Genomic DNA, 57,671 nt, shown 5'->3' on the forward strand with positions numbered 1-57,671 from the left:
AGTTCCGCCCGGCCGGTCTCCTCGTCGGTACGGGTGTGACGGCCGACGAGAAACATGCTCATCAACGCGACCACGATCGCGGCGAAGGCGAATATCTCGAAGACCACCTCGCCGCCGATCGAGGTGAGCAACTCGGGCGGACCGCTCATCGCGATCACCGCGGTGTTGCCGCCGACGGTCCGGCGCAGGTTGGCCAGGCCCTCGGGAGTGCCGTACAGGTTCTGGCTCTGCGTCGACTGGATCAGCACGAGCACCGTGACGCCGAGCAGCCACCACGGCAGCGCGAACCGTTCCCGGCGGAGCATGAACCGGGCCAGGCCCACCGCCCCGGTCACGAGCCGTTCCGCTCGCCGTAGTGGCGCAGGAACAGTTCCTCCAGCGTGGGAGGGGTGCTGGTCAGGCTGCGGACGCCGAGCGGGGCGAGCCGCCGCACGACGGTGTCCAGTTGGGCGGTGTCCACGTCGAAGCGGGCGTGCCCGTTCTCCATCACCACGTCGTGGACGCCCGGCAAGGCGTCCAGCCCGGTCAGCGGCCGCACGGTCTCCACCGTGATCGAGGTACGGGTGAGATGTCGCAGCTCGGCGAGCGTGCCTGACTCCACGGTCCGGCCGAGCCGGATGATGCTCACCCGGTCGCAGAGCGCCTCCACCTCGGCCAGGATGTGGCTGGACAACAGCACCGTACGCCCCTGACGCTTGACCTCCCGGATGCATTGCTGGAAGGCCGACTCCATCAGCGGGTCCAGACCGGCCGTCGGCTCGTCCAGCAGCAGCAGCTCCACGTCGGAGGCGAGCGCCGCGATCAGCGCGACCTTCTGCCGGTTGCCCTTGGAGTAGGCGCGGGCCTTCTTCCGCGGGTCCAGATCGAACCGGTCCAGCAGTTCGTCGCGCCGGCGGCGGTCGAGGCCGCCGCGCATCCGGCCGAGCAGGTCGATGACCTCGCCACCGCTGATGTTGGGCCACAGCGTGACGTCGCCCGGAACGTAGGCGAGGCGGGCGTGCAGGGCGACCGCGTCCCGCCACGGGTCGCCGCCGAGCATCCGCACCTGGCCGCTGTCCGGACGCAGCAGGCCGAGCAGGACCCGGATGGTGGTCGTCTTCCCGCTGCCATTGGGCCCCAGGAACGCGTGCACCTCACCGGGCCGCACCATTAGATCGAGCCCGTCGAGGGCCCGGGTCGCGCCGAACGACTTGGTCAGAGAGGTGATTGAGATGGTGGCGTCGCCGGGCACGGTCATGACTCGTCTCCTCGGTCACCTCATCGATGGCTGCCGGGTTCCTCCATCATCCATCGCCGGACCCGTCCCGGCGCGACAGACCGGAAGTCTCCCGTCGAACCGCGGTCTGCTCGCTCGGCGGCACCGTACGTTCGGCGCGTTCTTTGATGCCGAGCAGCATCCGCCTTTCCATGATCAAGCTGCCGGGTTCCATGACGAGCCGGGTGACGATCCTGGCCGGCCACGAGGCTGTGGGAGCGGCGATGCGGTTTCGGCTGACCAGGCGCGTGTACGCCCCCTCCGGGTGAAGGCGGAACGTCCAGACCCAGTCGCCGTCCTCGGAGCGGAAGCTCAGGGTCTGTTCCGGTTCGCAGATCTCGACGCGCATGCCGGGCCCGTCCGGCCCGAGGGGCAGCACGTCACCGACGGCGAGGTGCTGGAACCGCGGCAGGATCTCGTCGGCGCTGTGCATGCCGAGACCGAGCAGGTTCTCGATCCAGTCGTAGGTGTAGGCGCCGCCGCGGCCGCTGCCCATCTGGACCAACCAGGGCCAGACCGCTGCCGGCGGGGCGTCGACGGTGACGGCGCGGGTGGACTGCAGGTCCGGTTCGAGGAGCAACTCGTCGCCGGCCAGTGGGCCCGTCGCCTCTTCCGGCGTGGCGCCCCAGGTGAGATACCACCGGCGGGCGGGCGGCGAGTACGCCGCGACCGCCACGCCGGCGGCGATGATCCAGGAGAGTCTCATCGCGACAGGACCACCTTGAGCGCTCCGGTGCGGATCGGGTCGGCGAAGACGTCGTACGCCTCGGTGAACTCGTCGAGACCGAACCGGTGGGTGACCATGTGCCCGAGATCGAGTTGCCCGGCGACGAGCATGCCGAGCAGCTTCGGTGTGGAGCACGTGTCGACCAGGCCGGTGGTGATGGTGATGTTGCGGATCCACAGGTCTTCCAGGTGCAGGGTGGCCGGCTTGCCGTGCACGCCGATGTTGGCGATGTGCCCGCCGGCGCGCACCAGCGCGGTGCACAGTTCGAAGGTCTGCGGTGTCCCGACGGCCTCCATCACCACGTCGGCGCCGAGTCCGCCGGTCAGGGCCCGCACGGTGGTGAGCGGGTCGTCCGCGCCGGCCAGCACAGTGGTGTCCGCGCCGAACATCTTCGCCGCCTGCAGCCGGCTGGCGGCCTTGTCGACCACCACGATGTGCGCGGGCGAGTAGAGCCGTGCGGTGACGACGGCGGCGAGCCCGATCGGGCCGGCGCCGACTACCACGACGGTGTCGCCGGGCTGGACCCGGCCGTTGAGCACGCCGACCTCGTACGAGGTGGGCAGGATGTCGGCCAGCAGCACGGCCGCCTCGTCGCTGACCTGTTCCGGCAGCTTGTAGGTGGACAGGTCGGCGAACGGGATCCGGGCGTACTCGGACTGCACGCCGTCGACCAGGTGGCCGAGGATCCAGCCGCCACCGCCGAGGCATTGTCCGTAGCCGCCTTCCCGGCAGAACCGGCAGATGCCGCAGGCCGAGATGCACGAGGCCAGCACCCGGTCGCCGGCGGTCAGGCCGGTCACTCCGCTGCCGGTTTCGACGACGGTGCCGACCGCTTCGTGGCCGAGGACCCGGCCGGCCGGCACCTCGGGCACGTCACCGCCGAGGATGTGCAGGTCGGTGCCGCAGATCGTGACGGCATCGACCTGGATCACCGCGTCTCGTGGTTCCTGGATTACCGGGTCGGGGATCTCGGTCCACGTTCTGACTCCCGGTCCGCCGTACACCAGTCCCTTCATGGCGCCCCTCCTCACATCGATGGGTCCTGGTTCCACACTCGTCCGCCGGCCGCCGGTCCGGCAGGGACGTTCGGCCCTACTCGGCGGGCCGGGCGCAGGTCTACCAACGAAGAGAGAGGACTGACCGCGGGCCACGGAGGGCGAGGATCGGATGTCCAGGTATGTGTACGACTTCATCGAGGGCAACAAGGATCTTAAAGATCTGCTCGGCGGTAAGGGCGCCAACCTGGCCGAGATGACCCGGATGGGTCTGCCCGTTCCGCCCGGCTTCACCATCAGCACCGAGGCGTGCCGGGCATACCTGCGTGCCGGGTCGATGCCGGCCGGGCTCCTCGACGAGGTCGAGCAGCATCTGCGGATGGTTCAGGAGCGGATGGGCAAAGCGCTGGGCGCCGCCGACAACCCGCTGTTGTTGTCGGTGCGATCCGGGGGAAAGTTCTCGATGCCCGGCATGATGGAGACGATCCTCGACATCGGGCTCAACGACAGCAGCGTGGCCGGGCTCGCCCGGCAGAGCGGCGACGAGCGCTTCGCGTGGGACTCGTACCGGCGGTTGATCCAGATGTTCGGCAAGACCGTGTTCGGCGTACCCGGCGAGCAGTTCGAGGCCGAACTCGCTGCGGCTCGTACGGCCGCGGGTGTGCGGTCGGACGCTGACCTGACCGCCGCGCAGTTGCGGGACGTCGTCGGCGCATACAAGAAGGTGTTTCACGCGCACACCGGCCGTGATTTCCCGCAGGCGCCGCACGAGCAACTGTTCCTGGCCATCGGCTCGGTCTTCACGTCCTGGAACGCCGAACGGGCGGTCCTCTACCGGCGGCAGGAACGCATCCCGCACGACCTGGGCACCGCGGTGAACGTCATGGCGATGGTCTTCGGCAACCACGGCGGCGACTCCGGCACCGGGGTGGCGTTCACCCGTGACCCGGCCACCGGGCGGCGCGGTGCCTACGGCGACTACCTGCGCAACGCCCAGGGCGAGGACGTCGTGGCCGGGATACGCAACACGATGAGCCTCGACGATCTGGCCGGCATCGACCCGAGGTCCCACCGGGAGCTGCTGTCGATCATGGAACGGCTGGAGCAGCGTTACCGGGACCTGTGCGACATCGAGTTCACCATCGAGAACGGCAAGCTGTGGATGCTGCAGACCCGGGTCGGCAAACGCACCCCGGCCGCCGCGTTCGTCATCGCCGGGCAACTCGTCGACGAGGGTGCCATCACCCTCGACGAGGCCCTGCAGCGGGTCACCGGCGAGCAGCTCGCTCACCTGATGTTCCCGAGCTTCGACACGGCGGCCGCCCCCGAACCACTGGCCACCGGGGTGCCCGCTTCCCCGGGCGCGGCCGTGGGTGCGGTCGTCTTCGACTCCGCCGCCGCTGCCGCCGCGACCGGGCCGGTCATCCTGGTCCGCCGGGAGACGAACCCCGATGATCTGCCCGGCATGATCGCCGCGCAGGGCATCCTGACCAGCCGGGGCGGCAAGACGTCGCACGCCGCCGTGGTCGCCCGAGGTATGGGCAAGACCTGTGTCTGCGGCGCGGAGGACCTCGACATCGGCGAAGACTCGTTCACCGTCCACGGGCAGGTCGTCAAGGCCGGGGACATCATCTCCGTCGACGGCACCAGCGGACGTGTCTACGCCGGAGCGGTGCCCGTACGGCCTTCCCCCGTGGTCCGGTACTTCGAGGGGGAGCTGTCGCCGGCCGGCGATTCGCTGCTGTCCGCGGTCCAGCGGCTGCTGAGGCACGCCGATCATGTCGCACGGCTGGGTGTGCACGCGAACGCCGACACCGGGCCGGACGCCGCGCGGGCCCGGCGGTTCGGCGCGACCGGGGTGGGCCTGTGCCGTACCGAGCACATGTTCCTCGGCGACCGCCGGGTGCTGGTCGAACGGCTGATCCTCGCCGACGGCGACACCGAACGGCGGGCCGCGCTCGCGGCGCTGCTGCCGCTGCAGCGCGCCGACTTCATCGAACTGTTCACCGCGATGGACGGCCTGCCGGTGACGATCCGGCTGATCGACCCGCCACTGCACGAGTTCCTGCCCCCGTTGGAGGAACTGACCGCCCGCGTCGCCCGCGCCGAAGCGCTCGGCGACGATCCCGGACACGACGCGACCCTGCTGACGGCCGTCCGCCGCATGCACGAGTCCAACCCCATGCTGGGGCTGCGGGGCGTACGCCTCGGGCTGGTCGTGCCCGGCCTCTTCGCCATGCAGGTCCGGGCCATCGCGGAGGCCGCCGCGGCGCGGGTCGCCGCCGGCGGCGACCCGCGCCCGGAGATCATGGTCCCGCTGGTCGGCGCGGTTCAAGAACTCGAGGTGGTACGGGCGGAGGCCGCGTCGGTGCTCGCCGAGGTCGGCGGGGCGCCGCCGATCCGGATCGGCACCATGATCGAGGTCCCGCGCGCCGCCCTCACCGCCGGCCAGATCGCCGAACACGCCGACTTCTTCTCCTTCGGCACCAACGACCTGACCCAGATGACCTGGGGGTTCTCCCGCGACGACGTCGAAGGCGCATTCTTCGGCAGATACCTGGAACGGGGCATCTTCGCCGCGTCGCCGTTCGAGACCCTCGACACCGGTGGCGTCGGTGAACTCGTCCGCACCGCTATCGAACGCGGCCGGGCCACCCACCCCGGCCTGGTCACCGGAGTCTGCGGGGAACACGGCGGCGATCCCGCCTCGATCCGCTTCTTCCACGACGCCGGACTCGACTACGTCTCCTGCTCACCCTTCCGGGTGCCGATCGCCCGCCTCGAAGCCGGCCGGGCCGCGACCACCGAGGCCGCCGCCTCGGACAGCAGATAGGAGAACGCCATGACCACCACCTTCGACGGGCGGCCCGATCTGGTCACCGTCCGCTCCGGACAGCGCGAGATCGGGGTGTACGCCATCGGCGCCGACCGGACCCGGTTCGTGCCCGCCGTCGATGTCACCGCCATCGTGCTCGCCGCACTGGCGAGCACGGTCCTCACCGCGACGGCCCTGGCCATCGCCGCCGCGATGCGCCGACAGCCGGCCGTCGGCACCGTGACCATGGGCCCCGGCGGGTGGGTCAGCATCAAACGCGCTGCCTGCCCGCCACTGCGCGGCGCGGCATCACCGCCGCGGCCGTGGTGGGCGCACGCGTTGCGGGCACACCGCCTGGTCGTTCAGCGATGACGAGCCGGACGCTCGTGAGATGTCGTCCATGGTGTTCCCGATCGGCCGGGACGCCCACCGTGTCGCGGTCTTGGGAGCAATGGATCTCTGCTGCGCCGGGAATTGCGTCAGATGGTAGATCGAGATAGGTGCTTGTGCGGCTTGCCTACGGATATGTCGTGTGACGTGAGCGAAACGTGTTCGTTGGCGAAGATCTCTTCGGCCTGGTGAAGCCCTGCTCGGAGTGGCGAAAGTCGATGGCTGCGTACCGTGAGGGTGAACGTGTGGCATCTGCACCGGTCGGGCCATATGCCGGGCTGCCGGTGTCCGGTAGACCCATGGGAGTGCCGGTTGGGATGGGCCGTGCGTGTCCGTGGCGAGGAGGTGGCGTGTGGGGCCGTTGTCGGTCAGCCATGATCAAGAGGCGCTCTGCCTGGCGCTGAGCGGTGATATCGATTTCGTCAACTCAGCGCCGATAACGCAAGCGATCCGGGAGGCGGTGATTCAGAGCCAGCCGACGCTGGTACGAGTGGACGTGGCCGAGGTGAGCTTCCTGGATTCCTCCGGTCTCGGAGTCTTGGTGGCTGCCCTGCGCGTCGCGACGGACTGCGGGGCCGTTTTCCGGGTGGAACGTCCCAACGCCAATGTGTACGGCCAACTCGAAATCGCCGGCCTGCTGGAGATATTCGGCCTGGCCGACTCTGATGGTGGCCGCAGCGTTGCCGGGCGGTGAACAACGACGCTACCAGCGGGCCGGCCGGGCAGAGCGACCGCTCGTTTGAGGTGCCGGCCAAATCGCTTGACGGTGCGGATCGCCGCGGGAGGCGCGATGAGCGTGGAACAGCAGCACGAGTACCGGCAGCGGCTGGCCGCGCTGGATGAGACGGTGGCGCGGGCACAGTGGGATCCCGCCGCACAGGTGCATCGAGCGGCGGGGCTACTGGCCGGGCGGGTCGGGTGCCGAGTCGACGAGGCTCACACCTATCTGCTGGACCGGGCGGCACAGCAAGGCCGCCCGGCGGCCGCGGTGGCCGGTGACATCCTGACGGCCCTGCAAGGCCGTCCAGGATCCGGGTCGCGGCCCCTGGACGCCGAGGTGGACAAGGCGCTACGCCCCCGGAGCGGAAATCCAGCGGCGGGGCGCCGGCTTCCCGCGTACCCGCCGTCACGGGCGGTCGATGACTGGGGGCCGCTGGTACAGCAGGTCCTCGACGCGATGCCAGGTAACCACATGGCGCTGTCACCGGTGTTCGGTGACAGCGCCGAGATCTCCGACTGGATGATCGTTGCGGTAAGTCAGGAGACGGCCGACTTCTCCGGCCGCGACGTGGCCCAAGCGGTGGGCCGGCGCATCACCCAGGCGTATCCGGCAACGGTGGATACGCCGGTGTGGCAGGCGTGGCGCGACGTGATGGCTGACGGGTGCGCGCGCGAGGTCGGGCCGTTCCCGTATATGAGCAAGAGTGCCCGGGCACCCGCCGACGTGTTGATGACCGCCTGGGTGTCGCGGGTGGGGCCGGGAGTGCTCAGCCGCTGGGTGCGCCACGACGAGCAGACCCGACAGGCCGAACGGATCGCGCATACCGAACGGCTGGGCCAGCTCGGCTGGGGCGAAGCCGATCTGGTCACCGGCCAGATCGTGTGGTCGGACGAGTTGTATCGCATCTATGAACGTGACCCGGCGCTGGGGCCGATGTCCAGCGATGAACAGAACGCCGTGACCTTGCCCGAGGATGAGCCGATCCGCCGGCAGGCGGCGGAGGGCTTCGGCCGCGGGGACACCGTCGATGTCACCACCCGTATCCGCGTAGGCGGGAGGGTCAAGCATGTGCGCAGTGTGGTGGACGCTGTCCGCGATGTGCAGGGCCGGCCGGTGAAGGTGTACGGCATCGTGCAGGACGTCACCATGCAGCGGACCACCCGGGCACAGCTGGCCGAGGTGGAGCAGTTGCTGCAGCAACACCAGCACAGCCTCGCCGCCGAGCACGAGCTAGCCGCCCAGCTGCGCCAGATCGTGCTACCCGTGCCCGCCGAGCCGTTCGACCTGCCCGGGCTGCGGGTCGCCGTCCGCTACCTGCCCGCCGAGGAGGCGAGCCGGGTCGGCGGCGACTGGTTCCACGCGGCCCTCGCCGACGACGGCAGCGTGGTACTCGCCGTCGGTGACGTAGCCGGACACGGCATGCACGCCGCCACGGTCATGGCCGAGCTGCGGCACATGCTCGCCGGTCTCACCGTGACCACCACCACCGACCCGGCGCAGCTGCTGTGGCACCTCAACCGGCTGCTCTACTCCCGCGCCACCACCGCGACCGCCGCGGTGGCCCGATTCGATCCGCAGAGCCGTTCCATCACCTGGGCGCAGGGCGGGCATCCGACACCGCTACATGCCCGCGCCGGTGTCACCACCGAACTCGCCGCGCCGCGCGGCACACTGCTCGGTGCCGTCCGCGCCGCCCACTACGACACCGCCACGGTCAGTCTGGCCCCCGCCGACCTGCTGCTGCTCTACACCGATGGACTGATCGAACACCGTAGGCACACCCTCGCCGAAGGGCTCGCCCCCGTCATAACCACCCTCAACGACATATCCGCTTCCGGCAGCGAGCAGCCACTGGCCGACCTCCTGACGCGGCTGCGCCGGGCCAACCCCGATGACGACACCTGCATCCTCGCCGTACGCCACCACACGCCGGCACCACCCGACCAACCCGAAGGTGACCATGCCTGAACACCTGCGCCGTTCGGGGCGACGGCCAAGCCCGGACGACGACCGCCCGCCGTCGGTGCGTGACTTCACCGTCGACGATCTTCGTACGCTGCGCCACGACGTGACGCGATTCGCCCGGGCGAGCGGCCTTACCGATCCCGTCCTGTACCGCTTCGTGCTCGCCATCCATGAGCTCGCCACCAACGCCGTCCGCCACGGCGGCGGCCACGGACGCCTCGAACTGCGACGGACCCGCGACCAGCTCTGCTGCCAGGTCAGCGACCACGGTCCCGGCATGCCGCCCGCACAACCCCGAATCCGGCCGGCCGTCGACGCGCCCAGCGGACGCGGCCTGTGGCTGGCCAAGCACGCGGGCGAACTCACCTGCACCAGCGGCAACCACGGCACCAGCGTCACACTGACCTGCACGATCTCACCGCCAACCACGGCCAATGACATCCAGGCAGAACCGCAGCACGGCGGCGTCGCGGGTGGGGGCGGTCAGGAGGGTGCGAATGTCGTCGATGGCGGTGATGACGGTGTGTAGGGGTCGGCATTGGTGCGCGGCGATGCGTCGAGGCTGCCAGCCGACAAGCAGCAGGCCGAGCAGGCGCCACTGCGGGTGGGTCAGACCGTGCAGGTCCGGCTGAGCGGACAGCAGCACCACGGCGCGCAGATGCCCGGGAGGTAGGTTCAGGCCGTCTGATCGGCTCACCACGCGGGCGCGAGCAGTCCGAACTGGCCGTCGAAACGCCGGTACAGCACCCGGGCTCGCCGGCTGCGCGGGTCGGTGAAGAACAGGAACCGCCGGTCCGGCGCGGCGTTGAGCAGTTGCACCGCCCGGGCCAGCGCCATCGGCACCGCCGGCCATCGCTGGATCGTCAACGGCACGGTGAGGCCGGCGGGCGCCGGCGCGGGCACCGACCGGTGCAGGCTGTAGCCGGTGGCGCCGTCCCGGTGGACCAGCGCGTCCCCGCCGGTAGCGTCGTCGACGAACAGATGGAACGGATAGTCACGCAGGTCCATCGCGAACGCCGCCGAGTCCGGGGTCTGCACGGCGAGGTGGTAGTCCTTCATCCGCACGATGCGCCCGGCCGCCGTCCGCGGACCGGCCAGGCCGATCGGGCTCTGCGGGTACGGCGAACACCACTCGCCCGCCACGAAACCGACGTCGCCGGAACGTTCGGCGGCCAGGTGCTGGTCGAGGCGGTGCAGTCGCAGCAACAGCCCGGCGGCGGCCTGCTCGATCGCCTCGCGGACCGTGGGCGCGGCCGTCTGCACCCTGATCATCCGGGCCCGGACGGCCACGTTCACCTGCGCCACCACCGTGAACGCAGTGGTGTCGTACCCGCCGTACGGGCTCAGGCGTGCCCTGAGGCGTTCGGCCGCGTGGTCGACGGTGGCGAGGACATCGCCGATGACGCGCTGGGCGTACGCCGATTCCTCGGCGGTGACCGGGCCGGACACGGCCACGGCGGGGTGTTCTCGTGTCACGTTGCGGCGAGCCGACATGCGCCGTCCTCTTCCGAGAAGATTCCTGACCGAGCCAGATTAGCCGTAGAGGTAGGCGAGGTTTGGCCACCGCCACCTGCCGCCGCGACGGGCGATCTACGCACCGTCGATGTGTGGGCCGGCGGCACATGGCTGACCACTTTCGACAACACGGCCTTTGTCCTCTCCTTCACCCGTTACATGCGGTCCGACGCAGAGCAGGTGCGTCGCCGTGACATCAGGCCCTCTCCTTTCCCAGAGCACTCACCGAAGGAAGTCTGCCAGCTGCTCTACGCCGAGTCGGCTGAGTCGGATTTCCCATGGCAATTCCGGCTAATGGACTGGGGGCCGACCACTGACGACGTGACCTGCTTCGCCTACCTGAACGGCGACGAACTAGTCCTCACCCTCGTCCAGCGGGTAGACAATCAATTGCCCGACGACCCACTTAAGGTCATCGTCGCCAAAATGCTGGCGGAGGAGTTCGTAGCCGTCCTTACCGAAGCCGCTGATCTTCTGGATGCCGAACGCCTTCGATGAATGGTTCCGCGAGCAACGCTCCACCCTTGCGAGTTCCGCGACGAATTCGTGCGATTTGGCTTAGCCGTCCGCGGGGTAAGCAGTTAGGAAGATCGGCCCATGGGTTTTGCCGGGATGGCATCATCCGCCGAACTTATGATCGAATCCGAGTCAGAGTTTCCTTTGGTCGTCATCGATCCCGCCGTAGTGCTATTACGGTTCCCTGCCGAGTCGTGTAGACGCACTCTCTTCGGATCAGTAAGTGTGATCATGCGGCTTCTGCGAGCAGACGGGTGAACCGCTGAGCGGGGGTGTCGTTGGAGCCGCGCTGCCACGGGCTGGCCGGGTCGCAGAAGTAGACCGGCGTGCTCGTGGCTGCCGTGAACTCGGCATGCCGGCCCACCTCGACGCCCTGGGCAGGTGGACGAGAAGGACGTAGCGGGTGCTGCGCTCGACCAGGGTGCCGATGGCGGTCCGATTCTGGGCACCCATGATCAGGTCACCTTCCCAGTGACCGGGCAAGGCGCGGTCCTCGGCGGTGGCGGGCCGGTCGTGAATGCTCTTCGAGCGGTCGGTGAACCGCGGTGTCCGCTGCCCGCGGCTGCGACGACGCTTGCGATAGGTACGACCCGTGCGCAGTAACGGCAACCGACTGCGCTTCGGCACAGCGAGGGGCGGGCCCGCCCTTCGCGAGGCGCCGGGCTCAGCCGGCCCCGCCGGCCGGCGCCCCGAAGGAGATCGACGACAGCGTGCCGGTCCACCTGTTACGCACATCGTCCGGCACCCGGCCGTCGACCAACGGCATCAACTGGTGAACCAGCCGTATCCCCCGGGCCCGCACGCGGGCGTCCACCAGCGGCGCCCAGCCGTCGGCCACCGCGTGCACCGCGTCCTCGCCGACGACCAGCAGTTCCTCGGCGCCCGCGCCGAGCAGCACGGCGACGTGGAACCGGCTCACCGCCGCGGCGATCGAGTACGCCGTTTCGGCGTCCCGGGTCACGAAGGTGGTCGTCGCGTCCCCGATCCGGCCCATGAGCGGCTCCAGGGCATGCATGAGCGTCTCGTTGACCCGGTCACGCACGAGGTTGCTCTGCCGGGCGACCCCGTCCCATCGGGTGTGCTGCCAGCTCACCATGGATCGCGTCGGGTGGCCGGGATGTGCGCGATAGAGCCAGTACGGCTCCACCGGCGGCGGCGCGGTCTCGCTGTCGAGCACCACCACCAGGTCCCGCCGTTCGCCGTCCCACGCCGTGCGCGTCTGCAAGGTGAACACCACGGCCCACCACGCCGTCGTGCTCAAGGTGGCCTGCCAGAGCAGGGCGTGCCGTCTCCACAGCAGCGCCAGGTCGGGTGCGCCGGGGAACAGCTCACTGGCGCGGACCGTGCCGTTGAGCGCGACCGCGAGCAGCACCAGGTTGAGATCGTAGGCGGCATGACGGTCCGGAGCCGGCGCCTTCACCGGCTGGTACTCGCGCACGTCATGGTCGGTCGTGCGCTCGTCGAGCCGGTGGAACAGCGTGATCGGCAAGCGCCGGGCGTCATCGGGGAAACGCCGTGCCGCCAGCTCACGGATGAACGCCAGGATCGGCTCGCGGTTGGTCAGCGGCGAGAACGACAGCAACGCGTGCAGGCGGCCGTCGCGGCACCCGGAGGGCCCGAACACCGACGCGCCGGCGGAGGCCTCCTCCTCGGCGAGATCCGTCAGCATCCGCATGATCAGGCGGGCGATCAGGTACTCGCCGAACGTGGCGTGCAGAAACTCATAGGTGTGCAGGCGGGCGCCGTCGCGGGTCGCCTGCCCACGCTGCATGAAGAAGAACCGGCCGACCAGTTTCTCGGCCTGGTTGAGCGGCTGCCGGAAGCCGCCGGACGGCTCGGCGAGGGCCGACGGCAACAGCGCTCGCAGGTCGGCGTCGAGTTCGGACGCGGTGATCCACTGACGTCTGCGGTTGAACATGCCGAACGCCGCGACCGAAAGCCGCAGCAACTCCACCTCGACGAGGTTGGTGAGCTGGGCCTCGGTCGCCGCGACGTGCATCTTGGTGACCTCGCGGCGAGCGAACGCGGTCAGCAGACGCTCGTAGAGGGAGCTCTCGTCGAGGTTCGCCCCCGCCGCGCGCAGCGCGTTGGTATCGGCGTCGTACAGGGCGAGCATCATCAGCAGGAGCGGCTGACCCGCCAGGTTCGGCTGGCGCAGGACGACGTCGGCATCGAGCACGGCGAGGCCCCGCCGGTGCAGGCCCACGGCGTTGAGGGTGTTCCACGTCTCGAGCCAGCGCCGAACGTGCGGCTCACGGAACGGCTCCAGCCGGATGGCGACCGTGCCCGCGGGCGCACCGGCCCGGTCCGCGACCGCCGTGCGGCTGGTGACCAGCACCGCGACCGGGCGGCCGAGCTCGGCCTCACGGCGCTGGAACGCGGCGACCCGGTCCAGGTAGTCGGACTGCGCGACGCCGGTGGCCTGCAGCAGTTCGTCGAATCCGTCGAGGAGCACCACGGGCAGGGCGAGCCCGGCGGCGCGGACCAGACCGGGCCAGGTGACGGTCTCGCCGGTGGCCATGCGGACAGCGGACTCGATCTGGTTCTGGATCTCGGCCTCGGCCGGCACGTCCCGCAGGACCACGCGGACGGGCAGGAAGTCGCGGGCGCCCAGGCGGGCGGCGAGGATGCGCGTGAGCACCGACTTGCCCGCGCCGGGCAGGCCCAGCACGAGGAGCGGCGATGCCGTCGCGGCGGGTGTCGTCAGGTGGCTGACGAGGAACTCCGCCAGGTCGCATCGCTCCGGCGCCTCGGCCCACCAGGACTCCTCAGCCGGGGAACTGCCCGTGTCTATCGGGCGGACACGGTAGTCCGGATCGACATAGCCCTCGACCAGAGTGGGGATCACCAGGTCCGCGGGGACGTCGCCCTCGGAGAGGATCGGCCGGTCGAGCGTCGTGCGCCAGGCACGGATGAGCGTGGCGGCCACATCGCTCGGCCCATGACCGGACGCGAAGGAGTCCAGCACCGTCTCCATGCGTGCCAGGGCGGTACCCATCGCACGCTGCCGTTGCTCGGCGGTCCAGAGCGCGAACTCGGGCATCTCCGCGGCGAGACGGTGGTGCAGGTCCTCGTACCGCCGGCATGCGGCCGTCGGAAGGTCCACGCGGATCGCGTTCAGCGCCGCGCGTTGCCGGGTCTGGTCCAGCTTCTCCCAGACCACCAGACCCTCGGCGAACTCGAGCAGCGCGCCGGCGATGGACCCGTACCACTGCCGCAGATCGGTGCGGAACCTCGCGTGGTCCAGGTGCGGGACGGGTATCGGCGCCTCCGCCTCGGCCAGCCGGTGAACGAGAGGATCGACACCGGTGATGTGGCGACGCTCGTCCGCGGTGAGCGCCAGGCTGCGCACGTCGAAGGGCAGATCGATGTCGTCCAGCGCCCCGAAGAACGCGGCCATGGCGATGATCGTATGCGCGGCCCGCAGACGCTGTGTCCGGTCGTACCGCCCGTAGCCCTTGGTTCGGTCGCGGAGGCCGGTGATCACCCACTCGCCCAGCCGCACCGCTTCGGCCTTGCTGTCGAACAGGCTTATCGCCAGCTGGCTGCCGCCGCCGGTCGCCGCCAGCAGCAGCCCACCGAGCGCCCGATCGAGAGCCTTGACCAGCGGCGAGCCGCCACCGAGCAGTTCCACGGCATCCGCATAACCCACCACCTTGGACATCTGACGCAGCGTACCCGCGCCGGTCACGGATGGCTTCCGCGCGGTGAGCACGTCCTGTCGGCCCCGCTTTCGCCGAATCAGGCTCGTCGACTGTCGTCGCGCAGGCAGGCGACCGTACGGCGACCGCCGCCGTTCTCCTCGGCGACGCCGTGAGTGATCCCGGTGAAGCCGGGCCACCGCTGGGCCAGCACCTGCTCGTGCCGCAGGAAGCGCACGATCGTCTCGCTGATCCGCTCGCCGGGGACCAGCAGCGGGATTCCCGGCGGGTACGGCGTGAGAAGCACCGCGGTCGTCCGGCCGGCCAGCTTCTCCACCGGCACGTGTTCCACCCGCCCGGCCGCCATCGCGGTCCACGCGTCGGCGGGGAGCGTCACCTGCTCGACCGGCTCCGTGTAGATCGCCGTGGTCAGCTCGGCAAGGTCGGCGTCGCGGTAGGTGGCGTGCAGGGCATCGCAGATCTCCCGCAGCCCGAGCCCGGCGTAACCGGGAAACGCGGCGGCGAAGGCCGGCATCAGCCGTTCGATCGCGGCGTTGCCGTCATACGCGCTCTTGAAGCGGTGCAGTTCCGCGACCAGAGAACCCCAGCGGCCCTTGGTGATGCCGATGGTGAAGAGCACGAACAGCGAGTACAGGCCGGTCTTCTCCACCACCACCCCGTGCTCGGCCAGGTAGCGTGCCAGCACCACGCCCGGAATGCTCGGCGAGCCCGGTTCGCTGAACTCACCGTGCACGGTGAGGCCCGGCATGGTGAGCGTGACCTTGATCGGGTCGAGCATGGTGAAACCGTCGTCCACCCGGTCGAAACCGTGCCATGTGGCGTCCGCGGTCAGCTCCCATTCGGACCGTTCGGCCAGTCCGGTCCGGGGCGGGGTGTCCGGCCCCCAGACGCCGTACCACCAGTCCGGCCCACCGGCCGGACGCCCGCCACGCTCCGCGCCGACGCGGATGATGGTGCGGCGGAACTCCATGGCCTCGGTGATCGTCTCCTCCACCAGGGCGTGGCCACGCTTGCCGGCCATCATCTCCGCGGACACGTCGCAACTGGCGATGATGGCGTACTGCGGGCTCGTGGAGGTGTGCATGAGGTAGGCCTGGGCGAAGACCCGGCTGTCGAAGTGGCCGCCGGCGGTGTCCTGAACGAGGATCTGCGACGCCTGCGAGAGACCCGCGAGGAGTTTGTGGGTGGACTGGGTGGCGTAGACGACGGTCCGGGCGGTGCGGGCGCGGTCGTTGGCCACGCCGTGCATCCCGTCGTACAACGGGTGAAAGCCGGCGTGCGGCAACCAGGCCTCGTCGAAGTGGAGGGCGTCGACGACGCCGTCGAGGCTCTCCCGAAGCTCCTCCGCGCGGTAGATGATTCCGTCGTAGGTGGACTGGGTCAGGGCCAGCAGGCGGATCCGTTTGCTCTTGTCGGCGACCAGAGGGCTGGCGTCGATCTTCTCCTGGAGCGCCGCGGCGGTGAACTCCCGCCGCGGGATGGGCCCGATGATGCCGGCCTTGTTGCGGGTCGGCATCAGATAGATCGGCACGGCACCGGTGAGCATGATGGCGTGCAGGACCGACTTGTGGCAGTTGCGGTCCACCGCGACGATGTCGCCCGGGCCGACGAGCGAGTTCCACACGATCTTGTTCGAGGTGGAGGTGCCGTTCGTGACGAAGTAGAGGTGATCCGCGCGGAACGTCTTGGCGGCGAGGCGCTCGCTGTCGGCGATGGGGCCGGTGTGGTCGAGCAGTTGTCCCAGGTCCTCCACCGCGTTGCACACGTCGGCCCGTAACAGGTTCTCACCGAAGAACTCGTGGAAGAGGGTGCCGACCGGGCTCTTCAGGAACGCGGTGCCACCGGAGTGGCCGGGACAGTGCCAGGAGTAGGCGCCGTCGTTCGCGTAGCGCATCAGCGCCGCGAAGAACGGCGGCGCCAGCCGGCCGACGTAGTGGCTCACCTCCCGCTGGATCTTCCGGGCCAGGAAGTCGGGGGTGTCCTCGTAGGCGTTGACGACGCCGTCGATCCGCGAGAGCACCGACTGCGGGACCCTTCTCGCCGTCAGCTGCTCGCCGAACAGCAGGATCGGGACCCGGTCGTTGTGCGCCCGGATGGCCTGCACGAACTCGGCCGCCGCGCGGACGGCGGCCACGTCGGAGGGTTCCTCGGGCCCGTCGGGCGAACGGCGCGCGGTGAGATGCAGCGCGTAGAGGACGGCCGAGCTCGACCGGGCGACATGCGCCATCATTCCCAGCCGCTCCGCGCCCCGCCCCTCGTCGCCGAACCGCCGCAGCTCCAGCCCCGCGCGGACCAGGGCGGCTTCGAGCAGGTCCAGCGGTCGTAGCGCACCGGCGGGACCTTCCATGGGCGTGACGATCGTGACCGGGAACGACACAGTGAACGTCCTCTCGGCGGTAGGGGCGCGAGCCGGCACAGCGGGCCGGGCCCGGTCGCGCTGTCACGCCGTTCGACAACCGCCTGCCCGCGGCACGTGCGTCGCCGTGACCCTAGCCAGGACGGGAGCGATCCGGCTCGGGAACTCCGTGCGGGTCCCCGGGGCGGGTGACATCAACGGATCCGCCGTCATGCGGCTGTCGTCGTGAGCGGCGGTCACGGACCGCCTGAATCTCCGGATGTCCCGGACTACCCTACAAGGGGCAAATCGGGATCAGCTTTCCGGAAAGGTTGCCCGGTGGGAGAATTTCTGGCGCCGCCGACCGGCGCGCGCGGCCGCTTGGTGTCGTCGTACTTTCTGATCGCCATGGCGGCGGTGACCGCGCTCGCCACGGTGTCCGCGCTCCTCCCGCCGGAGTCGCTGATGTTCGGCATGGTGGCGCTCGGTCCCGCGTTGGCCGCACCGGCGGCGAACCCGGCGGCGGTGCTCGCCGTGGGCGGTTACGCGCTCGCCACCAGCTTCGCCGTCTCCACCTGGCAGGGCCTGTTCGGCACCGGCGGTCAGTTCTTCCGGATGCTGTTCGTGGCCAGCGCCACCGTGATCTGCTGGTTCCTGGCGCTCCACCACCATCGGATGTTGCAGATCGCCGCCCGCGCGGCCCGGGAACGCGAGCTTCTGGCCGCGGTCGCCGAGCAGTCAAGCGACGCCATCATCGCGAGCACCCTGGACGGGATCGTCACCGCCTGGAACGGCGGAGCGGAGCGCATGTACGGCTGGACCGCGGCTGAGGCCATCGGCCGTTCGCGGAGCTGATCCTGCCGGCCGACCACCGGGACACCGCGGAACCGGTGATGGCCAAGCTGGCAGCCGGCGAGCAGATCCACCTCAGCGAGTCAGTCCGGGTCCGCAAGGACGGCACGCCGTTCCTGGCGGCGGTCACCGTCTGGCCGGTCCGTGACGAGAACGGCGCCGTGGTCGCCGCGGCCGCCACCGAGAGGGACGTCACCGAGGAGAACACGGCCCGGGAACGCTCGGCACGGGCCGACCGGATGGAGAGCCTCGGCCAGCTCGCCGGTGGGGTCGCGCACGACTTCAACAACCTGCTCGCGATCATCATGAACTACGCCGACTTCTTGACCGAGGAGGTCACCGGGGACGCGGCGGACGACCTGGCGAGGATCCGTAACGCCGCCGACCGGGCCAAGTCGCTCACCAGCCAGCTGTTGCTGTTCGCCAAGCGGGAGCCCACGCAGGTCGAGGTCATCGACCTGAACCAGGCGGTCATCGAGGCCGACGAACTGCTCGGCCGCACCATCGGCGAGAACATCCGGCTGGTCAGCCGGCCGGCTCGCGAGCCGCTGCCGGTCCGGGCCAACCGCGGCCGGCTCGACCAGATCCTGCTCAACCTCGTGATCAACGCACGGGACGCGATGCCGGACGGCGGCGTCGTGTCGGTCGAGACCGACCTCGTCGAACTGGACGAGGGACCGTCGGCCACACTCCCGCCCGGCAGCTACGCCCGGCTCACGGTCTGCGACAACGGCTGCGGGATGACCGCCGAGGTCCGCGACCGGCTCTTCGAGCCGTTCTTCACCACCAAACCCGCCGATCGGGGTACGGGACTCGGGCTGGCCACCGTGTACGGCATCGTGGGCGACGCCGGCGGCGCCATCGGGGTCGAGTCGGCCCCGGGCGACGGCACGACGTTCCGCATCCTCCTGCCGTCGGCGGCCACGGCGGCGCACGCGAAGACCGGGCCGGCGCCGGACGAGATCGGCCACGGTGACGGCCGGCTCATCATGGTGGTCGAGGACGATGACTTCGTCAGCGATCTGGTGGTCCGCGTCCTGCAGAACAACGGCTACCGCGCCACCACTCTCGGCGAACACTCCCTCGCCGACGTCGACATCCACGGCATCTCCCTCTTGCTCGCCGACGTCGTGCTGCGCGGCCGTTCCGGTCCGGTGCTGGCGGCCCGGCTGCGGGCTCGCCGGCCGGACCTGCCGGTGCTGTTCATGTCGGGTTACAGCGACGTGGAGGTGCGCCGCGAGCACGGGATCGACGCGGCCACCCCGATCCTGCAGAAGCCTTTCACCGCCGTCGAGCTGCTGGCCGGCGTGGACGCGGCGTTGTCCAGCGTCGCGGTGGTCCAGCACGCGAAGGGCGTCTGACAGCCGATCCGCGCCGCCGGCGCCCGGCCACGAGATCACCACTCGAACTGCGGGCCCCGGATCGTGCCGCCGGGAAGCAGCGGCCGCCCGGTGTACTCCCAGCTCTGCGCGATCACGTAACGCCGTCCGCGCGGGGCCTGCAGATCGACCGGGCCACAGCTGTGTTTGAGCAGGAAGTCGGTGAACATCATCGCCTGACAGTGGTGCGGGCCGGCCACCACCTCGTCGGTCTCGGCGTCGCGGACGGTGAGGGAGATGTCGGCCTGCACGCCGGGCGACGCCTCCATGTCACCGCGCACCCGGATCGCCGGGCCGAGCGCGTGGCACGGCTGGGCCAGCACCGGATGGCCGATGTCCCAGGCGTATTTCTCACCGCAGCGCCAGGGGCTGAACTCCACCGAGGCGCCGACCTCGCCCGGGCCGGCGGTGGCCCCGATCTGCGCCGGCCCCACGGTCGCTCCGATCGGGGGCGGCCCGCCGGTCGCCTGGGCTTCGGCACGGCGGGGCGCACCGCCTCCGCCGCCGGCCGGGGCGCCGGCGCTCAGGCCGAGTCCGGCGGCCACCACCGGCGGCACGGACCGTGCGCCTGCCACCGAGGGCGCCGGACCGGACGACGGACCGGTGGCCGGCCCACCGCCGTGCGACGGCCCGGGCCCGGCGGCAGCGGGCGCGGTCCGGTCGTCGCGTAACTGCCACGCCTGGTAGCCGCCCCATCCGCTGACGGCGAGCATCCCGGCGACCAGGGCCACCACCAGACCGTGACGCCCGAACAGCCAGCTCCGCGGGCCGTTGCGCGGCGGCCGGCGTGCGGAACGCGCCTTCGAGGGATGTACGGGCCCGCGATCCGGGTTCGGCACGCTCCCCTGCGGGCCCCGCGGCTCGGGCGGCACGGCGTCCGCCGGGGCGGGCAGGGCCGCGACACCGGCGGTCCGCCGGGCGAGTTCACGCAGGGTGTCCTGAAGCTCGGCGGCCGACGGCCGCCGCTGCGGGTCCTTGTCGAGGCACTCCTCGATCACCCGCCACACCTCGTCGGGTATTCCGGCGGGTCGCGGCGGCGCGTCCTCCAGGTGGCCGTGCAGGACCGCGAACGGCTCGCCGACGAACGGGGTGTGCCCGCAGACCAGTTCGTAGAGCGTGATGCCGAGCGCGTAGACGTCCGCCGACGGCGCCGCCTCACCTCCGCTGATCGTCTCCGGCGCCATGTAGTGCGGCGTGCCGATGACCGCGTGCGGGGTGGTGAGGCCGGCGGCGTCGAGGACCCGGGCGATGCCGAAGTCGGTCAGCCGCACCTCGGCGCTGTCGCGGACGCCGCTGAGCAGGATGTTGTCGGGTTTGACGTCGCGGTGCACCACGCCGAGCGCGTGGGTCTCGGCCAGGGCCGTGGCGACCTGCGCCAGCAGTCGCGCCGCCTCGGCGGCGGTCAGCGTGCCGACCGCGCGCAGCCGGTCGCGCAGGCTGCCCCCGGCCACGAAGTCCATGACCAGGCCGATGGACTCGCCGACGCTGAACAGGTCGCGGACCCCGACGATGTTCTGGTGGCGGACCATCATGAGGATGGTCCGCTCCTGCACGAAGCGGGTGACCAGCTTGGGCTGCCGGAGCAGGCCCTCGTGCAGCAGCTTGACGGCGACCTGCTCGCCGGTGGACCGGTCGACGCCGCGCCACACCGTGCCGGTGGCGCCCTGCCCTACCGGGCGGACCAGGATGTACGACTTGCCGACGCACCGGCCGCTGAGGTCGACGGTGCCGGGCTCTTCGGGACCAGAACCGGATCCGTTGAGGGAGAGGGACGGCTGCACGTGTCTGCCGTGTCCTTTCTGTGCGGTGACGGAACGGGTCGAAACGCCGCCGATCGTGTCGGCGGCGAGTTCGGATGGCAAGGCGCCGATGCCCGAACCGTCAGGAATCGTCAGGCTTGTCAGGCGGTCGTCACCGGCCGGAACGCGGTTCGTTAGCCCCTCATGCCGTTTCCGCGATGCGGTCAGCGGGACGAGTCCAGCGACCGCAGCGCGATCTCCAGTTCCAGACGCAGGCGCGGATCCCGCAGCTGGGCGCCGAACAGGTCGGTCAGCGCGCGCAGGCGGTGACGGACGGTCTGCGGATGTACGTGCAGGTGGGCGGCCACCGCGTTCGCGTTCATGTTGAGCGTCAGCCAAGCCAGCAGCGTCTCGGCGAGCAGCCGGCGCTTGTCCTCGCGCAGCGTGGCGAGCGGCGCGAGCCGCCTCTCGGCGAGGGCGGCGAGCAGCGCCTCGTCCTGGAAGAGCACGAGGGTGGCCAGGTGGTCGCCGCACCAGATCACCCGGTCACGGGGTATCCGCTTACGTGCGGCGAGGTCGAGGGCGAGGCGGGCCCAGCGCAACGACTTTCCGGCGTCGGCGGGCGCCACCGGCAGCCCCACTGCCGCGTGGTGGCCGCCCAGGCCGTTGACGAGCGCACGTACCCGCGCACGGCCGTCCGGATCCGGGACGATCAGGCAGGGCGGGACATGGTCGAAAGCGGCGAGTATCTCGGGCGGCAGCATCGGCGGCTGGGCCGGTGAGCCTGCGGCGACGGCCACGGCGGCGACGCGGCGCGGCATGCGCCACCCGGCCGCGGTGGCGGCGGCGGCCAGCGCCCGCTCGGACGGCGCGGGGTCGGCGATGAGCAGGTCCAGCAGGCGGCGCCGGCGGCGGGCCAGCTCACCGGCTTCGGTCGCCTGCGCCTGCGCGTACCCCTCGGCCGTGGCTTCGGCGATCTCGTCGGCGTTGTCGAAGATCGCTTCGGCGAGCCACGCGACCGCGTCCGGCGGCAACGCGTGGCGCTCCCGCAGCGCGCCCAGACGCCGGTTCGCCACCCGCGCGCAGATGCGGACCGCCGCGTGCAGGGCGTCCAGGCTGCGGCCGGCCCGCATCTCGTTCGCGCCGACCGTGCGGTAGATCTCGCGCCAGTCGGCGGCCTTGCCGCGGGTGTCGTGTGCGCGCGGGTGGATGTGCTGGTCGAGCAGCTCGGTGTAGCGGCGCAGCGCCAGGTCAACGCCCCACCGCAGCATCCGGGCCTCCTGCTCGTCGGCGGTGGACGCGTACCCGGGAATCCGGTCCTGGATCTCGCGCACCATCTCCTCGGTGGACCCGAGGATGTCCGCGTGCAGCAGTTCGGCGGTGGCCGCCAAGGTCCGGCCCGTCGAGCCGGTGAAGATCGTCGCGTCACGCATCGTCATGTCACGGTCCCGCCCGTCCGGTGCCGCCGTCCATGGCACGCATCCAGCGATGCCCTTCGATCCCGTTCCGCAACGGTATACCCCGCGTGCGGCGACGCGGCCTGATGCGCGTGGCGGTGACACTTCCCGACGCGATTACCAGCACTTACGTGAGTATCGCGGCCACCCGGGGCCTCGTTAGCTTCGTGCCTCCACCACACAGATGCAGAGGTGATCGCTATGCGTTTCGCTCTTCCCACCGGCCGGGGACGCACCGGCGTCCTGCTCGCCGCCGCGCTGCTGGCCACCGGCGGCGCGGTGACGGCGACCAGTTCCGCGGCCTCCGCCGCGGCTTGCGCGGATGTCGACGTGGTCGTCGCCCGGGGCACCAGCGAGCCGGGCCGTCTGGGGATCATCGTGGGCGACCCGGTGTACTCCGCGATCCAGCGACGGCTGATCGGCGCCACGTCGAGCAGCCACGCGGTCGACTACCCCGCCAGTGTCAGCCCCACCTCGGTGACCGCCGGCAACCGGGCCCTGGTCGAACACGTCACCGCCCAGGCACAGGAGTGCCCCGACCAGCGGTTCGTGCTCGTCGGGTACTCCCAGGGCGCCAACGTGGTGGGCAACTCGCTCGGCATCAGCTCGCAGGGCGCCGCCGTGGGCGGCCCGGTCGTCGCCACCATCCCCGCGGCGGTCCAGCCCCGGGTCGCGGCCGTGCTGGTGTTCGGGTACCCGCTGCGCAAGCTCGGCCGTGGCATCACCGGCGTCTACGCCGAGCGGACCCTCGACATCTGCGCGAACCGGGACGTGGTGTGCGACCCGCGGGGCGCCAGCACGCTGGCCCACCTGAGCTACGGCGACGACGCGAGCCGGGCCGCCGCGTTCGCGGTCGGCCGCCTCTAGCCCACGTCACACCCCCCATGGCGATGGGCCCGGCCGTCCGGCCGGGCCCATCGCCGTCGCGGCGGCGGTGACGGGGGTGGCGGCGGCCTCAAGCCGGGCACTCGGTCGGCCGCAGCAGCGGGTCCGGGCCGACCGACCGCAGAACCAGGGCCGTGACGAGCGGGTCCGTCGGCAGGGCGCTGTGCGAGACGCGGGCCCGGGGGCAGATCTCCTGCAGCGCCACGTTCACCGCGCCGTCCAGCCGGGCCGAGTCCGGTGGCTGCACCGTCTCGTCGTCGTTCGTCCAGATCGACAGCCAAGGCAGGCCCTCGGGCAGGTCGGAGTCGTCGATGTCGTCGAGCAGGTCGCTTCCGGGAGCGAGCTGGCGGCAGGCCTCCGGGCAGGACCGGGGGACCAGAGCCGCGCCCATGCCCGCGATCCGGGTGCCGTGCAGCGGTGAACCGAGGGTGACGATGCGGCGGGCGACCGTCGCGCCGTCGTACCGGTCCACCCACAGCCGGGCCACCACCCCGCCGGCGGAATAGCCGATCAGGTCGACCGACGGCGCGCCGGCGGTCAGCTCCCGGCGGACGGCCTGCTCCAGGCTGTCGGCCTGGACCCGCAGGTCGCCCGTGCCGCCGTCGGGCAGGGTGATCACCTGCGCGGTCCGGCCCGCCGTGCCCAGCCGCCGCGCGAGCTGCGACAGCGCCGCCTGGCTGCCGCCGTACCCGGGGACCAGCAGCACCGTCCCCGGCTGTGCCTGATCCGGCCGGGTGAGCGGTCCGTCGTCGGCGAACCGCCGCGCGACGACCACGCCGAGCACCACCAGGACGGCGGCCACGACGGCGCAGAGGATCACCGTTCGGCGGGGTGCGGACACCCGTCCATGATGCCGCGCCGACCGATCACGGCGGGCGACGATCCGCGAGTCGCGAGGGGCCGCGGCGCGGGAACGGTCCCGCGGGCGGCAGCCGTCCTGGTGACAGGGCCGCCGGGACGCGAGCGGCGCGACGGCGACCAGCGCGGGCACTCCCCGGGTGTGCGCCCGGTCATGGCCGTCGGCATCACGGACGGTTATGGTCACCGCCATGCCGGAAACCGCCACCCTTCCGTTCGACGCCGTGCTCTTCGACTGCGACGGGGTGCTCGTCGACTCCGAACGCATCACGAACACCGTGCTCCGGGAGATGCTGCACGAACTCGGCTGGCAGGTCTCCGCGGCGGACTGTTTCCGGCTCTTCGTGGGCCGCGCGCTCCGCGACGAGGTCGCGGTGATCACCGCACACACCGGTTTCACCGTGACCGACGAGTGGCTGGGCGAGTTCCGTCGGCGCCGTAACGACGCCCTCGTGCGCGATCTGCTGCCGATTCCCGGGGCGGTCGCCGCCGTCCGGGAGATCGACCGGCTCTACCGCGGCAACCTGGCCTGTGCCAGCGGCGCCGACCGCCACAAGGTCGAGTTGCAGCTCACCAAGGTCGGCCTGGACGCCGTGTTCGCCGGCAAGATCTTCAGCGGCATGGAGACACCCCGGAGCAAGCCCGCCCCCGACGTCTATCTGGCGGCCGCGGCCGCCCTCGGCGTCGACCCGGCCCGCACCGCCGTCATCGAGGACACTCCGACCGGTGTCCGTGCCGGGGTGGCCGCCGGGGCGACGGTCTTCGGCTACTGCCCGCCGGAGAGCCCGTCCCACAACGTCCCGCAGGTGCTGCTGGACGCCGGCGCCGCCGGCACCTTCACCGACATGGCCGGCCTGCCCGCGCTTCTGGCCGGTCTGCCCGCGTCCCGCCCGGGGCGCTGATCGCGGCGGTTCGCGCGGCCACCCGGCGGGCGCCGGCCGGGACCCGCCGGTGAGCCCGGCGGGGCGGCGTCAGGTGCGGGACCGCAGCACTCCCGCGCCGTTGCGGACCTCGAAGACCAGGTGAGTCTCGGTCTGGCGGACGACCCGGTGCGTGGTGACGTACTGCAGCACGAAGTCGCGCAGCGCCTCGGCGTTCTCGACGGCGACGTGCAGGTAGAAGTCGTCGGCGCCGGCGACGTGGAAGGCCTGCAGCACGCCCGGGGTCGCGGCCAGGGCGTCGTACAACTGATTGACGTTGGCCATGGTGTGGCTGCCCAACCGCACCATGATGATCGCCTGCAGCGGACATCCGAGCAGCGCCAGATCGAGCTGCGCGCGGGTGCCGGTGATGACGCCCGCCTCGCGCAGCGCCCGGACGCGGTAGGCGCAGGTCGACTCGGCCAGGCCGAGGCGGCCGGCGAGCGCCTTGTTGGTCACGTCGGCGTTCTCGGAGAGCGCTCTGAGCAACTGATGATCGACGTGGTCGAGGGTGGTCGCGGGGCCGACCGCACGCCGCGGCGGTTGCGGGTTTCGCAATGTGATCGCTCCCAACTCGCTGCCGTGTTGCTGAGAAAGGCGAATCACGGCGTACGCCTTGCTGATTCGACAGCGACTCTATGTTCGCGTTGGGTTTTCCGGAAACCTACCTCCATGACGAGCCCCCTGCACAGCGACTCGGTGGCCGTGCACGCCGGCCGTGAGGACTTCACCGCGCTCGGCGTGCACGCCCCTCCTCTTGATCTGTCGTCGACGTATCCGCTGCCGGATCTGGCCCGCGGCGGCGAGTCCTACGAGGCCATGGCGGGTGGCGGCTATCCGCTGGCGGACGGCGGCGCCGTCTACGCCCGGCTGTGGAACCCGACGGTGGCCCGATTCGAGGCCGCTCTGGCGCAACTGGAGCACACCGACACGGCGGTCGCGTTCTCCTCGGGCATGGCGGCGATGACGGCGGCGATCCTGGCGCACACGACGATGGCCGGCAAACGGCACGTCGTGGCGGTGCGGCCGCTGTACGGCGGCACCGACCATCTGCTGGCCACCGGCCTGCTGGGCGCGGAGGTGACGTTCTGCGCCGAGGAGGAGGTCGCCGGCGCGGTACGGGCCGACACCGGCCTGGTGATCCTGGAGACGCCGGCGAACCCGACGCTGGATCTGGTCGACATCGCGGCCGTCGTCGCGCAGGCCGGTGCGGTCCCGGTGCTGGTGGACAACACCTTCGCGACGCCGGTCCTGCAGAATCCGGTTACTCTCGGGGCCACCATGGCTCTGCACAGCGCGACCAAGTACCTCGGCGGGCACGGCGACGTCGTCGCCGGCGTGATCGCCTGCGGCGAGGAGACCGCCGGCAGGCTGCGGCAGGTCCGGGCCGTCACCGGCGGGCTGCTGCACCCGTGGGGCGCCTACCTGCTGCACCGGGGCCTGGCGACGCTCCCGGTCCGGGTGCGCGCCCAGCAGGACAACGCGCGCCGTGTCGCCGACTGGCTGGCGCGGCACCCGGCTGTCGCACGGGTGCACTATCCCGGCGCCGACGGCGACCCGCGCGGCCTGCTGGGCCGGCAGATGCGCGGCCCGGGGGCGATGGTCTCCGTCGCGCTGCGCGGCGGGTTCGATGCCGCCTGCCGTCTGACCTCGAGCACCCGCCTGTTCACCCACGCTGTCTCTCTCGGCGGCGTCGACTCCCTGATCCAGCATCCGGCCGCCCTCACCCACCGGCCCGTCGCGCCGCACGCCCGCCCGTCCGCCGACGTGGTCCGGCTCTCCGTCGGCCTCGAGCACGTCGGCGACCTGATCGCCGACCTCCAGCAGGCACTCACCGCCACCGTCCCCGCTTCCACCCGGAGAACCACGTGAACGACTCCTCCCCCGGCGCCGACGCCGTCGCCGACGTCGCCGTCCTGCGCGAGATCGCCCGCCGGGTGCTGTGGCTGTCGGCGTCGATCGTCGACGCCGCCAACGCCGGGCGGCCGAACGACTCCGGGGTCAAGGTCGGCGGCCATCAGGCCTCCAGCGCCTCGATGGTCGACATCATGGTGGCCCTGTGGTTCGCCGAGCTGACCGCCCAGGACCGGGTGTCGGTCAAGCCGCACGCCTCCCCCGTGCTGCACGCCATCAACTATCTGCTCGGCGACCTCGACGAGTCCTACCTGCCGATGCTGCGCGCCAAGGGCGGCCTGCAGTCGTACCCCTCGCGGTTGAAGGACCCCGGCACCGTCGACTTCTCCACCGGGTCGGTCGGGATCGGCGCGACCGCCGCGCTGTGGGCGGCGATGGCCCATCGCTATCTGGCCTCCCAATTCTCCGGTACGCCCACCGGCGGCCGGTTCGTCAGCCTGCTCGGTGACGCCGAACTCGACGAGGGCGCGATCTGGGAAGCGGTCATGGACCCGGCCGTGGCGAAGATGGGCGAGCTGCTGTGGGTCGTGGACCTCAACCGGCAGTCCCTGGACCGGGTCGTCCCCGACATCCAGATCGCCAAACTGCAGGGGATGTTCGCGGCGGCCGGCTGGCAGGTGGTCGTTCTCAAGTGGGGACGGATCATCTCGGAGCTGTTCGACCGGCCCGGCGGGCAGGTGCTGCGGGCCCGGCTGGAAGCCATGCCGAACGAGGAGTACCAGCGGATGCTGAGGGCCGGGCCGGCGCAGACCGCCGACCGGATCCTCGCCGCGAGCGAGACGCTGCCGGGCGCGGCCGAGCTCAAGGCGCTGCTGGACGACATCGACCCGGCCGAGCTGGCCGCCGCCGTGCGTGACCTCGGCGGCCACGACCTCGGGCTGCTCGTCGACACGTTCCGCGCCGTCGACACGCATCGCCCGACCGTGGTGTTCGCCTACACCGTCAAAGGCCGCGGCCTGCCGACCGAGGGGCACCCCAACAACCATTCCGCGCTGCTGTCGGGCGTACAGATGGATGTTCTCGCGGCCTCCTCGGGCATGGACCGCTCGGCGCCGTGGCAGCGTTTCGCCGCCGGCACGCCGGCCGGGCGGCTGTGCGGCGACCGCGGGCGCGCGCTGCGCCGGGAACCGGTCGCGGCGCCGGCGCCGGTGCCCGTGCCGGCCCAGCTGGGCCACGCCTACCGTAAGCCGATCAGCACCCAGGCCGCGCTCGGCCGGCTGCTGGCCGACCTGCCGCGCGACGCGCCGGCAGCGGCCGCCCGGGTGGTCACCTGCTCCCCCGACGTCGCCTCCTCCACCAACCTGGGCGGCTGGATCAACAAGACCGGCGTCTGGTCGGTGCAGGACCGCCGCGACTGGTTCGCCGACGACGCGGAACGAGTGCTGCGCTGGCAGGAGAACAGCAACGGCCAGCACATCGAGCTCGGCATCGCCGAGGTGAACCTGGTGTCGCTGCTCGGCGAGCTCGGCGCGACCTGGTCCCGCTGGGGCGAACGGCTCATCCCCATCGCGACGCTGTACGACCCGTTCGTCTCCCGCGCCCTGGAACCCTGGTCGTACGGCATCTACGCCGGCGGCCAGTCGATCCTGGTCGGGACGCCGTCCGGGGTGACCCTGGCGCCCGAGGGCGGGGCACACCAGTCGATCACGACGCCGTCGATCGGCCTGGAACAGCCGGGATGCGTCGCCTGGGAGCCGGCTTTCCCGCAGGACCTGGAGTGGTGTTTCCTGCACGCGATGAGCCGGGTCGGCGTGGACGGGGGCACGTCCGCGTACTTCCGGCTCTCCACCCGGCCGATCGACCCGCGGGTCGCCGGGCTGCCCGACGACCCGGGCCTGACGGAACGCCGGCGACGGCAGGCGGTCGCCGGCGGCTACCGGCTCCCGGCCGGGCACACACCGGGGCAGGAGGAGGTCACCCTCGTCGGGGTCGGCGCGATCATGCCGGAGGTGATCGCGGCCGCGCGGGCCCTGAACGAGCAGGGGGTCAACGCCGGCGTCGTCTGCCTGACCAGCCCGGACCTGGTGTTCCGGTCGTTCCAGCAGCGCGGCAGCCGGGACGCCGGGCTGGGCGGCGCCATCGTGGACGAGCTGTTCCCGGCCGAGCACCGGTCACCGCTGGTCACGGTGCACGACGGGCATCCGCACACCCTGGCGTTCCTCGGCGCCGTCCGCGGCGACCGGATCCGCTGCCTCGGGGTGACCGAGTTCGGGCAGTCATCGAGTCTGGCCGACGCCTATCGGTTGCACGGTATCGACACCGCGTCGATCGTGGACGCGGCGCTGACCGTGACGTCGCGCTGACCGGTGCGGCAGCCGGCTCTCCCCAAGCCGGCGGGGGTGCCGCGGACCGCTCGGGTCTCGTACGCCTCCGGCATCAGCCTGTCCGCGGGCGGCGTACCAGCTTGCTTCTCCGGCTTCGACGCGGTCGCCGGCGGGTAACGCATCGGCGTGGATCATCTGCGGTTGCTCTTCGACGGCTGGATCGCCGGCGTGGGTACGGCCGGTGGCACGCGGCTGGTGGTCGGGCACTGGCCGGGCTCGCCGTTCGGGCCGGTCACCGACGTGATGGTGGAGTCTCCCGACGGTCATCGCCTGCTGCTCGCCGAGACCGGGGAGCTGGGCCGGTTCGTCGCCGACACCTACGCGTTCGATGAGGTCCGGATCGTGCCGATCGCGGTGGCGAGGTCGGGGACGGCCTGGGCCGTCACCGCCGGCCCGCTCGCGCTGCGGTTCAGCACCGGCGGGCGCGGCCCGCTGGGCCTGCTCCTGCGGGCGGTGCCGGCGGCGCTGGCCCGGCGGCTGTGGTGGGTGCGACTGATCGACGCGCCCGCCCGTCTTCTGCGGGGCGTCCGCACCTATGGCAGCGCCGGCGGCGGTCGGCGCGAGTGGTACGCCGCACGCGACCTGCGCCGCATCACCGCCGCCACCGCGGCGCTGGACGGTGTGGACCTGGGCCGCCTCGCCGCGGTCGACCCGCCGGTGCGGTTCGGTTTCGGTTCGGCGCCGCGGTCTCCGGCCCTGGTGCGCGTCACCACCACCGTCGAGATCCCGCAGCCCTGACTCTCCGCTCCCGGATCAGGCGCGGAGTCCTCTCACCGGACGGGCGGAAGCCGGCTCGGCGCCGCCAGTCGCCTCACGCCGCCAGGCAGCGGCCGTCCGGGAGCAGGCCCGCGTACCAGGAGTGCTGGCGCTCCACAGGCGGCGGGGTGACGTCGGCGATCACACAGACGTCGCCGATCCGAACGGCCCAGATCAACGCGCCCCGCGCCGTCGGGTCCTCGACCCGGCCCAGCCTCACCACGGCGCCGGTGTACCCGGCCCGGGCCAGGGCCTGCCGCACCTTCGTGACGTAGTCGTCGGTGGCGGCGAGTCGGGCCTCCCCGAGGCAGTGGCCGTTGCCGTCGAGCTCCTCCAGACAACCGCCGTCGCGCCCCCGGTTGGCCACCGCGGCCCCGGCCTCGTCCAGCGCCTCATCCTCGCCGATGGCCGGCGCGGGCGTACGCAGGTGGCTGTCCTTCAGCTCCAGCGCGCAGTGACCGTCGTCGTCGTTCAGGGGATCCGAGCAGCGCGGCGTCGGCGCGCTGCTCGGCTGCGCGTTGCTCGGCTGCGGCTGGGCGACGTCGCGCTCGGTCGGCGCGCCACAGGCGGTCGCCATCGCCAGGAGCAGGGCGGCCGGCGTCATCCTCCGCTTCGGTGATCTCACGCTGGGCAAGATATGTGATCACCGACCGGCGCCTGATCGCCCGAGCCGGCGAAGAAGTCGATACGACCGGCGCCACCACGGCCACCGGGACGCGGGTCATGCGGCGAGGAGGTTCGAGCATGCCCGTGCGCACGCCGTCGGTGGCCGGTCGCTATGTGTGCTGGGCGGTGCCCGAGCCTGGTGCGGGCGGCGGCGTCATCGACCGTTGATGGCCGCATTCGAGCTCGTTGCCCTCGAGGTCGGTGACCCATCCGTCGGTGCCGTTGACGTGCACCTGGATCGAGCCGGGACAGTGGTCGACCTGGAACGGTTCGTTGCCTCTCACCGTGCCCGGCCAGGTCGGCCCGCCGCCCGACCGGCCGACGGTGTGGACCACCAGTGACTCACCGGGCATGAGCCGGTAGTCGCGCCCGTACCACTCGAGCACCACTTCGAGCACCTCATCACTGTGGTTGGAGATCGGCAACCGGGCCACAGGTTCATCCACCAGCGCTCACCACCTTGAAAGACCGCTTTCGCCCGACCGGACTGTCGACCGTTAGGTTTCGATGAACCGAACCTTAATGATTCCTTAGTATCGATCTTCTCGCGGGCCGGGAATGAATAGTAGGTCGGCTGCTTCCGAAACCCGGAAGGTCCAGCAGCATCGCTGTCACACGAGCCGACGAGGTGAAAGTCCGTGCCCACTCCCCCCAACCGGCGGATCCGCTACACCCTGATGGTCATCGGGGCCCTGGGGATGATCGGCGCCGGCTCCGCCGCCATCGTCGTGGGAAGCGGCTCAGGGGACCGGGAGGTCCGCTTGGCCGCGACCACTCCCGACGCCACCGGGACCGCCGGCACCGTCGAGACCGCCGAGACCGCCGACACCGCGGAGGCCGCGGAGGCCGCGGGCACCGCTACGAGCGCGTCACCGTCCACGCAACCCACAGCATCGCCGTCCGCCGTACCGGCGGCGCCGGCATCGGCAACGGCCGCACCGTCACCAAGCACCACGGCGGCCGCTCGCTCGCAGGCCCAGCCGAAATCCACCGTGACGAAGCAGCGCGTCAAGTCATCCGCACCGGCGCCGAACTCGACGACAAAGGCGCCGTCCGGCGGCGACACCGCCTCCTCCGCGGTCGCCGCCGAGGTGGTCCGGCTGGTCAACGTCGAACGGCAGAAGGCCGGCTGCTCCGGCCTCAGCAGCGAGTCACGCCTGGAGGCGGCGGCGCAGAAGCACTCCGAGCTGCAGGCCGAACGGAACAGTATGTCGCACCAGTTGCCCGGGGAAGCCGGCATGAGCGACCGGGTCACGGCTGAGGGCTACCGGTGGCGAAGTGTCGGCGAGAATGTCGCCGCCGGCTACTCCAGCGCGGCGAGCGTCATGGACGGCTGGATGAACAGCCCCGGCCACAAGGCGAACATCCTCAACTGCGGCTTCAAGGAGATCGGCGTCGGCTTGGCGAAGTCCTCATCGGGAACCCAGTACTGGACCCAGAACTTCGCGACGCCGGCCTGACACCGGGTTACCGGGAAGCTCGTAGCTCGGTGAGCTGCGAGCCCCGGTGACGCGTACCCCCGCGCCTTGCTCTTGGTTCTCGGCACAGCTAACGGGACGAACCCAGGTGCGGCTCCGAAGGCGGAAATGGAGTGCGCGGCAAGCTCGGGGACGGTTGGATCAGCGGGATGAGCCGGCTATATCCCGAGATCGAACCGTTCGCCCAGGGCATGCTCGACGTCGGAGACGGTCACCTCGTCTACTGGGAGAGCTGCGGCAACCCGCTCGGCAAACCGGCACTGGTGCTGCACGGCGGGCCCGGCTCGGGAGCCGGCGCCTTCTGGCGGCGGTTCTTCGATCCCGCGGTGTACCGGGTGGTCCTGTTCGACCAGCGCGGGTGCGGGCGCAGCACACCAGACGCGGGCGACGTGCGCACCGACCTCTCGGCCAACACCATGCCGCATCTGCTGGCCGACATCGAGAAGCTGCGTACGCACCTCGACATCGACCGATGGCTGCTGCTCGGCGGGTCATGGGGCAGCGCGCTCGGCCTCGGCTACGCCCAACGGCACCCCGACCGGGTCACCGAGATCGTGCTCTTCAGCGTCGTCACCAGCACACCCGCCGAGCACCGGTGGCTCACCCGCGACCTCGGGCGGATCTTCCCCGAGCAGTGGGACCGGTTCCGCGACGCGGTTCCCGAGTCCGAACGCGACGGCAACCTCCCCGCCGCCTACGCCCGGCGGTTGGCCGATCCCGATGAGACCGTGCGAGACCGGGCCGCGCGCGCCTGGTGCGCCTGGGAGGACACGCTGGTCTCCAACGTGCCCGGCAGCCGGCCTGACCCTCGGTACGAGGACGCCGCGTTCCGGATGACCTTCACCCGCCTCGTCACCCACTACTGGGCGCACGACGGCTGGTTCGCCGACGGCGAGTTGATGGCGGGAGCACACCGGCTCGCCGGCATTCCCGGTGTGCTCGTCCACGGCCGACTCGACCTCGGCAGCCCCGCCGACATCCCGTGGCGGCTGGCGAAGGTATGGCCCGAGGCCAGGTTGGAGCTGATCGACGACGCCGGGCACGGCGCCGGGCGAGGCATCGGCGACGTGGTCATCGACGCCCTGGATCGCTTCCGCGACACCGGGGTCCCGAACCATGGCGGAGCTGCTTGACCAACGGCCGGCGGCGAGCAGCACCCGCCCGCCGAGCGCGGCACGACCGGCCCCGCTCCTTGCTGGATGACACCGAGGGGTGCTAGAACCCGGAGCCGCCAGGCATGTCGCGCGCCGCCGTCAACGTCTTGAACGGCGGGTCCGTGGGTAAGTGCCGGTCACGACCGACGGCTTCGGACGGCCTTGATCATGGCCGATACGGCAATAGTCACCGGCGCCGGTGATGGACTGGGACGCGAGATCGCGCTCGGCCTGGCCCACGCCGGCTACAGCGTTGTGGTGGCCGATATCGATGAGCGGGCTGCGCGGGCGTGCGCGAAGGCGATCGAGGCGTACGGAACGCCGGCCCGGGCGTTGGGCGCTGACGTTCGAGAGCGTCCGGACATGGACCGTGTCGTGGCGCTCGCTCGCGAGCTCGGTGGCCCTCACATCCTTGTCAACAATGCGGGCGGCTGGACCCCGCAGCGCCAGTACCCATAGGCGACGGCTCCTGTCCGACAGGGAGCCGGCGGAACGGTGGTGGAGATGTGGGGAGGCGAGCCGCCCCTCGTGCATGCCCCGGCGTGAGATCCTTCGGAGATCCGCTCACCGGCTCAGCGCGCCCGTCTCGACGGGCCGTTCGGCTAGCCGACCTGCTCGGCGAGCCGCTTGATGTGGACCGCGCGCTTCGTCAACAGCCGCTTCAGGTACGGAGCGAGCACTATCCGGGTCGTCACCGCACCCACCGGCCCGAAGGGCGCGCGGATCGTCATGCGATCGGTCATCCGGGTGCGCCCGTCACCGAGGTCCTCGAAGTGGTGCTCGTGGCGCAATGCCCGGAAGGGGCCACGCGTCTGTTCGTCCACGAAGTGATGCGGCCGATTGTAGGCGCTGATCCGGCTGGTCATGCGCCAGCGCAAGCCGAAATGGCGAGCGCGGAACGTCACCTCGTCGCCGAGTGTGAGTTGCCGCCGGCCAGTCGTCGTCGTTGCGGTCTCCCGGCTTCCGGCCAACGATTCGGCGTGCACGTCCACGTCACGTTCCAGATCGAACACCGTGCCCGTGGCAGCGTTGATGACAGAAACGACTTCGATCACAGCCGACACGCAAGCAGCCTAGTACGTGGGATTCCCGTGGCGTCGCCGGCCGCAATCCGGAAGACCCCTTGTGCAGCTTTCGGCGCCGCACGCCCCGACAGTGGCAGAAGAGCACCCCCCGGCGACTGCCGTTCCGCCTCCTCGAATGCCGGGCGCGGTTCTAGAGTTGCGGCCATGGGGAAGAAGGGTCGGACCGCGGCTATCGGACAGCCGGACCGGCCGGAGCACCCGGCCGGCCTCCTGTGCCTTCCGTGCCTGATGGCCGGCGTGGTGCGGCAGGCGTGGACCGTCAGCGCGGGCCGTGCCTGCTGCATCAGGCACGCCGTCGAAGACTCAGACCTCGACGACATGGATCAGCACGAGCTGTTCGTCACCATCTACGAAGCCCTCCGCCAGCACGGTCACTCCGATCCTTACTAGGTGACCGGCTTGGCTTCCCGCTCGATGCAGAACTCGTTGCCCTCCAGGTCCAGTAGTGTGACCCAGCCCCGTCCCTGCGGACCCCGATGGTCCTCGTACAACGAGGCACCGAGCCGAATGACCCGCTCCACCTCCTCATCCCGGGTGCGCTCAGTCGGCTGCCAGTCGAAGTGAATGCGGTTCTTCACCGTCTTACCCTCGGGCACCCGGATGAACAGCAGTCCCGGCACCGGAGGCGGCGCCTCGATGAGCACCTCGTCATCACCTGGAGTGTCCTGGTCGGACACGGGCCAGCCCGTCACGCCACTCCAGAAGGTCGCCAGCTCGTACGGGTCGGCACAGTCCACGGTTACATGACGAAGTTTCACCCGGACCACCGTACGGGCGAAGGCTCATCCGCGCATTACGAAACACGGCCCAGTCGACCCCAGCGGCCGGCAGAGACCTCCGACACGACCGACAAGCGAAGCTATTTGACCAATGGGACCATCGATATAGCGATTCCGATGACAGCAAGAATCAGACCGACGATCTCCCATCGGCGCTCAGACAGAACCATCCGCAAAGGCAGTTTCTGTACATCGTCACAACTGAGAGGCAGCGACCGGAGGCCGCCACCCACCAGACTATCCGCCAGAATTACGCTCTCGCGTGTGATTCGATCTCCTGATCGAGTCTGGCCGGAAGCGATCTCCTTTGCGGAAACCCATCGATCAGCCGGACCCAGGGCTATCGTTCGTTGACGAGTGCGTAGATGGAAGAATGTAAAATGGTACCTCGTCGCCACACCGTACGCTCGGGACAATCCCGTGAGTTCGCTCGATCCGATCTCGACGAGATCGTCCCCTGAGGGCATGAAGCTGAACCGATTGGCGGGAAGTTCTTCAGCAAGTTCGCGGGTTGCGGCGACCCGGGCGCTCGAGTCGCTCGTGCGAACATGACCACCGATGAATTGGAATTGCTGCGCCTCCTGGTCGTATTGCATGAGGTAAGACGCGCCTCGACGCCCTCGCGTCTTCGCCTTGAGGACGACTTGGACGACTGTGGCCTCCCTGAGGGGAATAGGATTTTCTTTCTCGCCGATCCGCTGCCGTTCAATGAGATATAGCAGCTGCGATCCGTGGAGCACGTCGTGAGCAAGATAGGGCCCGTCCGCACTTGCTGGACGGCCCCAATTGGCAAGAATGGGCTCACCCTCACGTATGTATGCGGACCAGCTCGCAGCAAAATATGAGCCGTGACTACTCACCGCTCGCACGCGTGGGCCATCCGGCCCTTCATCGACCTCAATGAAACCGAACGGTTTGACGAGATCGACAATGGCTCGCGCCACAGCCACAAGATTCTGTTCCGCGACACCAGCCTCGCGACAAATGTCGACCATTCGTCGCGCCGGCTCGAACTCGCGAGGCAGTGCTGCGAGTATCTTCGCGACCCAGTTCGCATCCACCGAATCCGTCCCAGCATTCGGCTCGGGCAGAGACGCCACGGAAGCCTCCGTAATCAATTCGCAGGGACGAGTATCGAGTGCAGCCGGCACTCCTCAAAGTCTGCGGTCCCTAAACGGGGATCAACAGCTGCCACGGCTTCCGTGAACTGTCGCGTATCTGACTCCCTCAGGATTCGGTGATCAAATGATTCACTTTCGGCGCCATACCGTTACGGCGAGGCGCTGCAGAAGTCGCTGCCGTTCTACGAGCTCAGGTCTCGGGAAAGATAGCCGGCCTGGAACCGGCTACCTTGCCAAGGCCGAGGCGGGGTACGACGCGCAGGGCCAGGATCAGCTGCGGCTGGGAGCCGGCGCGGGGCGGCTCTCGCCGCGCTTCGCGCCCGGGTCGCCGCCGCGCTTCGCGCCCGGGTCGCCGCCGCGCTTCGCGCCGGGGCCACCACGGCGGGCCTTACCTTCGGTCACCGTCTTCAGGTCGGCGCTCACCTCGAAACGCACCCGGTTGCCGTCCTTGACACCGAACACGCCGTACGACCCGTCAGCGCCCTTGACCACCCGGGACACCGTCACCGCCGCATCCTTCGCGGTCACCACCGCCGTCACCTTCGCCGCCTCGTCACCGGAGACCGGGGTGCGCCTCCCGCCGTGCTCACCATGCCGGCCGGGCCCGTCGGCCGACGCTCCCGGCGTCGGGTTCGCGGGGGCGGCACTGGCCATGGCGGCTCCCCCGACGGCCAGGCCACCCGCGGCTACGACTCCTGCGGCCAGCACACCGAACTTCTTCACGGACACGGGCACTCCTCGACCTGGTCGGGCCGGCCCGGCGCCGGCCCCTACGAGAAGAGTCGGCACTCCCGCTGTGAACAAACTGTGGTTGCCATGGGGGGATGCTGACCACATCCGGTTCGGGGTCAGTCCCACCCGGCCGTCAGATCTGGGGTGAAACGCCGAACGGCGGCCCGCTGTATCAGCCGGGCCGCCGTTCGTGAAGCTAAATCAGAGCGGGCGGATGTTCTCCGCCTGCGGGCCCTTCTGGCCCTGCGTGATGTCGAACTCCACCTTCTGGTTCTCGTCGAGGCTGCGGAAGCCACTCGCCGAGATCGCGGAGAAGTGGGCGAAGACGTCAGCGCCGCCGCCGTCCGGGGTGATGAAGCCGAAGCCCTTGTCGGCGTTGAACCACTTCACGGTACCTGTAGTCATATCTGCTCCTCGCAGGCTGTTGGAGACCGCACTGTGCGACCTCACACGCCGCTGCGTTGATCACCCGCGTCGGAACCGACACGCCAAACGAACAAACGCCGGGTGGGAATCTAGCTCACCCATCAGGCGCCGCAAACGTCTACGGAAATCAAAACTGCAACTCCGAAACCGTAGCACACGATTCGCCCGGCCCCTGGCTCAACGGCCGTTCTCCTCGACCCAGCCGTGGAGGACGGCGGCGGCCCGCGCCGGATCCTCCCCCGGCGATCCGCCGATCATGCGCTGCCCTTCGGCGCCGCCGTGACGTGGTCGCGCGGCCCCGGCCGAGGAGACGCCCACGGTGATCGCGGCCGGTCCCCGTGCCGGCAGCGCGGCGCCCGGCCGGTGCGGGCGGAGGCCCTCCGCCCACAGCCGGGACTCGCGCTTGCGGCGCCGGCGGCCGGCCGCCGTCAGCAGGATCAGAAGGAGCAGAGCCAGCCCGGCGGCCACGAGCACCGGCCGGCGGTTGGCCGGTGCCGCGGCGGCCGGCTCGGCAACCGTGCCGCCGGCCGCGGGGCTCGCGCTGAACGGCATGGCCGTCACCACGACCGCGTCGCCACGGGTGGCGTCGATGCCGGCCGCCGCACCGATCAGCTCCCGCAGTCGCGCCAGATCGACGGCCTCCACCGCGGCGGCGTCGAGAAGGACGGCGACGCTCAGCCTCCGGACGTCCCCGGGCGCGTTGCGGCGGGTCTCGCGCACGGAATTGAGCGCATTGGCGCGTACGGCGCGCGTGCTCTCGTACCGTGTGCCGCCGGTCTGGTCGGTGGAGGAACTCCGGATGAGGCTCTCCGTCAGCGCGCCGGCGGACGGGTCGTGGGTGAAGGTGCGGGTGACCGTCTCGGTCTCGCCGAGGTCGAGTTCGGCGGCGGTGGTGACGACGGCGCGGCCGGGGCCGACCACCGCGTCCAGCATCTTCTGCAGCGCGCTGTTCAGCCGGTTCTCGAAGGCCACGGTGATCGCGTCGGCGCCGGGAGCGGCGGCCACGACCCGGCGGTCGCCGGTCTCTCGCAGGCCGGGCGATCCGGGCGCCGCCGCGTGGGCGGGCAGGCCGAGGCAGAGAGCGAGGGCCGCTCCCACCAGGCCCGCGATCGGTTTCGCCGCGGGTACGTGGCGAACACGCCACGGGGCGGCCCCGGGTCCGTCCGGGCGGAGGCGATCATCCATCGTCGGCCTCCTTTCCACGCTTTTCCGAAAACCGGCGAGGTGTGGCGCCGTTCGACGGGCATTGATCGTTCCGCCGGCGGGCGGGTTTACCGATCCGGCGGGTGCGGTTCGGTTGCGCTCACCACCGGCTCCGCCGCCACGCGCGGCGACAGGCGCCGCTGCCGTCTGATGGAAATTAAGTAACGACGATCAGAAAGGGCATCAATCGCCGCTAGGCATTGTCAGTCATCGCTGCGTTTGCCATCCTCCGTGGAGACGCTGACAGCGACGGTCACCGATCGGTGCCGCGCTGAGGCCGCGCACCTCGGGAGGGGCGATGATCTCGTGACCCGCAGACGTCGGCAGGTCTTCATCGGAGCGTTGATCGGCGCGCTGGTCGCGACGACCGGGCTGGTGAGCGTCCATCTGGCCGGCGCCGCCGTGCCCCCGGCGCGGGCCGCCACGGCCGGCGACGGCGAGTTGCCGAGCGCCATGGGCGCCCACCTCGCCCGCTTGCGCCAGGCGGCGCCCAACGGCGGCGTGCTCGACACCCCGGGCGCGCTCGGGCAGGGCGAGTTCGACGAGCGGGCGTACCCGGCGCAGACCATCTCGGTGTCCCAGGTCGACCGGTCCCGTTCGGCGTTCGCCGCGGCGGACGCGCGTGCCGTGCCGCAGGGCCGCTCGCAGCAGGGCCGGTGGACGAACATCGGGCCGAGCGAGGCGCTCTACCCCTTCACCGAATTCCGCAACTCTTACAACTATGTGCCGAACGAGTACGTGGCCGGCGGCCGCACCACCTCGATCGCCATCAGCGACCGTTGCGTTCCCGGCTTCTGCCGCGCCTACATCACCCCGGCCGGCGGCGGGGTCTGGGCCACCCTCGACATCCTCGCGGCGACGCCCAAGTGGGCCTATCTGGGTGGCCCGCTCGGCATCAACGCGGCGGGCGCGGTCACCATCGACCGCAACGACCCCACCGGGTTGACCATCTACGTCGGCACCGGCGAGGCGAACATCTGCGCCTCCGGCTGCGTCGCGGGCGTCGGGCTCTACAAGTCCACCAACGGCGGCCTGACCTGGCAGGGCCCGCTCGGCAAGAACGAGCTCGGCGGCAAGGGCATCGGCGAGATCATCATCAAACCCGGCGACCGCAAGACGTTGTACGTGGCGACGACGACGGCCCTGCGCGGCATGTCGAGCGTCTGCTGCTCCGGCGTCACCCGCCCGGTCCCGGACGCCGCGAAGTGGGGCCTGTACAAGTCCACCGACGCCGGCAAGAGCTGGAAGTTCGTCCACAACGGCTCGGCGGACCCGGCGCAGTGCACGGGCAGCGCCCAGGAGTTCGCGAACACGTCCACCTGCTCCCCGCGCGGGGTGCGGCACGTCGAGCTGGACCCGGTCGACAGCAACATCGTCTACGCGTCGTCGTACGCCCGCGGCATCTGGCGCTCCCCCGACGCCGGCGCCACCTGGACGCAGATCAAGCCCTCGCTGTCGCCGACGGTCTTCCAGACGCGGGCCGCCTTCGACGTGACGAGGCTGCCGAACGGCAAGACCCGGATGTACGTGTACGAGGGCAACATCGGCACCCCGTACTCCCGGTTGTTCCGCAGTGATGACGTGGCGGCCGGCGCCCCCACCTACCAGGACCTGACCAGCGCGAACGTGGCCGACCCGGGTTACGCGACCTACAACCAGTGCGGCGCGCAGTGCTGGTACGACATGTTCGTGCACACCCCCGACGGCCATCCCGACGTGGTCTACACGGGCGGCTCGTATGTCTACGGCGAGACCATCGCCAACAAGCGCGCGGTGGTGCTGTCCACCGACGCCGGGGTCAGCGGCACCGACATGACCTTCGACGGCACCGACGAGCTGCACCCCAACGGCCTGCACCCGGACCAGCACGACATCGTCGTCAACCCGCGCAACCCGTTCCAGTTCTTCGAGGCCAACGACGGCGGCGTGATGCGGTCCAGCGGCCAGTTCGTCGACCGGTCGGCCTGGTGCGACGCCCCCGAGCGGGCACTGACGGCCCCGCAGCTCGAGCGCTGCCGGCAGATGCTCTCCCGGATCCCGTCGAAGCTGGAGGACGTCAACGAGGGCCTGTCGACGCTGCAGTTCATGAGCCTGTCGGTCAGCCCGCACGACGCGAACCTGCTGCAGGGTGGCACGCAGGACAACGGCACGTGGGAGAACAAGGGCCAGCGCAAGCGCTGGGTGAACACCATCATCGGCGACGGCGGGCAGTCCGGCTTCGACGTCGCCCGGCCCGAGTTCCGGTTCCACACCTACACCGGGGTCCAGATCGAGGTGAACTTCGCCAACGGCGACACCGGCGGCTGGATCTACGTCGGCGAGCCGATCGACGCGCAGCCCGGCACCCAGTTCTACGCGCCGGTGATCAGCGACCCGAAGGTCAGCGGCACGATGTTCGCGGGCACCGCGCTCAGCGTGTACCGGACGAAGACGTTCGGCCTCGGCGACCGGACGCCGGCGGAGGCCAACCGGATCTGCAACACCTGGACCGGTACCTTCGAGGCACAGTGCGGCGACTGGGTCCAGCTCGGCACGGCCGCGCTGACCGACGCCACGTGGGGCGACAAGGCCGGCGGCGCGATGGCGGCCGTCGAGCGTTCACCCGCGGACACCTCGACCGCCTGGGCGGCCACCACCACCGGCCGGGTGTTCGTGTCCCGCAACGTCGACGCCGAACCCGCCTCGGCCGTGCAGTGGACCCGCGTCGACGACGACCAGGCGCTGCCGAACCGCTTCGTCAGCAGCATCCACCCGGATCCCCAGGACCCGGCGCGGGCCTGGGTGTCCTACAGCGGCTTCAACTCCAATACCCCCGCCACCCCGGGACACGTCTTCGAGGTGCGGGCCCCGGCCGGCGCGGCGAGCACCTGGACCGACCGCTCGCACAACCTGGGCGACCAGCCGGTGACCGACCTGGTCCGCGACGACGTGACCGGAGATCTGTACGCGGCCACCGACTTCGGGGTGCTGCGCCTGCCCGACCGGACGACCGCCTGGGTCAAGGCCGCGGCGGGCATGCCCAACGTCGAGGTCACCGGCCTGACGGTGGTGCCGGGCAAGCGGATCCTGTACGCCGCCTCCCACGGTCTGAGCGCCTGGAGACTGGACCTCAAGAAGTAGTGGCCCGTAACAGCGTGGTGCGGGGTCTCGGACGCGGCCCCGCACCCTTTCCGTCCCGCTCGGCACGCTGGTGGCGCACGCTCGGCGCGGTGTTCGTGGTGCTCGTCTTCGTACCCCCGTTGCTGTTGCTGGTCTCGGGGTCCCTGACCGAGCCGGGACAACCGCCACCGCCGACCCCCCGGCTGGTGCCCGATCCACTGTCGGTCACCGGCTACCAGGAGGCGTTCCCGCTCGGCGGGCTGGCCCGGGCCACGCTCAACTCAGCGGTCGTGGCCGTGTGCGCGGTGCCGCTGAGCGTGCTGGTCGCCTCGTGGGCGGGTTTCGCGCTGGCCCGCGCCTCGCGACGGGTGACAGCCGTGATCGTCGCGGCCTCGCTGCTGGCGCTGATGGCGCCGGCGACGGCGCTGCTGCTGCCCCGGTTCGTCGTCTTCCGGTTCCTGGGGCTGACCGACACCCTCGTGCCGTTGATCGCGCCGGCCCTGCTGGGCGCCTCCCCGCTGTACGTACTGATCTACTACCTGGCGTTCCGGGGCCTGCCGGCCGACCTCTACGACACCTGCCGGTTGTCCGATCTGACCCCGCTGCAGACCTGGTGGCGCTTCGCGCTGCCCGTGGTGCGCCCGGTTACGGCCGGCCTGACCGCGCTGAGTTTCATCCTGACCTGGTCGAACTTCCTCGACCCGCTGGTGTACGTCTACGACCGCGACCTGTTCACACTGCCTCTGGCGCTGCGGTCGCTCGCCGTCCTGGACCCCACGAACTTCCCGGTGTTCCTGGCCGGGGCGGTGGTGGCCACTGTTCCCCCGGTGCTGGTGTTCGTGCTGGCCCAGCGCTGGTTCCTGCACTCCGACGACCCGACGGGACGATTCCGGTGAAGACCCTGCGGAAACTGATCGCCCTGCTGCTGTGCGGCGTCCTGCCGGCCGGCGCCGCCGCCGGCTGCTCCCGCGACGGCGGCGACGCGGAGGCCACCGGCCCGGTACGGCTGCTGGTCTTCGGCGCGCCGGAGGAGCTCCAGGCGTACCGGACGCTCGTCGGCGCGTACGCCGAAAAGCACCCGGGCCGCGAGATTCAGCTGATCGAGGCCAGCGACCGCAAGGATCTGCTCGCCCGGCTGTCGACGTCGATCGCCGGAGGGGCGGCGCCGGAGCTGTTCCTGATGAACTACCGGTTCTACGGTCAGTTCGCGGTCAAGGACGCCATCGATCCGCTCGACGAGCGGATCGCCGCCTCGACGCTGGTGAACCCGGCCGACTACTACCCGGTGGCGATGGACGCCTTCAAGTGGCGAGGAAGGCAACTGTGCCTGCCGCAGAACGTCTCCAGCCTGGCCGTCTACTACAACCGCACCCTCTTCGAGAAGCACGGCGTCCCCCTGCCGAAACCGGGCTGGACGTGGAACGACCTGCTCACCACGGCGACCGCGATGACCCGCGACGCGGCCGGCGGCGTCATCCGTGGCACCGAGAGTGAGGGGGCGGCGCGGCGGCCGGCCGTGCACGGGCTCGGCATCGAACCGTCGATCATCCGGTTGGCCCCGTTCGTCTGGTCCAACGACGGCGAGATCGTCGACGACCCGGCCCGGCCCACCCGGCTCACCCTCGACAACCCGCCCGCGAAGGAGGCGCTGAAAAACCTGATCGACCTGCGCCTCGCGTACGGGGTGGTGCCGACCGACGAGGAGGTCGAGTCGGAGGACGACGAGTCCCGGTTCGCCAACGGACGGCTCGCGATGCTGCTGTCGTCGCGGCGCTCCACCACCACGTTCCGGTCGATCACCGGATTCGAGTGGGACGTGGCGCCGCTGCCGGTCTACCGCCGGCCGGCCGGGATCCTGCACTCCGACGCGTACTGCATGACCCGGGGCGGCGCCAACAAGCAGGCGGCGTGGAACTTCCTGGAGTACGCGGTCAGCGCCGAGGGGCAGAAGATCATCGCGGCGACCGGTCGCACCGTGCCGTCGCACATCGCGGTGTCGACGAGTGAGGCCTTCCTCGGCCCGGCGCAGCCGCCACGCAGCGCCAAGGTCTTCCTCGACGCGATCGGGTCCGTCCGCGCGCTGCCCACGGTCTCCACCTGGCCGGAGATCGAGGACGTGACCGGCGGCATCCTGGAGAACGCGCTGTACCGCGGTGACCGGCTCGACGATGTGGTCCGGGAACTGGACGAACAGACCCGGCCCCTGTTCGCGCGGGGCGAGTATCCGCGATGATCAATAGATGACGCGGAGTGGCCTGAAGCTGTCCGGAGTCTCGGCCGCCTACCGGGACACACCGGTGCTGCACCACCTGGACCTGGAGGTGAACCAGGGGGAACTTTTGGTCGTGCTGGGCCCGTCCGGGGCGGGCAAGAGCACGCTGCTGCGTGTCGTCGCCGGGCTCCAGGCCGCCACGACCGGGCGGGTGCTGATCGGCGGGCGCGACGTCACCGCGCTGCGGCCGGGACGCCGCAACGTGTCGATGGTGTTCCAGTCGTACGCGCTGTTCCCGCATCTCACCGCGCTCGACAACATCACCTTCGGGCTGGAGGTGCGTGACATGCCCCGCAAGGCGGCACGGGAGCGGGCGGCCGCGGCGGCGGCCACGGTCGGCTGCGCGCACCTGCTCGACCGGCGGCCCGGGCAACTGTCCGGCGGCGAACGTCAGCGGGTGGCGCTGGCCCGCGCCCTGGTCCGGGAGCCCGACCTGTTCCTGCTGGACGAGCCGCTCTCCAACCTCGATCTCGAACTGCGGACCGAGACGCGGGGCGAGCTCAAGGCCCTGCACGCCCGGCTCGGTGTCACCACGGTGCACGTCACCCACGACCAGACCGAGGCGCTGGTGCTGGCCGACCGGCTGGCGGTCCTGCGGGACGGGCGACTCGAACAGCTCGGTACGCCGGACGAGATCTGGCGTACCCCGGCGACGGTGTTCGTGGCCCGCTTCGTCGGGTCTCCCGCGATGAACCTGCTGCCCGCGGACGGCCCGCTCACTCCGGACGGCGCTCCGGCGGCGCGCCCGCCCGGTCACCGCATCGGGTTCCGTCCGGAGGCGGTCCGGCTCGGCGACGTGGGCACGCCCGCGGCCGTGGAACGGGTCGACGTGGTGGGCGAGGACGCGTACGCGTACCTGCGTCTCGCCGGAGACGGACCGGTGATCACCGCCCGCGTGCCGTCGGCGTCGCGCCCCTTTCCCGGTGAGCCGGTCCGGGCCGCCGTCCGCTGGGCCGACGTGCACGTCTTCGACGGCGACGGCCGCCGGGTGACCGGCGCGTGAGACGCGACCGGGGGCGCCGCCAGCTGGCCCTGCTGCTGGCTCCCTATGTGCTGGGCCTGGTCGTGCTGGTGCTGGCGCCGTTCGCGGTGACGCTCGCGCTGGCCTTCACCGAGTACGACCTGATCCGGCCCCCGGTGTGGACCGGAACGGACAATCTCACCGCGCTGGCGGACGATCCGGTCTTCCGGACCGCGCTGGTCAACTCCCTGCTGTTCGGCGCCGTGGCGGTGCCGCTGCGGATGCTGGTCGCGCTCGGGCTGGCGTTGCTGCTGCACCGCCGGACCGCCGCCGCCGGCACCGCCCGGACCGCCGCGGTGCTGCCCACGGCGGTGCCGGAGATCGCCTACGGCCTGCTCTGGCTCTGGCTCCTCAACCCGCTGTACGGCCCGATCAGTCAGATCCTGCGTGTCGGCGGGGAGAACGGGCTGACCGCGTTCGGGCGCACCCCGCCGCAGTGGCTCACCGACCCGGTCGACGCACGGGCCGCGATCATCCTGATGAGCCTGTTCACGGTCGGCGAGACGTTCGTGATCCTGCTCGCCGCCCGCCGGGCGCTGCCGGCCGACGTGTACGAGCTCGCGGCCCTGGAGGACGCCACCGCCTGGGACGTGCTGCGCCGGATCACGTTGCCGCTGATCGCCCCGGTGCTGGGGCTGCTCCTGATCCGTGACGCCATCCAGAGTCTGCAGTTCTCGTTCGTGCCGGCCCTGATCGTCACCGACGGCGGCCCGCCACCGTACGCGACCACCTACGTCCCGCTGTTCGCCTACCGCAACGCGTTCGAATATCTGCGGTACGGCTACGCCGCCGCCGCGACGCTGCTCATGCTGCTGCTGACCGTCGCCGCCGTGGCGCTGCAATGGCGGTTGCTGCGCCGATACGGCCGTTTTCACCTCCGGTGAGACACCGGAGCCGCGCGGCCGTCCCTCTCGTCCAAATCGGTATGGATACGGTGACCGTCATGCGACGCCTGACGATTCTGCTGCTCGCCGGCGGCTCCCTGGCTCCGCTGACCGCCTGCGGATCGGACCCGCCGCCCGGTTCGGCGAGCCCCGCGCCGAGCCCGCCGGCGACCGCACCCGGCGCCGGCGGAACGCCGCCCGCTCCGGTGTCGCCCGCCGGCGGAACGCCGCCCGCTCCGGTGTCGCCCGCCGGCGGGACGCCGCCCGCTCCGGTGTCGCCGGGCAGCCCCGCGCCCACCACGACGACACCGCCGCCCGCGTCGCCGCGCGGCGAGTCGACGGTCCCGGTGCCGCCGCCCGGCCCCGGTGAGCTGCCGGGCGGGCTGCCGCACGGGGACCGGACGCTGTCCGGCGTGGTCGCCCGGTCCGGCGACTGCACGATGCTGCGCGTCGGCGACCGGCTGTGGGGCCTGGCCGGGACCCCGGCGGAGACGCTGACGGCCGGGGACCGGGTCACCGTCACCGGTCAGATCACCACGACCGGCGCCGACTGCGCCGGCTCGGACGTGGTGCGCACCATCGTCGTGCGCCGGGTGACGCCGGGCGGCTAAAGCCGGGCGACGGTGAAGTCCTTGAACTCGGCCTCCGCTCTGCGGGCCGAGGAGCTCATCTCGACGGCTATGCCGACCGTTCCGCTCTCCAGCGGTGATGTGGTGTCGGTGACGTCCAGCGCCTGCCGGCCGTCGATCCGCAGCACCAACCTGGTCGCGTGGCCGTCGCCCACGGTGGCGCAGTCGGCCTCCAGGCGCACACCGGCCAGCAGGTCCACCCCGGGCAGCGTGTCCACCGCGAGTTCCGGAAACCGGGGGATCCCGCCGGTCATCTTCACGATGTGAACGTGACTGTTCGACACGAGGAAGTAGTAGGCGTCCAGGTCGCCGGCCACCCGGCAGGCCAGGCCGAACCAGGCCTCGTCGTCGGAGACGGACCACCGGGCCCACGCTGAGATCCGGATGCTCGACGGCGCGGTGGGGTACACGACGGCCGCCGCCTGCGGGCTGCCGCCCCAGATCGATCCGGGTTCGCGGCTCTGGAAGCGGTACGCGCCGGGCACGTGGTAGCCGCCGTATCGGCCGGTGCCGCCGTTGTCGGACCAGCCACCCTCCGTCGTCGTGAAGTCGTCGTGGAACAGCACCGGGCCCGCCGGGGGCGACGGCGAGGCCACCGGTGCGGACGACGGGCCCGGCTGCCGCCAGTCGTGCGACAACGCGGGAATGCCGACCGCGATCAGTCCGGCGGCGAGGCCCGCGACGGCCCACCACCATCGCGCGCGGCGGGCGCGAGGAACGGGCGCCGGCGCGATGGCGGCGAGCGGACCGGCCGGGCGCCGGGCGATGTGCAGACTGCCCTGCATGTCGAAGGTCCACTTGCACGGCGTCTGGTGGGGAGTGATCTCCCGTACGCCGGTGTAGACGTAGTCGTAGATCTCGTCGAGCGTCACGAAGCCGTCGCCGTCGCGGTCGGCGGCCCCGGTCTCCAGCCCCTGCACCAGCACGCCGGTGAAGACGCTCGGCCCTGTCCTCTCGCCGTTCCCGGTCAGTCGACTTCCCTCGAACGCGTACTCCATGGCGCTCGACGACGTGATCACCGCACGGCCGCAGCCGCCCAGTTGCCGGTCGATGCCGAGGTCCGAGGCCGCGCCGCGCGGCGTGAGGCCGCGCGCGAAAGCGCCGGCGTAGCAGCAGTCGAGCATCAGCACGATCCGGCGCGACCGGCTGCGGGTCATCTGCTGGTCGACGAACGACGCGGACACGCTCGTGGCGGCCAGGCGGTGCACCTTCGTGTTCGCGGCGGCCAGGTGCAGCGTGCCGTCCTCGTCCTTGAGCCCGTGCCCGGAGAAGTAGACCAACAGCAGGTCGTCGCGGTCACGATCGGCGAAGAAGTCCTCCAGCGCCTCGCTGACCACGTGCGCCGGCTCGTTGCGCAACTGCCGGACGTGGAAGCCACCGACACTCTGATCGCCCAGCACGCGGGCCAGCGCGTCCGCGTCGTGGCCGGGCGCCCGAAGCCGGCTCAGGCCGGGATCGGCGTAGTCGTGGACGGCGACGACCAGCGCTTCGCGGCGGCCACTCACTCGCCGGCCTCGTGGCGGCGCAGCCAGGCATCGATGACCTGCTGCTGCTGGGCCGAGGTCACCCCGGCGAGATCAAGGACGTCACCGTCGATCTCGACGCGGAGGGTACGGCCGCGCCGCGCGCCCCAGGCCCGGACCGCCTCCACCACAGCCGCCAGCACGCCGGGATCCGTCAGGGCCACCGACAGCGCGGCGATCAGGCCGTCCACGGCTTTGCTGCCGGCCGGCGCCGGGGTCCCCGGCACCGTCCGCGCGTCGACGACGCCGGCGTGGCCGAGCAACTCCCGGCGTAACCGGATGAGCGCGTCCTCGATCTCAGCCGCGTCGAGATCCGCATCGACGACCGACAGCAACATCGCAGCCCTCATTCCCTCTGTGACAACGACGACCAGACTAAACCGACACATTGCGTATATCGGATATTCAGGCTCGCTCCGTCGCCGCCGTGGCCGCCTGCCCCGGCCGATCAGTGAGGCCGCGCCCGGGGCGGGCTCCGGTCGGGATTCGTGGGCGCGGGTCAGCCGGGTGAGCGGATCGCCTCGGTGGTCAGACCGCGTGGGCGTGCGGCAGCAGCACCCGCCGGGCGATCAGATCCGCGGCGGGCATCGGTCGGGCGAAGTGGTAACCCTGTGCGCGGTCGCAGCCGAGAGTGTGCAGCAGCGTGGCGTGGAACGGCGTCTCGACGCCTTCCGCGACCGTGGTCAGGCCCAGGCTGCGCGCCATGTCGACGACCGTGCGGACCAGGGCGACCTGCCGGTGGTCGTCCTCGTCGGCGGGCATCAGCGACTTGTCGATCTTCAGCGTGTCGATGGGCAGGTCGCGCAGGTACGCCAGCGAGGAATAGCCGGTGCCGAAGTCGTCGACCGCGATCCGGATGCCGTCGGCGCGTAACGCTTCGAGATGGTCGAGGGCCTGCGCGCTGCGGGTGCCGGCGCTCACCAGGATGCCTTCGGTGATCTCCAGCGTCAGCGCGGTGGCGGGCAGACCGCTGTCGAGGAGGCTGCGCCGTACCTTCGCGGTGAAGTCGTCGTCGGTGAGCTGACGCGGGGACACGTTGACGGTGAGTGTGACACCGTGCTCCCGATGCCAGGTCGCGGCTTCGGCGCAGGCGCGACGCAGGACCCACTCGCCGAGAGCGACGATGAGGCCGCTCTCCTCGGCGGCCGGGATGAACCGGTCCGGGCCGATCGGCGGCCGGCCGGGTGGCAGCCAGCGCACCAGCGCCTCGACAGCCACCGTCTGTGACGTGCCGAGGTCGACGATCGGCTGGTAGTAGACGGCGAACTCGTCGGCGCCGAGCGCGAGCCGCAGCCGCGCCACGGTCTCGATGCGTTCGGTCTGCCGGTCGCGCAGGGTGTGGTCGTACCACACCACGCGGTCCTTGCCGGCCGCCTTGGCGGCGTTCAGGGCCATGTCGGCGTCGCCGAGCAGATGCGCCCTCTCCGTCATGTCGTCGGCCGCCCGCACACCGGCGCTCGCGGTGACGTGCAGCGTGTACCCGCACATCTCGACCGGCGACCGCAGCGTCTCGAGCACGGCGTCGGCACGGGTGGCCACGACGTCCCGATCGGTTCCCGGGACGAGGACGGCGAACTCGTCACCACCGGTGCGCGCCAGCAGGTCGCCGGGCCCCAGAACGCCACGGAGCCGCGCGGCGATCATGACGAGCAGTTCGTCGCCGGCGCGGTGACCGAGCCGGTCGTTGACGTCCTGGAAGCCGTCGAGGTCGAGCACCACCAGGCCGTGCGGCTCCCCCGCGGCGATGCGGTCCTCCAGCAGCCGCCGGTTCGGCAGGCCGGTCAGGACGTCGTGCTCGGCGAGGTGCCGCAGCGACTCCTGCAGCGCGGCCTGCTCGTCCAGCGCGACGGCCAGCGACATCGCGTGCCGCTGGAGCTGTCGCTGGCCGTTGGTCATGCGAACCACCAGGAGCAGGGAGATCAGCACGGTGGCCGACAGCGGCACGATGAAGTCGTAGAGGTCCAAATCGCCCCGGTGCGCGTCCTGCATCAGCGAGTATCCGGTCGCGGCCGGGCCGACCAGGACCAGCGCGCCGTGCAGCATCGCGGTGCGCCAGCCGCCGCCGACCGGGTCGGGCAGGGCCGGGTGGGCCGCCGTGGCGGGGTGCAGCGCGGCGACGCCGGGCAGCGCGAACGCGGCCAGCCACGCCGCGACGCTCCAGCCGGGCCCGGACCACGGGCCGCCGGTGGCGACCGACAGGAAATACGGTACGTCGGCGGCGGTCAGCAGCACGGCCATGGCCAGCAGGATGGCGTGGGTGTGCCGGAGCCGCCGCTGCACGACCAGCAGCCGTACCGCCATGGCCACCAGCAGCAGGTCGAGGATCGGGTAGGCGATCGCCCCGCTGTACGGCGGCGACGGATCGGCGTCGAGGATGTACGGGTCGTACAGCCCGACCCAGGCGAGCGTCGCGCCGGTGCACGTCACGATCCCGGCCTCGGCCGTGCCCGCCCATCGGGAACTTCCGGCCGGGCGTTCGGGCAGCAGGGCCAGACCGGCGGCCAGCAGCGGGTACATGACGAAATAGAGCACGTCGACGGCGGAGAGACTCGGGGCGGCGGTCAGGCTGACATGGACGGCCCACACCGTGTTCGCCGCCGCGCCGCAGACCATGGCGATCGCCAGCAGCAGCCAGGCGACCGGGCGTGCCGGCCGGTGCAACCGCACTCCGGCCGCGACGCAGGCGGCCGAGCCGAGACCGATCAGGGCGTACGCGCACTGCTGTCCGGCCGGACCGAGGTGCGGCGCCACGAGCGCGACCGATGCCGCCACGGCCAGCCAGCCGTAACAGGCGTACGCCCGCGGCCGCACCGGCTCAGGCGACCGCACGGCGCATCCCGCCGAGGCCGGCGGCCTCATCGGCCGGGAACGCCGCCCCGGGGACCCTGCACACCTCAGACTCATCGGCGCGGACCCGGCCATCTTGAGCAAGATCATGGTGGTACGGGGAGGGCGAGCACGATCAGGTGGTGCGAGTGTCCAGGACGCCGGTCATCCTCGGCGCCCGGCAGTGGTCCGCCCGCCGCCGCTGCGCCTCTCGTGAGGCCACGCCGGTTCGCGATTCACCGGCCGTCACTGTCGGTGACCGGCGAGGCGTCTCCGGCGTGGGGGCCGTTCGCCGGGCGCCCGGGGGTGGCCGCCTCGCCGACACACACGCTGACCGAGGCGGTGACGCCGCCGTCGGGGCGGCGGGTCAGCATGAGCGCCCCGGTCAGTCGATGCGCCAGCCACAGCCCCCGACCGCCGGGCTGGTCGGTCTGTGACAGTCGGATCGGCAGTTCAGGGGCCTTCCGGCCGTGATCGATGATCTCGCAGACGAGGACGTCGGCGAGCAGCCGCAGCCGCAGCCGGCCGGCGCCGCCGCCGTGCTTCACCGCGTTGGTCACCAGTTCGTGCGCCGCCAGAACGAAATCCTCGCCGACCGTGCCGGACAACCCCGCGGCCGCCGCCGCGGCACTCAGCCGGTGCCGTAGCGCGGTCACCGTCGTGTCGGTGAACGGCTCGTCCAGCAACGGATCCGGTGCCGGCGCCGAAACCGGCGGCACGGACCCGTCCGTGTCACCCGCGCCGGTCGAACCGCCACCCGTCATCCCGCGAACGGTACGCGCTCGCGTGCGGCGGCGTCCGCGGCGGTCCGATGCCCCGGCCCGGCCGACGCCACGGCGCGAGCCCGGTGGCGTCCGCGGCGGTCCGATGCCCCGGCCCGGCCGACGTCACGGCGCGGGCCCGGCATCGTCGCCGGGCCCGCCGTGTGGGGTGGTCAGTCCTCGCTGGGGTTGAGGACGACCTGCGCGGATCCGGTCTGGCCGTCGGCGTCGGTGTACTCGGCCACGAAGACCGCCGCCAGGTTCTCCGCCCCGGCGTGCCCGGGGTCGATGAACGTGGTGATCGAGCCGGTGCAGCCGGACGTCGTCGACAGGGGGTGCCCGTGCTGGTCGTGGCCGAGGATGTAGGAGACCTCGACCGACGCGCAGTTGACCGGCTGGTCGTCGACCACGTTGACCTGGAAGGTCACCGTGTCGCCGAACTCGAACGGCTGGCCGGCGGTGGGCGTCACGAACGACACCGTGGGCGCCACCGGGCCGACGTGCAGCAGGAACTCCGCGGAGGCGGACCGCCCGGTGGAGTCGGTGACCTTCAGGGTGGCCCGGTAGTCACCGTTCTGATGGTAGGTGTATGCCGGGTTCGGGTGCCGCGAGTCGACGTCGCCGTCGGCGTCGAAGTCCCACGCGTACCGCAGCGCGTCGCCGTCCGGATCGACGGTGCCGGCGCTGGAGAAGTTGACCGTGAACGGCGCCGAGCCGACCGTCGGCTCCGCGTTGATCTTCACGATCGGTGTCTTGTTCGCCGGCGCGTAGTCGACGCGGGCGAGTTGCGCCTCCGGGTTCTCGGCGAAGTAGCCGTCGCCATACTCCAGCACGTAGAGCGCGCCGTCCGGGCCGAACTCGATGTCCATCGGGTTGTCGAAGATGATCGACGGCAGCACCGATTCGATCGCCGTGACCTGGTCCTGGTCGTCCAGGGTGAACGCCTTGACGTAGTCGCGGGTCCATTCGTAGAACAGCGGCTTGCCGTCGAAGTGCGCCGGCCATCTGGTCGGCGACTTGCTGCGCCGGTCGTACTGGTAAGCCGGCCCGGCCATCGGGCCGATGCCGCCGGTGCCGAGTTGCGGGAACTGCGTGCTCGCCCCGTACGTGTAGACGACCTCCGCCTTCTCGACGCTCGGCAGATTACGCAGGCCGGTGTTGTTCGGCGATTCGTTGACCGGCTGGGCGCAGTTGAATGGCGCCCGTGACACGCCGGTCGCGAAGTCGTAGTCGACGTAGGGCATGTCGGGCGCCACGCAGTACGGCCATCCGTAGTTGGCCGGCTTGTCGATGGCCATCCAGCGGCCGTGGCCGGCGGGTCCGCGCTGCGGGTTCGGCTGCTGGGCGTCGGGCGAGTAGTCGGCCATGTAGACGACCCCGGTCCGCTCGTCGACGTCGAACCGGAACGGGTTGCGCAGGCCCATCGCGTAGATCTCCGGGCGGGTCTTCGGGGTGCCCTTCTTGAACAGGTTGCCGCGCGGGACGGTGTAGGAGCCGTTCGGCTTCACCGTGATCCGCAGCAACTTGCCGCGCAGGTCGTTGGTGTTGGCGGAGCTGCGCTGGGCGTCGAACGCCGGGTTGCGGTCCGGGCGCTCGTCGATCGGCGTGTACCCGCTGGAGGCGAACGGGTTGGTGTCGTCACCGGTGGAGAGGTACAGGTTGCCCTTCCCGTCGAAGTCGATCTTGCCGCCGACGTGGCAGCAGACGCCGCGATCGACCGGGACCTGAAGGATCTTCTGCTCACTGCCCAGGTCCAGGGTGTTGCCGCGCAGCTTGAACCGGGACAGTTGCAGGTGTCCCTTGAACGGCGCGAAATCGGCCGCCGTCCCGGTCTCGGGGGCGTTGCCCTCGTTCACGGTGGGCGTGGCCGGGTCGTCGACCGGCGTGTTCAGCACCGGCGAGTAGTAGACGTAGACCCAGTGGTTGCGCTCGAAGTCCGGGTCGATCGCGATGCCCTGCACGCCTTCCTCGTCGTGCAGGTACACCGGGATGGTGGCGGCCAGGACGTTGCGGCCGGTGCGGGGCTCGTGGATGCGCACCTGCCCTTTGCGGGCGGTGTGCAGCACGCGCTTGTCGGGCAGCACGGCCAGGGCCATCGGTTCGCCCGGGTAGTCGTTGAGGGTCACCTTCTGGAAGTCGGCGTCGGGCGGCGGGGCGGCCGCCCGGGCGGGGCTCCCGAGACCGGTGACCATGGTGGTGGCGAGGAGGGCCGCGGCGGCGGCGGTGAGGAGCCGTCGCATGTCAGTACCTCAGTCCGATGAGGTACTGGTACCCCACGCGGGCGGTTTCCAGGGCCTGCGCCGGTGTGCGCGGCGGGCTGCCCGCGTCGTCGCGCTCCACGATGTACTCCACCAGACCGGCGTCACGGGCCCGGCGGAAGACCCGCTCGAAGTCGATCAGGCCGGCGCCCGGGTCGGCGAAGCCGCTGTTGACGTCCATGTCCTTGACGTGCACCTGCTTGATCCGCCGGCGGTTCCGTTCGATCAGGTCCACCGGGTCCGCGGCGCCGCGCCAGGCCCAGTACAGGTCGACCTCGAGGTGGACCAGGCGGGGGTCGGTCTCGTCGGTGAGGATGTCGAAGCCGGTGCGCTCGCCGCCGTCCTGGCGCAGGAACTCGTTCTGGTGGTTGTGGTAACCGAAGCTCAGTCCGGCCCGGCGGGCGAGTTCGCCGGCCTTGTTGAGGTCCGCGGCGAAGGCCCGGTAGACCGCGCCGTCGCGGACCGGCCCGTTCGGTCCGGCGCCGAAGTACGGGTGGACGATGTACTTGTTGCCGATGACGGCGGCGTCGTCCAGCGCCCGCTTCCAGGTTTCGGCGTTCCACGGCTGCGGGATGCCGGCATGACCGGAGGTGGCCCGCAGGCCGGCGTTGTCGAGGGCGGCCCGGAACTGGGCGGCGGTGCGGCCGACGAAGCCGGCGTGCTCGACCCGGGTGTAACCGATCTCGGCGAGTTCGGTGAGACTGCCCTCGAGGTCGATGGCGAGCTGGTTGCGCAGTGTGTAGAGCTGCACGCTGATCTGGTCGCGGGGAACGCGGTGCGGGGAGGATCCGCCGGCCGCGGCGGGCGAGCTCAGCGTGGTGGAGGCCCCGACGGCTGCGGCGCCTGCGGCTGCGGCGCCGAGCAGGTTGCGGCGGCTCAGGGCGGTCGGACGGGATGGTGACTCGTGCATGCGGTGGTGCCTCCGGTTTCGCCAAGTGAACACGGATGGGCATGCGGGCAGGTCAGACTTCGCGCCCGCAGCCGGCAACTTTCGTGCAGAGCGACTTTCCGTACCGGACGTTACCGCGTATTCACTGTCGTCACTAGATGAACATCTTCCCGAAACCTCGGAACTTTCGTACGATGCGAACAAAGCGATGCCAGGTGGCCACCCCTTCGAAACCGCTTCAGGCGGCGGCCCGTCCGGCGCCGGCCGCGCCCCAGACGGCGAGCTCGCCGCGGGCCAGACAGACGATCAGGAAGCCGTCCGGGCCGGCGACCGCCCAGGACTCGAAATCGGCGTCGACACCGACACACAGCTCCGATCCGCCGGCGAAGGTAATCTCCAGCTCGCCGTTGTCGCGCGTATGCGCCGCCTGGACGACGTCGCCGAGCAGCACCGCCAGAACGTCCGACGGGCTCTCGCCGGGCTCGACGACCACGTGGCCGTGCGGCCCGTTCAGGTGGGCGGCCGATTCGAGCACCACCCGGTGGCCTCCGGTGAAGCCCATGACGATGGCGTGACCCAACCGCAGGTAATCAAGCTTCTGTCCGACCAGAACGTCGATCAGACGCACCCGCCGCGAGCGTCCGCCGGCGACCATGCCTGCCACTATGAGTACCACCGATCGGCTTGTAGGGCTGCTGACGGCAGGACCGTAGCCCGGGCTTTCATAAGAGAGCCTTAAAGCCGCAACACGAGTTGGCGGTCACACTCCGTCCGCTGTGGGCGCCGTCGCATCGGCCGAACGGCAGACCCCCCTCACTCAAGATCAGACCGGCGGTGGAAGCCCTCGCCCCGTCACTGATGGAAACCTGCATCGGTGCCGTCGTGATCAGGGAGGCACCCGACCCGCAAAGGAGCGTCCCCGTGACGCACGCCATGTCCCTCGTTCTCCGGGCCGATCCCGGCCCGGCGATGCTCTCGGCGGCGCCGATCCCGGCCGCCGGCGGGATGTCCGCAGGGGAGATTCTCGTCGTCCTGGCGGCGATCGCGGTGGTCCTCGCCAGGTGGCTCCCGCCCGCCGCCCGCCGCTGGACCGCCATCGGTTCGATGATCGCCCTGGTCGCGGGCGCCGCGTCGACAGCGGCCGGAATGCGCTGGCAACTGCTGCTCGTGCTCGCCGGCGGCCTGCTCGCCGCCGCTGGGATCGGCGCCGGACGGCTGATGCGACGGCGCAGTGGCCGTGCCGACCGGCGGGCCCGCTGGTGGGTGGCCCTGCCGGGCTCGCTGGCCTGTCTCGGGCTCATCACCGGCGGCGCGGTCGCGGCGGTGGCGCTGCCCGTGCCGGCGTTCCCCCAGCCGTCCGGGCCGTTCGCGGTAGGCACCACGGTGACGCAATGGACCGATCCGGACCGCGAGGAGACGGCGACGGCGGAGGCCGACGGCGGGCGTACGGTGGTCGTCCAGTTCTGGTACCCGGCGCTGCCGGGCAGCCCTGACGCGCCGCGGGCACAGTACCTCGGCCGGACCCGGGAGGAGGCGGACACCGTCGCCGCCGCGGCCGCCGGCTACCTGGGGATTCCCGGCCTCGTGCTGGACGGGCCGACGCGCGCCCGTACTCACGCGGTGCACGACGCGGCGCCGGCGGCCGGCCGCTTCCCGGTCGTGCTGTTCTCCCCCGGGCTCGGTGGCGTGCGCACGCAGAACACCGCGTGGGCGGAGGAACTGGCGAGCCGCGGCTACCTCGTCGCGGGCGTCGACCACCCGTACGACTCGGCCGCGGTGATGCTCGCCGACGGCCGCACCCTCCGGACCCGGATCGCCGCCGGCGGCGACCGGGCCGAGGACGCCAGGCGAAGACTCGGCTGGACGACGGTGCGGGCATCGGACCTCAGCTTCGTGCTCACCCAGCTCGGCCGCCTCGACCGGGGCGAGATCCCCGGCCCGTTCACCGGGCGGCTCGACACCGGGCGGGTCGCGGCGACCGGCCACTCCCTCGGCGGGGCCGCCGCCATGTGGGCCGCTCACCGAGACCCCCGGTTCACCGCCGTCATCAATCTGGACGGCGGCCCCGAACCGGCCCAGGGTCCGCTGCGCCAGCCCGTCCTCGCCGTCACCCACGAAGCCGTGGACCAGGCCGATGCCGACTACATCGCCGCGCTGTCGAAGGTTCTGGACGAGGGCGCCGCGACCGGCTACCGGCTCACCGTGCCGGGCAGCGCACACCTCACGTTCACCGACGGTCCGCTGTACCTGCCACCGGTTCCCGCCCTGACGGGGTCGCTCGGCCGGACCGAGGCGGTACGCATGACCACCGACACCTGCGCCGCGTTCCTCGACGCCACCCTGCGCGGCCAGCCCGTCGATCTCCCGGGGACGCTCTCCCGGCACGGTGACCTGCGGGTGCATCCGCCCACCAGCCGTCCTTGAACCGGGGCCGGTGGCGGAGCCCGCGCACCGTCGGCCGGCGCTGTGCGAAAAGCGCCGGCCGAGGTGACGACGGCCCGGGGGCCGGACCCGCCGGTTACGGCTCGGCGGACGAGAAGGCCGCGTCGAAGGCCGCCGCCGGCGCGTCGAACGCCAGCCGCCGCACGAACCGCAGCGCCTCGGGCGCGCCGACGAGCCGGTCCATGCCGGCGTCCTCCCACTCGATGGAGAGGGGCCCGTCGTAGCCGATCGCGTTGAGCGCCCGGAAACAGTCCTCCCAGGGGACGTCGCCGTGACCGGTCGAGACGAAGTCCCAGCCGCGGCGCAGGTCGGCCCACGGCAGGTGGGAACTGAGGCGGCCGCGCCGGCCGTCGCCGGTGCGCACCTTCGCGTCCTTGCAGTCGACGTGATAGATCCGGTCGGCGAAGTCGAGGATGAAGTTGACCGGGTCGAGGTCCTGCCAG

Annotated in this window: 50 protein-coding genes and 2 pseudogenes (2 of these 52 cut by a window edge); 24 read left to right on the plus strand and 28 right to left on the minus strand. The window is 71.2% G+C overall.

Annotated features, from left to right (window positions below; genetic code table 11):
* The 4 genes in view from QLQ12_RS09005 to QLQ12_RS09020 are tightly spaced (at most 46 nt apart) and all read right to left on the minus strand, a layout consistent with a single transcriptional unit that may run on beyond the window.
* A protein-coding gene (locus tag QLQ12_RS09005; RefSeq protein ID WP_282758579.1) for an ABC transporter permease crosses the window boundary here: on the minus strand, positions 1–335 show its beginning. 1,243 nt of this gene lie to the left of the window's left edge; 335 of the gene's 1,578 nt are visible here — the first part of the coding sequence; the start codon lies at positions 333–335; its stop codon lies beyond the left edge, outside the window.
* The gene (locus tag QLQ12_RS09010) at positions 332–1,237 is read right to left on the minus strand and encodes an ABC transporter ATP-binding protein (protein ID WP_282758580.1); all 906 of its coding nucleotides are present in this window, start codon (positions 1,235–1,237) and stop codon (positions 332–334) included. Before QLQ12_RS09010 ends, QLQ12_RS09005 begins: the two co-directional genes overlap by 4 nt.
* Before the next feature lie 46 nt (positions 1,238–1,283).
* Positions 1,284–1,961 carry an SRPBCC family protein gene (locus tag QLQ12_RS09015; RefSeq protein WP_282758582.1) on the minus strand — a complete coding sequence of 226 codons (678 nt, stop codon included), beginning with the start codon at positions 1,959–1,961 and terminating at the stop codon, positions 1,284–1,286.
* On the minus strand, positions 1,958–2,998 hold the full coding sequence (locus tag QLQ12_RS09020; RefSeq protein WP_282758583.1) for an alcohol dehydrogenase catalytic domain-containing protein: 1,041 nt from the start codon (positions 2,996–2,998) through the stop codon (positions 1,958–1,960). Before QLQ12_RS09020 ends, QLQ12_RS09015 begins: the two co-directional genes overlap by 4 nt.
* Positions 2,999–3,149: 151 nt before the next feature.
* Between QLQ12_RS09020 and ppdK the strand changes: the two genes are divergently transcribed.
* The 5 genes from ppdK (at position 3,150) to QLQ12_RS09045 (ending at position 9,397) form a co-directional block, all read left to right on the plus strand.
* Complete coding sequence (ppdK, locus tag QLQ12_RS09025; RefSeq protein ID WP_282758584.1) at positions 3,150–5,810, plus strand: pyruvate, phosphate dikinase; 2,661 nt, start codon at positions 3,150–3,152, stop codon at positions 5,808–5,810.
* 9 nt (positions 5,811–5,819) lie between these two features.
* Positions 5,820–6,164 carry a hypothetical protein gene (locus QLQ12_RS09030; protein WP_282758585.1) on the plus strand — a complete coding sequence of 115 codons (345 nt, stop codon included), beginning with the start codon at positions 5,820–5,822 and terminating at the stop codon, positions 6,162–6,164.
* A gap of 370 nt (positions 6,165–6,534) precedes the next feature.
* Positions 6,535–6,876: an STAS domain-containing protein gene (locus QLQ12_RS09035; RefSeq protein ID WP_282758586.1), complete on the plus strand. Its 342-nt coding sequence runs from the start codon at positions 6,535–6,537 to the stop codon at positions 6,874–6,876.
* Between the two features lie 96 nt (positions 6,877–6,972).
* A complete protein-coding gene (locus QLQ12_RS09040) occupies positions 6,973–8,871 on the plus strand; it encodes a PP2C family protein-serine/threonine phosphatase (protein WP_282758587.1) in 1,899 nt (632 codons plus the stop codon).
* Positions 8,864–9,397 carry an ATP-binding protein gene (locus tag QLQ12_RS09045; RefSeq protein ID WP_282758589.1) on the plus strand — a complete coding sequence of 178 codons (534 nt, stop codon included), beginning with the start codon at positions 8,864–8,866 and terminating at the stop codon, positions 9,395–9,397. The genes QLQ12_RS09040 and QLQ12_RS09045 overlap by 8 nt, the downstream gene beginning before the upstream one ends.
* Before the next feature lie 164 nt (positions 9,398–9,561).
* Here the strand turns inward: QLQ12_RS09045 and QLQ12_RS09050 are convergent, their stop codons facing one another.
* Complete coding sequence (locus QLQ12_RS09050) at positions 9,562–10,362, minus strand: sigma 54 modulation/S30EA ribosomal C-terminal domain-containing protein (RefSeq protein ID WP_282758591.1); 801 nt, start codon at positions 10,360–10,362, stop codon at positions 9,562–9,564.
* 111 nt (positions 10,363–10,473) lie between these two features.
* Here QLQ12_RS09050 and QLQ12_RS09055 point away from each other — a divergent pair, with 111 nt between their 5' ends.
* Positions 10,474–10,881 carry a hypothetical protein gene (locus QLQ12_RS09055; RefSeq protein WP_282758593.1) on the plus strand — a complete coding sequence of 136 codons (408 nt, stop codon included), beginning with the start codon at positions 10,474–10,476 and terminating at the stop codon, positions 10,879–10,881.
* Between the two features lie 247 nt (positions 10,882–11,128).
* Here the strand turns inward: QLQ12_RS09055 and QLQ12_RS09060 are convergent.
* The 3 genes and pseudogenes from QLQ12_RS09060 to QLQ12_RS09070 all read right to left on the minus strand — a co-directional run.
* Positions 11,129–11,520 (minus strand): annotated as a pseudogene (locus tag QLQ12_RS09060) (transposase); the annotation flags it as partial.
* A 43-nt stretch (positions 11,521–11,563) separates the two neighbouring features.
* Entirely contained in the window at positions 11,564–14,563 is a 3,000-nt protein-coding gene (locus QLQ12_RS09065) for an NACHT domain-containing protein (RefSeq protein ID WP_282758595.1), read from the minus strand.
* 77 nt (positions 14,564–14,640) lie between these two features.
* Positions 14,641–16,908 (minus strand): arginine/lysine/ornithine decarboxylase, encoded by a 2,268-nt coding sequence (locus QLQ12_RS09070; RefSeq protein WP_282758596.1) that lies wholly within the window; start codon positions 16,906–16,908, stop codon positions 14,641–14,643.
* Positions 16,909–17,571: 663 nt separating this feature from the next.
* Here QLQ12_RS09070 and QLQ12_RS47045 point away from each other — a divergent pair.
* Positions 17,572–17,909 (plus strand): annotated as a pseudogene (locus QLQ12_RS47045) (PAS domain-containing protein); the annotation flags it as partial.
* Positions 17,910–18,053: 144 nt separating this feature from the next.
* Entirely contained in the window at positions 18,054–19,109 is a 1,056-nt protein-coding gene (locus QLQ12_RS47050) for an ATP-binding protein (protein ID WP_407651449.1), read from the plus strand.
* A gap of 35 nt (positions 19,110–19,144) precedes the next feature.
* Here the strand turns inward: QLQ12_RS47050 and QLQ12_RS09085 are convergent, their stop codons facing one another.
* Complete coding sequence (locus tag QLQ12_RS09085) at positions 19,145–20,908, minus strand: serine/threonine-protein kinase (protein ID WP_282758598.1); 1,764 nt, start codon at positions 20,906–20,908, stop codon at positions 19,145–19,147.
* Between the two features lie 182 nt (positions 20,909–21,090).
* Complete coding sequence (locus QLQ12_RS09090; protein ID WP_282758600.1) at positions 21,091–22,305, minus strand: PucR family transcriptional regulator; 1,215 nt, start codon at positions 22,303–22,305, stop codon at positions 21,091–21,093.
* A 219-nt stretch (positions 22,306–22,524) separates the two neighbouring features.
* Between QLQ12_RS09090 and QLQ12_RS09095 the strand changes: the two genes are divergently transcribed.
* Entirely contained in the window at positions 22,525–23,190 is a 666-nt protein-coding gene (locus tag QLQ12_RS09095; RefSeq protein ID WP_282758602.1) for a cutinase family protein, read from the plus strand.
* Between the two features lie 88 nt (positions 23,191–23,278).
* Here QLQ12_RS09095 and QLQ12_RS09100 read toward each other — a convergent pair whose 3' ends face one another.
* Positions 23,279–24,259 (minus strand): esterase/lipase family protein, encoded by a 981-nt coding sequence (locus QLQ12_RS09100; RefSeq protein ID WP_282758604.1) that lies wholly within the window; start codon positions 24,257–24,259, stop codon positions 23,279–23,281.
* Here QLQ12_RS09100 and QLQ12_RS09105 point away from each other — a divergent pair.
* Positions 24,258–24,968 (plus strand): HAD family hydrolase, encoded by a 711-nt coding sequence (locus QLQ12_RS09105; RefSeq protein ID WP_282758605.1) that lies wholly within the window; start codon positions 24,258–24,260, stop codon positions 24,966–24,968. The two genes, QLQ12_RS09100 and QLQ12_RS09105, sit on opposite strands and share 2 nt — an antisense overlap.
* 69 nt (positions 24,969–25,037) lie before the next feature.
* Here QLQ12_RS09105 and QLQ12_RS09110 read toward each other — a convergent pair whose 3' ends face one another.
* On the minus strand, positions 25,038–25,544 hold the full coding sequence (locus tag QLQ12_RS09110; RefSeq protein ID WP_282758606.1) for an Lrp/AsnC family transcriptional regulator: 507 nt from the start codon (positions 25,542–25,544) through the stop codon (positions 25,038–25,040).
* A gap of 114 nt (positions 25,545–25,658) precedes the next feature.
* On the opposite strand from QLQ12_RS09110, the gene QLQ12_RS09115 reads away from it, so the two are divergent.
* The 3 genes from QLQ12_RS09115 (at position 25,659) to QLQ12_RS09125 (ending at position 29,962) form a co-directional block, all read left to right on the plus strand.
* The gene (locus QLQ12_RS09115; RefSeq protein ID WP_282758607.1) at positions 25,659–26,858 is read left to right on the plus strand and encodes a trans-sulfuration enzyme family protein; all 1,200 of its coding nucleotides are present in this window, start codon (positions 25,659–25,661) and stop codon (positions 26,856–26,858) included.
* Positions 26,855–29,203: a transketolase-like TK C-terminal-containing protein gene (locus QLQ12_RS09120; protein WP_282758608.1), complete on the plus strand. Its 2,349-nt coding sequence runs from the start codon at positions 26,855–26,857 to the stop codon at positions 29,201–29,203. The genes QLQ12_RS09115 and QLQ12_RS09120 overlap by 4 nt, the downstream gene beginning before the upstream one ends.
* Positions 29,204–29,350: 147 nt before the next feature.
* Positions 29,351–29,962: a hypothetical protein gene (locus QLQ12_RS09125; protein ID WP_282758609.1), complete on the plus strand. Its 612-nt coding sequence runs from the start codon at positions 29,351–29,353 to the stop codon at positions 29,960–29,962.
* Positions 29,963–30,035: 73 nt separating this feature from the next.
* On the opposite strand, the gene QLQ12_RS09130 is transcribed toward QLQ12_RS09125, so the two are convergent.
* The gene (locus QLQ12_RS09130) at positions 30,036–30,605 is read right to left on the minus strand and encodes a hypothetical protein (RefSeq protein ID WP_282758610.1); all 570 of its coding nucleotides are present in this window, start codon (positions 30,603–30,605) and stop codon (positions 30,036–30,038) included.
* Positions 30,606–30,756: 151 nt separating this feature from the next.
* A complete protein-coding gene (locus QLQ12_RS09135) occupies positions 30,757–31,092 on the minus strand; it encodes a hypothetical protein (RefSeq protein ID WP_282758611.1) in 336 nt (111 codons plus the stop codon).
* A 192-nt stretch (positions 31,093–31,284) separates the two neighbouring features.
* Between QLQ12_RS09135 and QLQ12_RS09140 the strand changes: the two genes are divergently transcribed.
* The 3 genes from QLQ12_RS09140 to QLQ12_RS09150 all read left to right on the plus strand — a co-directional run bounded on the left by QLQ12_RS09140 (position 31,285) and on the right by QLQ12_RS09150 (position 33,737).
* Positions 31,285–32,106: a CAP domain-containing protein gene (locus tag QLQ12_RS09140; protein ID WP_282758612.1), complete on the plus strand. Its 822-nt coding sequence runs from the start codon at positions 31,285–31,287 to the stop codon at positions 32,104–32,106.
* A 167-nt stretch (positions 32,107–32,273) separates the two neighbouring features.
* Positions 32,274–33,257 carry a prolyl aminopeptidase gene (gene pip, locus QLQ12_RS09145; RefSeq protein WP_282758613.1) on the plus strand — a complete coding sequence of 328 codons (984 nt, stop codon included), beginning with the start codon at positions 32,274–32,276 and terminating at the stop codon, positions 33,255–33,257.
* A gap of 189 nt (positions 33,258–33,446) precedes the next feature.
* Entirely contained in the window at positions 33,447–33,737 is a 291-nt protein-coding gene (locus tag QLQ12_RS09150; protein ID WP_282758614.1) for an SDR family NAD(P)-dependent oxidoreductase, read from the plus strand.
* Positions 33,738–33,880: 143 nt separating this feature from the next.
* Here QLQ12_RS09150 and QLQ12_RS09155 read toward each other — a convergent pair whose 3' ends face one another.
* Positions 33,881–34,342, minus strand: a complete 462-nt coding sequence (locus QLQ12_RS09155; RefSeq protein ID WP_282758615.1) for an SRPBCC family protein — start codon at positions 34,340–34,342, stop codon at positions 33,881–33,883.
* Positions 34,343–34,507: 165 nt separating this feature from the next.
* Here QLQ12_RS09155 and QLQ12_RS09160 point away from each other — a divergent pair, with 165 nt between their 5' ends.
* The gene (locus QLQ12_RS09160) at positions 34,508–34,753 is read left to right on the plus strand and encodes a hypothetical protein (RefSeq protein ID WP_282758616.1); all 246 of its coding nucleotides are present in this window, start codon (positions 34,508–34,510) and stop codon (positions 34,751–34,753) included.
* Here the strand turns inward: QLQ12_RS09160 and QLQ12_RS09165 are convergent.
* The 5 genes from QLQ12_RS09165 to QLQ12_RS09185 form a co-directional block, all read right to left on the minus strand.
* The gene (locus QLQ12_RS09165) at positions 34,750–35,121 is read right to left on the minus strand and encodes a VOC family protein (protein WP_282758618.1); all 372 of its coding nucleotides are present in this window, start codon (positions 35,119–35,121) and stop codon (positions 34,750–34,752) included. The two genes, QLQ12_RS09160 and QLQ12_RS09165, sit on opposite strands and share 4 nt — an antisense overlap.
* A gap of 101 nt (positions 35,122–35,222) precedes the next feature.
* Positions 35,223–36,242 (minus strand): NUDIX domain-containing protein, encoded by a 1,020-nt coding sequence (locus tag QLQ12_RS09170; RefSeq protein WP_282758619.1) that lies wholly within the window; start codon positions 36,240–36,242, stop codon positions 35,223–35,225.
* Positions 36,243–36,533: 291 nt separating this feature from the next.
* Complete coding sequence (locus QLQ12_RS09175; RefSeq protein WP_282758620.1) at positions 36,534–36,992, minus strand: hypothetical protein; 459 nt, start codon at positions 36,990–36,992, stop codon at positions 36,534–36,536.
* A gap of 204 nt (positions 36,993–37,196) precedes the next feature.
* Positions 37,197–37,400 carry a cold-shock protein gene (locus QLQ12_RS09180; RefSeq protein ID WP_282758621.1) on the minus strand — a complete coding sequence of 68 codons (204 nt, stop codon included), beginning with the start codon at positions 37,398–37,400 and terminating at the stop codon, positions 37,197–37,199.
* A gap of 198 nt (positions 37,401–37,598) precedes the next feature.
* Positions 37,599–38,606 carry a flagellar M-ring protein FliF C-terminal domain-containing protein gene (locus QLQ12_RS09185; RefSeq protein ID WP_282758623.1) on the minus strand — a complete coding sequence of 336 codons (1,008 nt, stop codon included), beginning with the start codon at positions 38,604–38,606 and terminating at the stop codon, positions 37,599–37,601.
* A 324-nt stretch (positions 38,607–38,930) separates the two neighbouring features.
* Between QLQ12_RS09185 and QLQ12_RS09190 the strand changes: the two genes are divergently transcribed.
* From QLQ12_RS09190 to QLQ12_RS09215, 6 genes are read left to right on the plus strand one after another with little or no spacing between them, the layout of a single operon-like run.
* Positions 38,931–41,744 (plus strand): beta propeller repeat protein, encoded by a 2,814-nt coding sequence (locus QLQ12_RS09190; protein WP_282758624.1) that lies wholly within the window; start codon positions 38,931–38,933, stop codon positions 41,742–41,744.
* 14 nt (positions 41,745–41,758) lie between these two features.
* Entirely contained in the window at positions 41,759–42,619 is an 861-nt protein-coding gene (locus QLQ12_RS09195) for a carbohydrate ABC transporter permease (protein WP_407651450.1), read from the plus strand.
* Positions 42,616–43,956 carry an ABC transporter substrate-binding protein gene (locus QLQ12_RS09200; RefSeq protein WP_407651441.1) on the plus strand — a complete coding sequence of 447 codons (1,341 nt, stop codon included), beginning with the start codon at positions 42,616–42,618 and terminating at the stop codon, positions 43,954–43,956. Before QLQ12_RS09195 ends, QLQ12_RS09200 begins: the two co-directional genes overlap by 4 nt.
* Positions 43,957–43,963: 7 nt before the next feature.
* Positions 43,964–44,998 carry an ABC transporter ATP-binding protein gene (locus QLQ12_RS09205; RefSeq protein ID WP_282758625.1) on the plus strand — a complete coding sequence of 345 codons (1,035 nt, stop codon included), beginning with the start codon at positions 43,964–43,966 and terminating at the stop codon, positions 44,996–44,998.
* Between the two features lie 32 nt (positions 44,999–45,030).
* Positions 45,031–45,900, plus strand: coding sequence for a carbohydrate ABC transporter permease (locus QLQ12_RS09210; RefSeq protein WP_282758949.1), 870 nt, complete (start codon positions 45,031–45,033; stop codon positions 45,898–45,900).
* Positions 45,901–45,959: 59 nt separating this feature from the next.
* The gene (locus tag QLQ12_RS09215; RefSeq protein WP_282758627.1) at positions 45,960–46,511 is read left to right on the plus strand and encodes a hypothetical protein; all 552 of its coding nucleotides are present in this window, start codon (positions 45,960–45,962) and stop codon (positions 46,509–46,511) included.
* Here QLQ12_RS09215 and QLQ12_RS09220 read toward each other — a convergent pair.
* The 7 genes from QLQ12_RS09220 to QLQ12_RS09250 all read right to left on the minus strand — a co-directional run bounded on the left by QLQ12_RS09220 (position 46,508) and on the right by QLQ12_RS09250 (position 55,414).
* Positions 46,508–48,034, minus strand: a complete 1,527-nt coding sequence (locus QLQ12_RS09220) for a caspase family protein (protein ID WP_282758629.1) — start codon at positions 48,032–48,034, stop codon at positions 46,508–46,510. The genes QLQ12_RS09215 and QLQ12_RS09220 overlap by 4 nt on opposite strands.
* Positions 48,031–48,390 (minus strand): effector-associated constant component EACC1, encoded by a 360-nt coding sequence (locus QLQ12_RS09225; protein WP_282758630.1) that lies wholly within the window; start codon positions 48,388–48,390, stop codon positions 48,031–48,033. Before QLQ12_RS09225 ends, QLQ12_RS09220 begins: the two co-directional genes overlap by 4 nt.
* Before the next feature lie 190 nt (positions 48,391–48,580).
* The gene (locus QLQ12_RS09230) at positions 48,581–50,881 is read right to left on the minus strand and encodes a putative bifunctional diguanylate cyclase/phosphodiesterase (RefSeq protein WP_282758631.1); all 2,301 of its coding nucleotides are present in this window, start codon (positions 50,879–50,881) and stop codon (positions 48,581–48,583) included.
* 233 nt (positions 50,882–51,114) lie between these two features.
* Positions 51,115–51,642: an ATP-binding protein gene (locus tag QLQ12_RS09235; RefSeq protein ID WP_282758633.1), complete on the minus strand. Its 528-nt coding sequence runs from the start codon at positions 51,640–51,642 to the stop codon at positions 51,115–51,117.
* Between the two features lie 170 nt (positions 51,643–51,812).
* Positions 51,813–53,879, minus strand: coding sequence for a PQQ-dependent sugar dehydrogenase (locus tag QLQ12_RS09240; RefSeq protein WP_282758634.1), 2,067 nt, complete (start codon positions 53,877–53,879; stop codon positions 51,813–51,815).
* Position 53,880: 1 nt separating this feature from the next.
* Positions 53,881–54,807: a sugar phosphate isomerase/epimerase family protein gene (locus tag QLQ12_RS09245; protein ID WP_282758635.1), complete on the minus strand. Its 927-nt coding sequence runs from the start codon at positions 54,805–54,807 to the stop codon at positions 53,881–53,883.
* Between the two features lie 217 nt (positions 54,808–55,024).
* Positions 55,025–55,414, minus strand: a complete 390-nt coding sequence (locus QLQ12_RS09250) for a DUF6188 family protein (RefSeq protein ID WP_282758636.1) — start codon at positions 55,412–55,414, stop codon at positions 55,025–55,027.
* A gap of 293 nt (positions 55,415–55,707) precedes the next feature.
* On the opposite strand from QLQ12_RS09250, the gene QLQ12_RS09255 reads away from it, so the two are divergent.
* The gene (locus QLQ12_RS09255; RefSeq protein WP_282758638.1) at positions 55,708–57,210 is read left to right on the plus strand and encodes an alpha/beta hydrolase family protein; all 1,503 of its coding nucleotides are present in this window, start codon (positions 55,708–55,710) and stop codon (positions 57,208–57,210) included.
* A gap of 94 nt (positions 57,211–57,304) precedes the next feature.
* On the opposite strand, the gene QLQ12_RS09260 is transcribed toward QLQ12_RS09255, so the two are convergent.
* A protein-coding gene (locus QLQ12_RS09260; protein ID WP_282758639.1) for a sugar phosphate isomerase/epimerase family protein crosses the window boundary here: on the minus strand, positions 57,305–57,671 show its end. It continues 644 nt past the right edge of the window; only the last 367 of its 1,011 coding nucleotides appear in the window; its start codon lies beyond the right edge, outside the window; it ends in the stop codon at positions 57,305–57,307.

Source organism: Actinoplanes sandaracinus (assembly GCF_030009775.1).
In the GTDB taxonomy this organism is placed as follows: Bacteria; Actinomycetota; Actinomycetes; order Mycobacteriales; family Micromonosporaceae; genus Actinoplanes; species Actinoplanes sandaracinus.

Bases quoted from the DNA above. Each gene is read 5' to 3' on its own strand.
- QLQ12_RS09010 (WP_282758580.1), bottom strand. From the start codon at position 1,237: ATGACCGTGCCCGGCGACGCCACCATCTCAATCACCTCTCTGACCAAG.
- QLQ12_RS09015 (WP_282758582.1), bottom strand. From the start codon at position 1,961: ATGAGACTCTCCTGGATCATCGCCGCCGGCGTGGCGGTCGCGGCGTAC.
- QLQ12_RS09020 (WP_282758583.1), bottom strand. From the start codon at position 2,998: ATGAAGGGACTGGTGTACGGCGGACCGGGAGTCAGAACGTGGACCGAG.
- ppdK (WP_282758584.1), top strand. From the start codon at position 3,150: ATGTCCAGGTATGTGTACGACTTCATCGAGGGCAACAAGGATCTTAAA.
- QLQ12_RS09030 (WP_282758585.1), top strand. From the start codon at position 5,820: ATGACCACCACCTTCGACGGGCGGCCCGATCTGGTCACCGTCCGCTCC.
- QLQ12_RS09040 (WP_282758587.1), top strand. From the start codon at position 6,973: ATGAGCGTGGAACAGCAGCACGAGTACCGGCAGCGGCTGGCCGCGCTG.
- QLQ12_RS09045 (WP_282758589.1), top strand. From the start codon at position 8,864: ATGCCTGAACACCTGCGCCGTTCGGGGCGACGGCCAAGCCCGGACGAC.
- QLQ12_RS09050 (WP_282758591.1), bottom strand. From the start codon at position 10,362: ATGTCGGCTCGCCGCAACGTGACACGAGAACACCCCGCCGTGGCCGTG.
- QLQ12_RS09065 (WP_282758595.1), bottom strand. From the start codon at position 14,563: ATGTCCAAGGTGGTGGGTTATGCGGATGCCGTGGAACTGCTCGGTGGC.
- QLQ12_RS09070 (WP_282758596.1), bottom strand. From the start codon at position 16,908: ATGGAAGGTCCCGCCGGTGCGCTACGACCGCTGGACCTGCTCGAAGCC.
- QLQ12_RS47050 (WP_407651449.1), top strand. From the start codon at position 18,054: ATGAACTACGCCGACTTCTTGACCGAGGAGGTCACCGGGGACGCGGCG.
- QLQ12_RS09090 (WP_282758600.1), bottom strand. From the start codon at position 22,305: ATGACGATGCGTGACGCGACGATCTTCACCGGCTCGACGGGCCGGACC.
- QLQ12_RS09095 (WP_282758602.1), top strand. From the start codon at position 22,525: ATGCGTTTCGCTCTTCCCACCGGCCGGGGACGCACCGGCGTCCTGCTC.
- QLQ12_RS09105 (WP_282758605.1), top strand. From the start codon at position 24,258: ATGCCGGAAACCGCCACCCTTCCGTTCGACGCCGTGCTCTTCGACTGC.
- QLQ12_RS09100 (WP_282758604.1), bottom strand. From the start codon at position 24,259: ATGGCGGTGACCATAACCGTCCGTGATGCCGACGGCCATGACCGGGCG.
- QLQ12_RS09115 (WP_282758607.1), top strand. From the start codon at position 25,659: ATGACGAGCCCCCTGCACAGCGACTCGGTGGCCGTGCACGCCGGCCGT.
- pip (WP_282758613.1), top strand. From the start codon at position 32,274: ATGAGCCGGCTATATCCCGAGATCGAACCGTTCGCCCAGGGCATGCTC.
- QLQ12_RS09150 (WP_282758614.1), top strand. From the start codon at position 33,447: ATGGCCGATACGGCAATAGTCACCGGCGCCGGTGATGGACTGGGACGC.
- QLQ12_RS09160 (WP_282758616.1), top strand. From the start codon at position 34,508: ATGGGGAAGAAGGGTCGGACCGCGGCTATCGGACAGCCGGACCGGCCG.
- QLQ12_RS09180 (WP_282758621.1), bottom strand. From the start codon at position 37,400: ATGACTACAGGTACCGTGAAGTGGTTCAACGCCGACAAGGGCTTCGGC.
- QLQ12_RS09185 (WP_282758623.1), bottom strand. From the start codon at position 38,606: ATGGATGATCGCCTCCGCCCGGACGGACCCGGGGCCGCCCCGTGGCGT.
- QLQ12_RS09205 (WP_282758625.1), top strand. From the start codon at position 43,964: ATGACGCGGAGTGGCCTGAAGCTGTCCGGAGTCTCGGCCGCCTACCGG.
- QLQ12_RS09215 (WP_282758627.1), top strand. From the start codon at position 45,960: ATGCGACGCCTGACGATTCTGCTGCTCGCCGGCGGCTCCCTGGCTCCG.
- QLQ12_RS09225 (WP_282758630.1), bottom strand. From the start codon at position 48,390: ATGTTGCTGTCGGTCGTCGATGCGGATCTCGACGCGGCTGAGATCGAG.
- QLQ12_RS09235 (WP_282758633.1), bottom strand. From the start codon at position 51,642: ATGACGGGTGGCGGTTCGACCGGCGCGGGTGACACGGACGGGTCCGTG.
- QLQ12_RS09240 (WP_282758634.1), bottom strand. From the start codon at position 53,879: ATGCGACGGCTCCTCACCGCCGCCGCCGCGGCCCTCCTCGCCACCACC.
- QLQ12_RS09245 (WP_282758635.1), bottom strand. From the start codon at position 54,807: ATGCACGAGTCACCATCCCGTCCGACCGCCCTGAGCCGCCGCAACCTG.